52 protein-coding genes and 1 pseudogene (2 of these 53 cut by a window edge) are annotated in these 57671 nt (G+C 60.1%); 24 read left to right on the forward strand and 29 right to left on the reverse strand.

Annotated features, from left to right (window positions below):
* The 7 genes in view from GGD50_RS16890 to GGD50_RS16920 are tightly spaced (at most 36 nt apart) and all read left to right on the forward strand, a layout consistent with a single transcriptional unit that may run on beyond the window.
* On the forward strand, positions 1-794 hold the 3' portion of the coding sequence (locus GGD50_RS16890; protein WP_183938502.1) for a sugar ABC transporter ATP-binding protein. 715 nt of this gene lie to the left of the window's left edge; 794 of the gene's 1509 nt are visible here — the last part of the coding sequence; the start codon falls outside the window, past its left edge; it ends in the stop codon at positions 792-794.
* On the forward strand, positions 791-1756 hold the full coding sequence (locus GGD50_RS16895) for an ABC transporter permease (RefSeq protein WP_183938503.1): 966 nt from the start codon (positions 791-793) through the stop codon (positions 1754-1756). Before GGD50_RS16890 ends, GGD50_RS16895 begins: the two co-directional genes overlap by 4 nt.
* A complete protein-coding gene (locus GGD50_RS16900) occupies positions 1753-2694 on the forward strand; it encodes an ABC transporter permease (RefSeq protein WP_183938504.1) in 942 nt (313 codons plus the stop codon). Before GGD50_RS16895 ends, GGD50_RS16900 begins: the two co-directional genes overlap by 4 nt.
* Positions 2691-3647 (forward strand): amidohydrolase family protein, encoded by a 957-nt coding sequence (locus tag GGD50_RS16905; RefSeq protein ID WP_183938505.1) that lies wholly within the window; start codon positions 2691-2693, stop codon positions 3645-3647. The genes GGD50_RS16900 and GGD50_RS16905 overlap by 4 nt, the downstream gene beginning before the upstream one ends.
* Positions 3640-4950: an alanine racemase gene (locus tag GGD50_RS16910; protein ID WP_183938506.1), complete on the forward strand. Its 1311-nt coding sequence runs from the start codon at positions 3640-3642 to the stop codon at positions 4948-4950. Before GGD50_RS16905 ends, GGD50_RS16910 begins: the two co-directional genes overlap by 8 nt.
* Positions 4951-4986: 36 nt before the next feature.
* Positions 4987-5331: a RidA family protein gene (locus GGD50_RS16915; protein WP_183938507.1), complete on the forward strand. Its 345-nt coding sequence runs from the start codon at positions 4987-4989 to the stop codon at positions 5329-5331.
* A gap of 31 nt (positions 5332-5362) precedes the next feature.
* A complete protein-coding gene (locus GGD50_RS16920; protein ID WP_183938508.1) occupies positions 5363-6376 on the forward strand; it encodes a succinylglutamate desuccinylase/aspartoacylase family protein in 1014 nt (337 codons plus the stop codon).
* Positions 6377-6385: 9 nt separating this feature from the next.
* Here GGD50_RS16920 and GGD50_RS16925 read toward each other — a convergent pair whose 3' ends face one another.
* On the reverse strand, positions 6386-7570 hold the full coding sequence (locus GGD50_RS16925) for a hypothetical protein (protein ID WP_183938509.1): 1185 nt from the start codon (positions 7568-7570) through the stop codon (positions 6386-6388).
* A 160-nt stretch (positions 7571-7730) separates the two neighbouring features.
* Positions 7731-8498 carry an SDR family NAD(P)-dependent oxidoreductase gene (locus GGD50_RS16930; RefSeq protein ID WP_183938510.1) on the reverse strand — a complete coding sequence of 256 codons (768 nt, stop codon included), beginning with the start codon at positions 8496-8498 and terminating at the stop codon, positions 7731-7733.
* A gap of 118 nt (positions 8499-8616) precedes the next feature.
* On the opposite strand from GGD50_RS16930, the gene GGD50_RS16935 reads away from it, so the two are divergent.
* The 5 genes from GGD50_RS16935 (at position 8617) to GGD50_RS16955 (ending at position 13539) form a co-directional block, all read left to right on the forward strand.
* Positions 8617-9795: a helix-turn-helix domain-containing protein gene (locus GGD50_RS16935; RefSeq protein ID WP_183938511.1), complete on the forward strand. Its 1179-nt coding sequence runs from the start codon at positions 8617-8619 to the stop codon at positions 9793-9795.
* Between the two features lie 142 nt (positions 9796-9937).
* Positions 9938-11002: an ABC transporter substrate-binding protein gene (locus GGD50_RS16940; RefSeq protein ID WP_183938512.1), complete on the forward strand. Its 1065-nt coding sequence runs from the start codon at positions 9938-9940 to the stop codon at positions 11000-11002.
* Positions 10999-12033 (forward strand): FecCD family ABC transporter permease, encoded by a 1035-nt coding sequence (locus GGD50_RS16945; RefSeq protein ID WP_183938513.1) that lies wholly within the window; start codon positions 10999-11001, stop codon positions 12031-12033. Before GGD50_RS16940 ends, GGD50_RS16945 begins: the two co-directional genes overlap by 4 nt.
* Positions 12023-12811 (forward strand): ATP-binding cassette domain-containing protein, encoded by a 789-nt coding sequence (locus tag GGD50_RS16950; RefSeq protein WP_183938514.1) that lies wholly within the window; start codon positions 12023-12025, stop codon positions 12809-12811. Before GGD50_RS16945 ends, GGD50_RS16950 begins: the two co-directional genes overlap by 11 nt.
* Positions 12808-13539: a molybdate ABC transporter substrate-binding protein gene (locus GGD50_RS16955; RefSeq protein ID WP_183938515.1), complete on the forward strand. Its 732-nt coding sequence runs from the start codon at positions 12808-12810 to the stop codon at positions 13537-13539. The genes GGD50_RS16950 and GGD50_RS16955 overlap by 4 nt, the downstream gene beginning before the upstream one ends.
* Positions 13540-13574: 35 nt before the next feature.
* Here GGD50_RS16955 and GGD50_RS16960 read toward each other — a convergent pair whose 3' ends face one another.
* The 4 genes from GGD50_RS16960 to GGD50_RS16975 are packed head-to-tail and all read right to left on the reverse strand — an operon-like array spanning position 13575 to position 18994.
* Positions 13575-14279: a response regulator transcription factor gene (locus GGD50_RS16960; RefSeq protein ID WP_183938516.1), complete on the reverse strand. Its 705-nt coding sequence runs from the start codon at positions 14277-14279 to the stop codon at positions 13575-13577.
* A gap of 1 nt (position 14280) precedes the next feature.
* A complete protein-coding gene (locus tag GGD50_RS16965) occupies positions 14281-14658 on the reverse strand; it encodes a response regulator (RefSeq protein WP_183938517.1) in 378 nt (125 codons plus the stop codon).
* 2 nt (positions 14659-14660) lie between these two features.
* Entirely contained in the window at positions 14661-15302 is a 642-nt protein-coding gene (locus GGD50_RS16970; RefSeq protein WP_183938518.1) for a response regulator transcription factor, read from the reverse strand.
* Positions 15299-18994, reverse strand: a complete 3696-nt coding sequence (locus GGD50_RS16975; RefSeq protein ID WP_183938519.1) for a PAS domain-containing protein — start codon at positions 18992-18994, stop codon at positions 15299-15301. Before GGD50_RS16975 ends, GGD50_RS16970 begins: the two co-directional genes overlap by 4 nt.
* Positions 18995-19353: 359 nt before the next feature.
* Here GGD50_RS16975 and GGD50_RS16980 point away from each other — a divergent pair, with 359 nt between their 5' ends.
* Both GGD50_RS16980 and GGD50_RS16985 read left to right on the forward strand, forming a co-directional pair.
* Positions 19354-20331 (forward strand): HWE histidine kinase domain-containing protein, encoded by a 978-nt coding sequence (locus GGD50_RS16980; protein WP_183938644.1) that lies wholly within the window; start codon positions 19354-19356, stop codon positions 20329-20331.
* A 59-nt stretch (positions 20332-20390) separates the two neighbouring features.
* Positions 20391-20699 carry a response regulator gene (locus GGD50_RS16985; RefSeq protein WP_246451258.1) on the forward strand — a complete coding sequence of 103 codons (309 nt, stop codon included), beginning with the start codon at positions 20391-20393 and terminating at the stop codon, positions 20697-20699.
* 31 nt (positions 20700-20730) lie between these two features.
* Here the strand turns inward: GGD50_RS16985 and soxR are convergent, their stop codons facing one another.
* Positions 20731-21165 (reverse strand): redox-sensitive transcriptional activator SoxR, encoded by a 435-nt coding sequence (soxR, locus tag GGD50_RS16990; RefSeq protein WP_183938520.1) that lies wholly within the window; start codon positions 21163-21165, stop codon positions 20731-20733.
* Between the two features lie 87 nt (positions 21166-21252).
* On the opposite strand from soxR, the gene GGD50_RS16995 reads away from it, so the two are divergent.
* Both GGD50_RS16995 and GGD50_RS17000 read left to right on the forward strand, forming a co-directional pair.
* The gene (locus tag GGD50_RS16995; protein WP_183938521.1) at positions 21253-21975 is read left to right on the forward strand and encodes an SDR family NAD(P)-dependent oxidoreductase; all 723 of its coding nucleotides are present in this window, start codon (positions 21253-21255) and stop codon (positions 21973-21975) included.
* Positions 21972-23033, forward strand: coding sequence for an S-adenosylmethionine:tRNA ribosyltransferase-isomerase (locus GGD50_RS17000; RefSeq protein WP_183938522.1), 1062 nt, complete (start codon positions 21972-21974; stop codon positions 23031-23033). The genes GGD50_RS16995 and GGD50_RS17000 overlap by 4 nt, the downstream gene beginning before the upstream one ends.
* Positions 23034-23120: 87 nt before the next feature.
* Here the strand turns inward: GGD50_RS17000 and GGD50_RS17005 are convergent, their stop codons facing one another.
* From GGD50_RS17005 to GGD50_RS17035, 7 genes and pseudogenes are all read right to left on the reverse strand, one after another.
* Positions 23121-24572: a CYTH and CHAD domain-containing protein gene (locus GGD50_RS17005; RefSeq protein ID WP_183938523.1), complete on the reverse strand. Its 1452-nt coding sequence runs from the start codon at positions 24570-24572 to the stop codon at positions 23121-23123.
* A gap of 226 nt (positions 24573-24798) precedes the next feature.
* Positions 24799-25800, reverse strand: a pseudogene (locus tag GGD50_RS17010) (ABC transporter substrate-binding protein).
* Between the two features lie 100 nt (positions 25801-25900).
* Complete coding sequence (locus GGD50_RS17015) at positions 25901-27247, reverse strand: FAD-dependent oxidoreductase (protein ID WP_183938524.1); 1347 nt, start codon at positions 27245-27247, stop codon at positions 25901-25903.
* 1 nt (position 27248) lies between these two features.
* A complete protein-coding gene (locus GGD50_RS17020; protein ID WP_183938525.1) occupies positions 27249-28136 on the reverse strand; it encodes a dihydrodipicolinate synthase family protein in 888 nt (295 codons plus the stop codon).
* A gap of 78 nt (positions 28137-28214) precedes the next feature.
* Entirely contained in the window at positions 28215-28910 is a 696-nt protein-coding gene (locus tag GGD50_RS17025) for a GntR family transcriptional regulator (RefSeq protein ID WP_425503982.1), read from the reverse strand.
* Between the two features lie 382 nt (positions 28911-29292).
* Complete coding sequence (locus tag GGD50_RS17030) at positions 29293-30378, reverse strand: FAD-binding oxidoreductase (RefSeq protein ID WP_183938527.1); 1086 nt, start codon at positions 30376-30378, stop codon at positions 29293-29295.
* A complete protein-coding gene (locus GGD50_RS17035) occupies positions 30368-31621 on the reverse strand; it encodes an aromatic ring-hydroxylating oxygenase subunit alpha (RefSeq protein WP_183938528.1) in 1254 nt (417 codons plus the stop codon). Before GGD50_RS17035 ends, GGD50_RS17030 begins: the two co-directional genes overlap by 11 nt.
* 140 nt (positions 31622-31761) lie before the next feature.
* Here GGD50_RS17035 and GGD50_RS17040 point away from each other — a divergent pair, with 140 nt between their 5' ends.
* The gene (locus GGD50_RS17040; RefSeq protein WP_183938529.1) at positions 31762-32658 is read left to right on the forward strand and encodes a LysR substrate-binding domain-containing protein; all 897 of its coding nucleotides are present in this window, start codon (positions 31762-31764) and stop codon (positions 32656-32658) included.
* Between the two features lie 43 nt (positions 32659-32701).
* Here GGD50_RS17040 and GGD50_RS17045 read toward each other — a convergent pair whose 3' ends face one another.
* The 7 genes from GGD50_RS17045 to GGD50_RS17075 all read right to left on the reverse strand — a co-directional run bounded on the left by GGD50_RS17045 (position 32702) and on the right by GGD50_RS17075 (position 40585).
* Positions 32702-34687, reverse strand: coding sequence for an oxidoreductase (locus GGD50_RS17045; RefSeq protein ID WP_183938530.1), 1986 nt, complete (start codon positions 34685-34687; stop codon positions 32702-32704).
* 68 nt (positions 34688-34755) lie between these two features.
* The gene (locus GGD50_RS17050) at positions 34756-36018 is read right to left on the reverse strand and encodes a DUF3422 domain-containing protein (RefSeq protein ID WP_183938646.1); all 1263 of its coding nucleotides are present in this window, start codon (positions 36016-36018) and stop codon (positions 34756-34758) included.
* Positions 36019-36023: 5 nt separating this feature from the next.
* Entirely contained in the window at positions 36024-37100 is a 1077-nt protein-coding gene (locus GGD50_RS17055; protein WP_183938531.1) for a quaternary amine ABC transporter ATP-binding protein, read from the reverse strand.
* On the reverse strand, positions 37093-37980 hold the full coding sequence (locus GGD50_RS17060; RefSeq protein ID WP_183938532.1) for an ABC transporter permease: 888 nt from the start codon (positions 37978-37980) through the stop codon (positions 37093-37095). The genes GGD50_RS17055 and GGD50_RS17060 overlap by 8 nt, the downstream gene beginning before the upstream one ends.
* Before the next feature lie 97 nt (positions 37981-38077).
* Complete coding sequence (locus tag GGD50_RS17065; protein WP_183938533.1) at positions 38078-39079, reverse strand: ABC transporter substrate-binding protein; 1002 nt, start codon at positions 39077-39079, stop codon at positions 38078-38080.
* A gap of 68 nt (positions 39080-39147) precedes the next feature.
* Positions 39148-39942, reverse strand: a complete 795-nt coding sequence (locus GGD50_RS17070) for a pyrroline-5-carboxylate reductase family protein (RefSeq protein ID WP_183938534.1) — start codon at positions 39940-39942, stop codon at positions 39148-39150.
* Positions 39943-39955: 13 nt separating this feature from the next.
* A complete protein-coding gene (locus GGD50_RS17075) occupies positions 39956-40585 on the reverse strand; it encodes a TetR/AcrR family transcriptional regulator (protein WP_183938535.1) in 630 nt (209 codons plus the stop codon).
* Between the two features lie 147 nt (positions 40586-40732).
* Between GGD50_RS17075 and GGD50_RS17080 the strand changes: the two genes are divergently transcribed.
* The 5 genes from GGD50_RS17080 to GGD50_RS17100 all read left to right on the forward strand — a co-directional run bounded on the left by GGD50_RS17080 (position 40733) and on the right by GGD50_RS17100 (position 46460).
* Entirely contained in the window at positions 40733-42769 is a 2037-nt protein-coding gene (locus GGD50_RS17080; RefSeq protein WP_183938536.1) for an NADH:flavin oxidoreductase, read from the forward strand.
* Between the two features lie 41 nt (positions 42770-42810).
* On the forward strand, positions 42811-43413 hold the full coding sequence (locus GGD50_RS17085) for a dimethylsulfoniopropionate lyase (protein WP_183938537.1): 603 nt from the start codon (positions 42811-42813) through the stop codon (positions 43411-43413).
* Positions 43414-43470: 57 nt separating this feature from the next.
* Positions 43471-44235, forward strand: a complete 765-nt coding sequence (locus GGD50_RS17090; protein ID WP_183938538.1) for an electron transfer flavoprotein subunit beta/FixA family protein — start codon at positions 43471-43473, stop codon at positions 44233-44235.
* A 25-nt stretch (positions 44236-44260) separates the two neighbouring features.
* Positions 44261-45190 (forward strand): electron transfer flavoprotein subunit alpha/FixB family protein, encoded by a 930-nt coding sequence (locus tag GGD50_RS17095; RefSeq protein ID WP_183938539.1) that lies wholly within the window; start codon positions 44261-44263, stop codon positions 45188-45190.
* A gap of 142 nt (positions 45191-45332) precedes the next feature.
* A complete protein-coding gene (locus tag GGD50_RS17100; RefSeq protein ID WP_107108100.1) occupies positions 45333-46460 on the forward strand; it encodes an S-(hydroxymethyl)glutathione dehydrogenase/class III alcohol dehydrogenase in 1128 nt (375 codons plus the stop codon).
* Positions 46461-46601: 141 nt separating this feature from the next.
* Here the strand turns inward: GGD50_RS17100 and GGD50_RS17105 are convergent, their stop codons facing one another.
* Entirely contained in the window at positions 46602-47096 is a 495-nt protein-coding gene (locus GGD50_RS17105) for an Lrp/AsnC family transcriptional regulator (RefSeq protein WP_107108101.1), read from the reverse strand.
* Between the two features lie 183 nt (positions 47097-47279).
* On the opposite strand from GGD50_RS17105, the gene GGD50_RS17110 reads away from it, so the two are divergent.
* Together GGD50_RS17110 and putA are read left to right on the forward strand one after the other, a co-directional pair.
* Positions 47280-47456 carry a hypothetical protein gene (locus tag GGD50_RS17110; protein ID WP_181316050.1) on the forward strand — a complete coding sequence of 59 codons (177 nt, stop codon included), beginning with the start codon at positions 47280-47282 and terminating at the stop codon, positions 47454-47456.
* 47 nt (positions 47457-47503) lie between these two features.
* Positions 47504-51208 carry a trifunctional transcriptional regulator/proline dehydrogenase/L-glutamate gamma-semialdehyde dehydrogenase gene (gene putA / locus GGD50_RS17115; RefSeq protein WP_183938540.1) on the forward strand — a complete coding sequence of 1235 codons (3705 nt, stop codon included), beginning with the start codon at positions 47504-47506 and terminating at the stop codon, positions 51206-51208.
* 131 nt (positions 51209-51339) lie between these two features.
* Here the strand turns inward: putA and GGD50_RS17120 are convergent, their stop codons facing one another.
* The 7 genes from GGD50_RS17120 to mctS all read right to left on the reverse strand — a co-directional run.
* Positions 51340-51924 carry a TadE/TadG family type IV pilus assembly protein gene (locus tag GGD50_RS17120; RefSeq protein WP_183938541.1) on the reverse strand — a complete coding sequence of 195 codons (585 nt, stop codon included), beginning with the start codon at positions 51922-51924 and terminating at the stop codon, positions 51340-51342.
* A gap of 1 nt (position 51925) precedes the next feature.
* Positions 51926-52456, reverse strand: a complete 531-nt coding sequence (locus GGD50_RS17125) for a TadE/TadG family type IV pilus assembly protein (protein WP_183938542.1) — start codon at positions 52454-52456, stop codon at positions 51926-51928.
* Complete coding sequence (locus GGD50_RS17130) at positions 52453-53814, reverse strand: TadE/TadG family type IV pilus assembly protein (protein ID WP_183938543.1); 1362 nt, start codon at positions 53812-53814, stop codon at positions 52453-52455. Before GGD50_RS17130 ends, GGD50_RS17125 begins: the two co-directional genes overlap by 4 nt.
* A 290-nt stretch (positions 53815-54104) precedes the next feature.
* Positions 54105-55580: a monocarboxylate uptake permease MctP gene (gene mctP / locus GGD50_RS17135; protein WP_183938544.1), complete on the reverse strand. Its 1476-nt coding sequence runs from the start codon at positions 55578-55580 to the stop codon at positions 54105-54107.
* Positions 55570-55767 (reverse strand): DUF3311 domain-containing protein, encoded by a 198-nt coding sequence (locus tag GGD50_RS17140; RefSeq protein ID WP_183938545.1) that lies wholly within the window; start codon positions 55765-55767, stop codon positions 55570-55572. The genes mctP and GGD50_RS17140 overlap by 11 nt, the downstream gene beginning before the upstream one ends.
* A gap of 268 nt (positions 55768-56035) precedes the next feature.
* On the reverse strand, positions 56036-56680 hold the full coding sequence (gene mctR / locus GGD50_RS17145; RefSeq protein ID WP_183938546.1) for a two-component system response regulator MctR: 645 nt from the start codon (positions 56678-56680) through the stop codon (positions 56036-56038).
* Positions 56677-57671 carry the 3' portion of a two-component system sensor histidine kinase MctS gene (gene mctS / locus GGD50_RS17150; protein WP_183938547.1) on the reverse strand. It continues 391 nt past the right edge of the window, so the window shows 995 of its 1386 coding nt (coding positions 392-1386); the start codon falls outside the window, past its right edge; its stop codon occupies positions 56677-56679. The genes mctR and mctS overlap by 4 nt, the downstream gene beginning before the upstream one ends.

Consider the following 57671-nt stretch of genomic DNA (forward strand, 5'->3'; position numbering starts at 1 on the left):
TGGTCGGCCGCGAGACCGGCGACCTGTTCCCGCCGCGTCCAGCCGCAACGCCCGGCGCGACGCGCATCAGCGTCGAAGACTTTTCCGCCGGTAAGGTGCGCCACATCGGCTTCTCCGCTCGCGCCGGCGGGATCGTCGGCATCGGCGGGCTCGTGGGGCAGGGGCAGGAAGACTTGTTGCTCGGCCTCTATGGCGCAATTCCGGCCTCGGCTGCCCGAGCGGAGATTTCCGGAAAACCCTGCCTGCCCGCCCATGTCGGCGAGGCAAATGCGGCCGGCATCGTCTATGTCCCGGCCGACCGCAAACATGAGGGGCTGGTGCTGCCTCATTCCATCGCATCCAATCTCATCCTGCCCTCGCTCGGGCGGCTCGCCAGAAAGGGGCTGCGCGACCTGCGGGCCGAAGATGGCCTTGTCGCCGACCTCGCGCGTCGCCTGACGATCAAGGGCGATACGGCCCGCCCGGTGCAGGCGCTTTCCGGCGGTAACCAGCAGAAAGTGGCGCTCGCCAAATGGCTGCCGCTCGATCCGTCCGTGCTACTGCTCAACGATCCGACGCGCGGCGTCGACATCGAAACCAAGCGCGAAATCTACCTCATGCTCCGCGCCTTCGCCGCCGAGGGACGGCTGGTTATCCTGGCGAGTTCCGACACGCCTGAGCTGGTGCATCTTTGCGACCGCGTCGTGGTTCTGCGCGAAGGGCACGTTGTGGCGACGCTATCGGGCGCTGCGATCAGCGAAGGGGCGATCGTCGGTGCGGCCATGGGCGTCACGACACAGGGAGTGGCAGCATGAGCGTAGTTTCGTCATCCGGCAGGCTCTATGGCCTGATCCAGCTCCGCCGTAACCGCGGCCTCAGTGGCGTCTATCTGGTCGTCTCCGCCTTTCTCATCCTCTACGTCGTGCTCTTTCCGGGCATTCTTTCCATCAGCGGCTTTTCGAAGTTCACGCAGAATTGGTTCCCGCTTGCGCTCGTCACCATGGCGCAGGCAGTGCTTATGTTGAATGGCGGCATCACGCTGGCGATCGGGCCGCTGGTGAGCCTTGGGGCAGTGATCGCCGCGACGACAATGGAGGGGGCGCTCGGCGTCCCCGGCGGCATTCTTGCGGTCGCACTCGCCGGTCTTGCGATCGGCGCCGTCATTGGGGCCATCGTGACGCATCTGAGGCTTCCGGCGATCATCGTCACGCTCGCCGGCTCCTTCATCATAACCGGGGTCGCGCTCATCCTGCTGCCGCGACCGGGCGGGTTCATTCCCGAGTGGCTGTCGACGACGCTGGCCGGCGATACGCCCATTGCTTTCCTGTTGTTCGTCATGACGCTCGTGCTCTGGAAAGCCTTTCTCGCAACGCCGCTCGGCCTTGGCATCTATGCGGCCGGCGACAACCCTATCGGCGCATTCCGCTCCGGTGTCCCGGTCGAGCGGGTGAAGGTCGTCGCCTTCGCGCTATCAGGCCTTCTTGCAGCGCTGACCGGTCTCTTCGTCGCCGCGCAGACCGGGTCCGGCGATCCGGTCATCGGCGCGCCCTTTACGCTGAACTCGATTGCCGCCTCCGTGCTCGGCGGGGTCGGCTTCCTTGGCGGCAAGGGGACCATGCGCGGCGCGATCTGCGGCAGCCTGCTGCTCTCTGTCATGATCAACGTCATGTTTTTCCTGGGCTTTCCGCCGGTCGCGCAATATGTCGCGCAGGGCCTGATCATCGTCGGCGCGGTCGCGGTTCCGGAACTTCTCGCACAATGGAAGGCAAGGCAATGAACGTCATCAGGACCGCATTCCGCAACCCGCCGCTCCTGACCTTCCTTCTGGTCTCGCTCGTCTGGATCGTCGCAAGCTTCACGCTGCGCGGTTTCGGGGCCTACGGCCATCTGCGCTACCTGCTCGAACTCGCCGCGGTGATCGGCATTGCGGCTGCCGGCCAGACGCTCGTCATCCTGATGGGCGGCATCGATCTTTCCGTCGGCGCAGTGATCACCGTCACGGCAATTCTGCTGCCGCTCATCTCGCCCGCCTGGGATCCGACCGGCCTCGTCGGCATCGCGACATCCCTTGCCATCGCCGCCGGCATCGGCCTCATGAACGGGGCAGGCTCGGCCTATCTTCGCGTGCCGCCGATCATCATGACGCTTGCCATGGCGACCTTCCTGCAAGGCTTGCTTGTCATCATCGCCGGTGGCAGCGCGATCACCGTCAGCAATCCGGCGGTCATTCTGCTCGGCCAGGCGCGGCCGCTCGGCATTCCGGCAGGCATCGCGCTTTGGCTTGTCGTCTCGGTTGCCGTCCTGCTGCTCATCCATCGCATGCCGACCGGCGCACGTGTCCTTGCGCTTGGTGCGAACCCGCTGGTTGCCCGACTTTCCGGCGTCCGCGTCGAACGCAACACGCTGCTTGTCTATACACTGTCGGGCTTTTTTGCGGGCCTCGCCGGCATTCTCGTGCTGGGCATGAACCGGCAGGGCTATGTCGGCATCGGCGATCCCTATCTGCTGACCTCGATCGCGGCCGTCGTGCTCGGCGGCACGTCCATTCTAGGCGGCCGTGGCACCTATGCCGGTACCATTCCCGGTGCGATCCTACTCGTGACGACGACGGCGCTGATCACGGTCGTCAACGCCTCACCCGGCTGGCGGTCCATCATGTTCGGTACGCTGATCCTTGCGCTCCTCCTCGTATCCGGCCGCGAGGCGCGCCGATGACCGGATGCTATAACGGGCCGTTGATCGACCCGCATCATCACCTCTGGGATCTTACGCTAGAGCGCCATCCCTGGCTTCAGAAAGCGCGGGCGACCGGCGGGGAGACGGCTTTCGGAAGCCTCACACCGATCCTGCGCAACTACGGCATCGAAGATTATCGTGTCGACGCCGTGCGCCAGAACGTGGTTGCAACCATCCATGTGGAAGCCGGCTGGTCCGATGCGCATCCACTGGAAGAGACCGGCTGGCTGGATAGCCTCGACCGCAGCTCCGGTGTGGCGCGCCGTTATATCGCGCGGGTTCCTCTTGACGCGCCGGACCCCATGTGCCTGCTTGAGGCGGAAGCGGCAAACCCAAATGTCGTCGGCATCCGTGATATCGTGAGTTGGCATCCGGACCCGGCGAAGAGTTTTGCGCGACGCGCAGATCTGATGGACGATCCCGCCTGGCGGGCAGGGCTGGCCTACGCTGCGCGGCTTGGGCTGGTCTTCGACCTGATGCTTTATCCATGGCAGATGAAGGACGCGCTCGAGCTTGTGCGTGCCAGTCCTGAAACGCTGTTCGTGCTCAATCACGGCGGAAGCCCCATCGACCGGACGCCTGAAGGCATGACGCTCTGGCGCCAAGGCCTGCAGGCGCTCGGCAATGAGCCGAACGTGCGCCTGAAGATCTCCGATCTCGTCGCTTACGATAACCAGCGGACGCTCGAAAGCCTGCGCCCGGTGATCGAGCATTGCCTCGATTGTTTCGGCCCAACGCGCGCCATGTTCGCGAGCGATTTTCCAGTCGCGGGATTGTACGCTTCCTTCGACGACGTCTATCTGACCTTTCGCACGATCGCCTCGCAATTGTCTCTCGATGAACAACGCGCCTTGTTCTTTGTCACCGCAAACGACACCTACCGCCTCGGTATAGACGACGCGGCCGAGGTCCAGGGAGGTCGCCTTGCCTGACCTTCATATTGCGGAGGAAGCTATGCTGATCGATGACCGGGTGCGCGGCTTTCCTCCAGGCCATCCACCGCTCCCACTCGCGGCAATCGGCAAGCAGGGATGGAAGCCCTATGACGGCAGGATGGCCTTGCCGCTGATCTCGCTCGACCGGCAGGCCTTCTCCAACAATGTCGAGATGATGATGGCCTATGTGAAGAGCCACGGCGCCGAAATCGCGCCGCATGCCAAGACGCCGATGTCGACGGCACTGTCGGATATGCTTCTTACGGCAGGCGCCTGGGGCTCGACGGTTGCCGATATCCGCCAGGCCGCGGTCCTGCTCAAGGCGGGACAACGCCGTCTGATCCTCGCCAACGAGATCGGCGGGGCAGCCGCCGGCCGCCGGCTTGCTGCCCTGCTCGCTGATTATCCCGATGCGGAACTCCATATTTTCGTGGATTCGACGGTGCACGCCGACGCTCTTCGGTCCGCATGGCGGGAACGTGGAGATCTGCCGCCTCTCGGTCTGATGGTGGAGTTTGGCGCCGGTCGCGCCGGTGTTCGCAGCATCGACACCGCGACAGCAATTCTCGATGCGATCGTTGCCGCCGAGACGCCGACTTTCCGGCTGACTGGCATTGCTTCCTACGAGGGCTCCGCTGCGACTGCCGATCCCGAAGAGACGATGCGTCGGATCGAAGCGCTGATGGCGACGACGGCCGACTTCCTGCCCAAGGTCCGTTCGCGCATCGGTGACGAGCGGCCGCTCCTCGTCACGGCGGGCGGTTCGATCTTCTTCGACGTGGTGGTTGCGCGGCTTTCAGCCGCCGTTGCGGCCGATCCCGCGTGTGGTCTCGTGCTGCGCAGCGGCGCGATCTTCTTCCATGATCACGGCGTCTACGAGCGCGGCCTTATCGGCCTCGATGCACGGGGTGGATTCCGCGTCGGCGGCGAATTGGTTTCCGCGGCGGCGGGTTTCCGTCCTGCCCTGCGGGTCTGGGCCGAAGTTCTGTCTCGGCCGGAAGCAGGGCTTGCGATCTGCGGCATGGGCATGCGCGACGTGGCTATGGATCAGGGCCTGCCGCGGCCGCTCGCGCTATATCGTGACGGTGCGCGCCTCAGCGATCTCCAAAGCGCCGAAGTTCTCCGTCTCAACGATCAGCACGCCTTCGTCGCGCTTGCGGATGGTAGCGACGTTTCCGTGGGCGACGTGATCGAGTGCGGCATCTCGCATCCCTGCACCTGCCTTGACCGGCACGCAATCCTCTATGGCCTCGACCCGGATCATTCGGTGACTGCGGCCTATCTTACCAGCTTCGGCTGACCTTCCCTTCCAAAGCAAGAAAAGGAAAAAACTGACATGATCCAGCGTTATCAAAAGGGTTCGCGTATGAGCCAAGCCGTCAGCTACGGCGGGCTCGTCTATATCGCTGGCCAAGTCGCGGAAAATCGCAAGGCAGGCATCGAGGAACAGACCCGCGACGTGCTCGGCAAGATCGACGCCCTTTTGAAAGAAGCCGGCACTGACCGCTCCCGTCTCCTCGCCATCAACGTCTTCTTGCCGGCAATCGTCGACTTCGACGCGATGAATAGCGTTTATGATAACTGGATAGACATCGAAAACCCGCCGGCGCGCGCCTGCGTCGAGGCACGCCTCGCCGATCCGGATCTGCGCGTCGAAATGACGGCGGTCGCGGCCCTCTGACGGCAAGGCAACAGTCCGGACTGGAGACATCATGCATAGCGGCCTCGTCAATCCCATCGACTTTTCGCGTGAGGGCCGGCAGGCCGATCATCTCGCTATTCCCTATTCGATCGACCCTTCGCCCTATTATCAGATCCGCATCCCGATCCTTCGCCTAAAGAATGGCGAGGGGCCGTCTCTGCTTCTGATGGCCGGCAACCATGGCGACGAGTACGAGGGCGAACTCCAGCTCGGGCGGTTGATGCGCCGGTTGCGGGCGGAAGAAATCCGCGGCGCCGTCACCATCCTGCCGATGGCCAACCTGCCGGCGGTGATGGCGGCGAAGCGGTGCTCGCCCTTCGACGGCGGAAACCTCAATCGCGCGTTTCCCGGCGATTCCATGGGGACGCCGACGGCGCGTCTTGCCCATTTCCTCGAACACGAACTCTTCCCGCGCCATGACGTCGTGCTCGATCTGCATTCGGGCGGCACGTCCATGGCGCACCTGCCCTGCACGTTGATCGAGCGGCAGGCCGATGCCGCCCGCTTCGAACGGTCCGTTTCATTGATGCGTGCCATGGGCGCCTCGCATGCCTTCATCGCGGATAACGGGCCGACGGCGCCGACGTCGCTGGGGGGTGCCGGACGGGCAGGGACCGTCGGTCTTTCCGGGGAATTCGGCGGTGGCGGAACCGTGACGCCGGAGTCGATGGCCTTTACGGCGGCGGCGATCGACCGGCTGTTCATTGCGCTCGGCATCGTTGAGCGTCCGATCCTGTCGCGCGCACCGCTCCCCGAACCGGGGCCGTTGCAGCTTCTTTCGCTGTCTCGGCACAGCCAGGGCATCTATGCGAACCGCAGAGGCTGGTACGAGCCGGCCGTCGCACTCGGTTCAACCGTTTCCGCCGGCGACATTGCCGGTTGGTACCATGATCTGGAACGTCTGGAGCAGCCGGAGGAAAAGCTGCGCTTTGCGGAGAGCGGCATCGTCATTTCCCATAGGCTGCATTGCGACAGCCAGGCCGGCGACTGCCTGATCCAGGTCGCCGAACCCATCTCATCATGAGAAGGGGGATCAGGTGATTGCGTCGACTGCCGCCTTGACCCAGTCGAGGCGCTTTGCCGGTACGAGGCCGTAATTGTAGAAGTTCACACCGTCGGCGCCGGCATCGACGGCCGCCTTGGCGCGTGCGGCCAGGATCGCCGGGCCATCAACTTCCGGATAGAAGACACGCAGGCCCACCCCGAGGAATTTTCCCGGTCCGATTGCCGCCCGCCCACTCCGGATGACATCGGCGACGGTCTCCGGCTCCATGTCATAGCAGCAGAGGATCGCCCCGTCGCACAGCTTGCCGACGGCCGCGAGATCGACTCCGCCGAGCCAGCCGTCCTTCAGGTCGATAAGTATGATGTGTGTCGCCGGATCGGCGGCGGCCTTGATCTCTGCGATCAGACTGGTCACCGGTTCGCTGCGCCAAACGAGATAGGCGTGCAAATCCGGATGGTCGCGAAATGCATCGATGCCGGCGGCTGGAAAATCCGGGAATTGCCGTTCCGGGACGGCCCGGTCGCAGAGTTCCGCGATGAAGCGTGAGACGGATTTGCGCGCCCCTTCGACCGGCACGCCGGCCTTCGTGGCGCGCGCCGTGCAATGATCGCAGAAGCAGAGCGACAGCAGGAAGTCGTCTTCGGCGTTCAGACCGACGCCGTCTTTCTCGTGATGATATTCGTGCGCGAATCCCATGAAATTCGGGCTTTCGAGTTCCACCATATCAGGCCGATAGTTCGTCGTGATGTCGCGAACGAGCGTGACGGCATAGGCCCGCGCCGCCGGGCTGGAAGGGCAGAGATTGTAGTAGTTCGGATTGCCAAAGGCATTCCGCGTCACATGATCAGGATGCAGCATGCCGAGACGGGTGTTGTGGAGGCAGACTGTCCAGCACGAGACCTTGAGGCCTGTCGCGTCGCGTCCCCTAGCGAGCGCTCCCAGCATATCGCCGCGCTCGGTTACATTCCTAGACATCAGCGGCCGGATCACCTTGTCCTGCCATAGTCTTTCATCCGGGCGGAAATAGACCGTACCATCCTCCGGAAAATAGGCCTTCTGTTGCGGGCTCCGCGGCTGAAAAAACCGGCCGGCGTGATAGGAAGTTGCCATGCTGACCGCCGTGAGGCCCGCGCGACCGCGAAGGTCTGCGGCAAGCGCTTTAAGCCCCTGATCCTGAATGTCCCAGGGGTAAGTCCACATGGAAAGGTGCATGGCGTGCTCCCGATAGATCTGTCCGCTTTATAGAACATGTGTCCACAATAGTGTCCAGGCCAATCTTGGGGCACAGGCGGCTGTTGCACGCTGCCTTGTGGTTTGCCGGCGCTAAGGGTTGCCTGAAGGCTACAGGTAATCCTTAGCTGGCTATGGATGGTCAGATTGCAGTGAAGCCGTTGTCGACGAACAGATGGATGCCGTTGACGAAGCTGGATTCGTCCGAGGCGAGGTAGAGGGCAGCGCGTGCCACATCTTCCGGTTCTCCGATCCGGCCTTGCTGCGCCATGATTGCCGCATCCGAGACATCAACGCCGAGGGCCTGCAGTTCGGCCACCTCGCGCAGGCCGTGCGGCGTGCGGATGAAACCGGGGCAGACGGCGTTGCATCGAATATTGCGATCACGGAACTCGACGGCAATGGCGCGGGCGAACATGTGCACCGCCCCCTTCGTCGTGTCGTAGAGCACTTCCATCGGCGTCGCGGCAACGGCCGAGATCGACGAAGTACAAACGATGGAGCCACCGCCGGCGGCGATCATTCCCGGAAGCACGGCCTTGGTCATCAGGAACATCGAGCGCACGTTGACGCCGTGCAACCATTCCCATTCTTCCAGGGTCGTTTCGAGAAACGGTTTGATGACGATGGTGCCGGCGTGATTGAAGAGGATGGTCACGGCACCAAAACGATCCTCGATGCCCCTGACCGCTGCAATGACGGCCGCTTCGTCCGAAACGTCGGCAACCCAGTAATCGGCAACGCCGCCGGCATCCTGAATTGCCCGTACCGTCTCTGCGGCCGCGTCGCCGTTTCGGTCGATAATCGCAACCTTGGCGCCTTCCGCCGCAAACAGGCGTGAAGCCGCCCCACCCATTCCGGTGGCTCCGCCCGAAATGATGGCAATCTTATCCTTAAGCCTATCGGTCATTTATCCCCCACTGTCGTTGTCCGTTTTGGCGCAGTCCTGCGCTGGAACTGAACGCAATCCGCAAGTCTCCCGAAACTGCGCTTGGATTCCTTTCGAGGCAAGCCCGCCAGAGAGACCAATGCCAAAATCCGCACCCATTTTTCTAACACGGGAGCAGGCGACTGATCCTACCTTTCGCACGCAATCCGCCATCTTTGGCGCCGTGTTATTTGACAAAAATCTGAAGTTCTCTGTGACGGGAGAAGAAGAGTTGACCGTTCGCTGTCGGGGCGCTCATGATGCGCAACGGCCGCCGTTTTCAAACAAGCGAAGGGGAAGGCTTGATGGAAGGAAGGACGGAGTGACTGCCAAGACCTGCATGTCATATCAGGGGTCTGATCCCGACGCATTGTCCCTTCTATTGTCGACACCTGCCTCGCTGGTGACCGTGGAGCCCCGCAGCAAAAACATCCAATATTCCTGTCAATTTGCCGGCATCAACAAGCTGGCCATCGCCGATTGCCGTTACGAAGGAGAAATCCAGTTCGAGCGGAAGGGTGAAAGCGATAAGCTGCTGGTTTTTCTGCCTTCGGTCGGCGATGCCTACATAGGCCATACCAAATTGGGATCATTCTCGACCCCAGGATGGGGCACAATTGCCGACGGGAAAGTGCAAGAGAGGATGGAAATCGCCGGCCGGCGGCAACACCTCCTTCTTCTGTTGGAGCAAGCTGAGCTCAAGCGGCGCCTCGGCAACATGCTGGAGCGCACCATCTATGCGGACATTGAATTCCATCCGGATCTCGATTTGGAAGGTGGGCCGGGCAAGCTGCTGAGAATGCTTTCAGAGACAACATTCGCTGGCTTGGCGGATGAAAAAGGCTTGCAACAATCGCCGCTTGCTGTTGCGAGTTTGACGGAAGCAATCAGCAATCTGTTGCTCGAAGCTCTCCCTCATAATTTTTCATTGGCACTTGCCGGGCCTGTGAGCATCGCAACGCCCAAACATGTGAAGCGGGCGATCGATCACATGCAGGCTCATCTGGCCGAGCCGATTACGCTGGAGGAGATTGCCGCCGCCGCTCAGACGAGCGTCCGGACATTGCAATGCACGTTTCGGCGGTTTCGCATGACGACGCCCATGGCCTTTCTGCAGGAGCTGCGGATGACAGCGGCTCGTAACGAGCTTCTGATTTCGGTTCCAGGGACTTCGGTTTCCGCCGTGGCGCAAAAATGGGGCCTTATGCATGCGGGCCGTTTTGCGGTTAATTATAAGAAAAGATTTGGTGAATTGCCTTCCGAAACGATCCGCGGATAGCGAAGCTCCTCTCAGGCAAGCTCATCAATGAGCTCGGGCGACCCGATCCTCGCTGTCTCCATCGAAATATCCAGACGAATATGACGCCGTTGTATATGGCAAAATATAATGATAGCGATTGCGGCTTCGTCTGGAGAACATCATGCTCAATATCGGTCGCCTCACTTCCGTTGCGAAAATCGTCATTGCTATCGGTAGTCTATTGTTTTCCACGCCGGCCTGGGCTGATCGGGTCGTGACGGACCAGATTGGCCGGCAGGTACACATTCCGGATACGGTCAACCGTGTCGTTATCCTCCAGCATCAAACGCTCAACATCGCGGTCCAACTCGATGCGATGGACAAGGTGGTCGGTGTTCTCGACGAGTGGAAAAAGCAGCTCGGCGCCAGCTATGTGCGGCTTGCTCGGCAACTGCCGAATTTGCCGATGCCGGGTGGCCTGACCAAGGTGAACATCGAGGAACTGCTGAAGCTGAAGCCGGATGTCGTGTTCGTCACCAATTACGCGCCGGCTGACATGGTGAAGCAGATCGAGGATGCCGGCCTTTCCGTCGTCGCAATCTCGCTTCTCGACGTTCCGCCGGAAGAGGCCGCCAAGCTCAATCCGTCCGTCAAGGATGAACCGGCCGCCATCGACTCCGGTTTTGCGACCGGCGTGCGGCTGATTGCCGATGTTCTCGGACGCAAGGACAAGGGCGAGGAGATGATTGCGGTTACCAAAAAGACCCGCAAGCTCGTTGCCGATCGCCTTGCCGATATCCCCGAAGACAAGCGCGTGCCCGTCTATATGGCGAATCCCGATCTCACCACCTATGGCCACGGCAAATATACCGGCCTGATGATGGAGCGCGCCGGTGCCCGCAATGTTGCCAATTCGATCGCCGGCTTCAAACAGGTGACGATGGAAGACGTGCTGACGTGGAATCCGGCCGTCATCTTCGTTCAGGAACGCTATCCGGCCGTCGTGGAAGATATCAAGAAGGCGGCGTCCTGGCAGACAGTCGATGCCGTCAAGAACGGCCAAATCTATCTGATGCCGGAATATGCCAAGGCTTGGGGTTATCCCATGCCGGAAGCCATGGCGCTTGGCGAACTCTGGATGGCGAAGGAGCTCTATCCCGAACGGTTCGCGGATATCGATATGCAGGCCGAGGCGAACGCCTATTATAAAGAATTCTACCGCACCGATTATCGCGCCGCGCAATGAGCGCGGATGCATTTCCCCGGCGCTCGCCGCAAATGATCATCGCTGTGCTGGCGCTTCTGCTGGTGGTCGTTGCTGTCGTTTCGCTCGGGATGGGCCGTTACGATATTCCGTTCTTGCGGGTGGTGGAGATTCTGCAGGCACCACTCTCTGAGCCGGTCGTGCCTGTGACGCCGACGGAATCCAATGTCGTGTTCACGGTGCGCATGCCGCGCATCCTGCTGGCGTTGCTGGCCGGCGCAGGCCTTGCGTTGTCGGGGGCGACATTGCAGGGCGTCTTCCGTAATCCTCTGGTTGGACCGCAGGTAATGGGTGTTTCCGCCGGTGCTGCTTTCGGCGGAACGCTCGCCATCCTCTTACGCTTCTCGCGCTATGGCCTTCTCGGCTCGGCCTTCGCCTTCGGGCTTTCTGCGCTCGTCATCGTTTATGCCTTGAACGGCATGGTGGCGCGTCGCAACATTCTTGCGCTCGTGCTTGCCGGTGTCGTGGTGAGCGGCTTCTTCGGCGCGCTGGTGAGCCTCGTGCAATATATGGCCGACACCGAAGACAAGCTGCCGGCCATGGTTTTCTGGCTGCTCGGCAGCTTCGCCACCGGCAATTGGGAGAAACTCTCCCTGATGTCGGGGCCGTTCGTAATTGGCGGCCTCCTGTTGCTGGGTTTGCGCTGGCGCATCAACCTGCTGTCGCTTGGTGACGAGGATGCCTACGCTCTCGGCGTCAATGTCGAGCCGCTACGCTGGCTGGTTCTGGTGCTCGTTTCCTGCATTGTTGCGGCGCAGGTCGCGGTCAGCGGTATCATCGGATGGGTGGGTCTTGTCGTGCCGCATATGGCGCGCATGCTCGTTGGCCCGGATCATCGGGTGATGATGCCAGCCTCGCTGATCATCGGCGCGCTCTACCTGTTGATCATCGATACCATCGCGCGGACAGCTACCAGCACCGAAATCCCGTTGGGCATCCTGACCGCGTTGATTGGCACGCCGGTCTTTGCTTTCGTGCTGAGACAGACCCAACGAGGCGCGCGTGGCTTCTGATCCGGTCAAGCTGCGCATTGAGAAGGCCAGCCAATCCTATGATGGCGAGCGCTGGCAGTTCCGCGATCTCGACTTGGCCCTGAGTGCAGGGGAAATCATTGCAATCCTGGGACCGAATGGCCGGGGCAAATCCACGTTGCTGCGCGTGCTGGCCGGACTTCTGAAGCCAACCGCCGGCAAGACGGTGTTGAGCCCGCGCACCGGCTTTGTGCCACAGGAGTTTTCCGGCTCCTTTCCCTATTCGGTGCTGGACGTCGTGCTGATGGGCCGGGCACGCCACATCGGCCTATTTCAGACGCCAGGCAAGATCGATGTCGAGAAGGCGATGGAGGCGCTTGTCGCTACTGGCATGGCCGATTATGCGCCGCGCAACATCGATGCGCTTTCCGGCGGCGAGCGCCAGCTCGTGCTGATTGCGCGGGCCTTGGCAGGCGAAAACGCGGTGCTGCTGCTTGACGAACCGGCCTCGGCGCTCGATCTTAAAAACCAGGATGTCGTGCTTTCGCTGGTCGGCGCCTTGGCCGATCGACAAGGATTGGCCATCGCTTTCACCACGCATCAGCCCAATCATGCGCTGGCTGTGGCCGACAAGGTCCTCCTCATGCTCGACCAGGCAAGAACCGTCTTCGGCGTCACCGACGAGGTGATGACGGAGGACAATCTCGAAGCGCTCTACGGCATTCCCGTCCGCTCGAGCAAGCTCGATAGCGGGCAGCGCATGAAAAGCGCTTTCGTGCCACTCTTCCGGCAAAGGCACAGGAAAGGAAGCCGCTCGTGACAGAGCCCGTTCGTGTCCTGTCTGCCGGCAGCATGCGTCACGCTTTTCCGGCTGTTGTCAGTGCTTTCGAGCAGGTAACGGGTATTGCTGTCTCACTGACGCTTGGGCCTGCCGGGCTGTTGCGTGGGCGGATCGAAGCTGGCGAAGCATTCGATCTCTTCGCCTCCGCCAACATGGCACATCCGCGACGCCTTGCCTCCATCGGCATTGCCGAAGATGCCGTCTGTTTTGCCCGCAACCGGCTCTGCGTGCTTGCCCGTGCCGATCTCGGCCTGACGACGGAGAATTTTCTAACCGTCCTTTCTGATCCGAGTGTGAAGATCGGCACGTCGACGCCGGGCGACGATCCCGCTGGTGACTATGCATTCCAGGTTTTCGACCGCATCGAGGCCCGACATCCGGGCAGGGGAGAGGCGATGAAATCCCGAGCGCGCCAACTGGTCGGTGGTCGCAACTCGCCGCCGACACCACCGGGCAAAGGGAGTGGCTATCTGATAACCGATGGCGAGGCCGATCTCATGATCAGCTACTATTCGAATGCGCGCCTGCTAGAGGCCGATCCGGCCTTCAGCGTCGTCGATATCCCCGGCGAATTTCTACCGCTTATCGAATACGGCGTCGCGGTTCGCACGAATGCGGGCACGGGAGCCAGGCGTCTGCGGGACTTTCTGCTGTCTCCGCGTGGGCAGGAGATTTTGCAGGAAACCGGATTCTCTCCGATCATTTAGCCCGCACCAAATCGTAGCGGCGCGGGCCGGATCGATCATGTGATCGTTCGGTGTGCTCCTGCCTCGCGCATCGGTGCCGGCAGTGTTTCCCAAGCCCGGATCAGTTCGCCGATGGAGGCGGCCTCCATTTTGTGCATGACATTGCTGCGGTGCAGCTTCACCGTCACCTCGCTAATACCGAGATCGAAGGCGATCTGCTTGTTGAGGCGTCCGCGTGCCACTTCATAGAGAACCTCGCGTTCCCGCTGCGTCAGCGTCTCAAGGCGTTCGATGTTGCGCCTGGAGATCGCGGTTTGCGCCCGTCGTTCAGCATCCATCACAATGCCGGCAGTTACGGCGTCCAGCAATGTTTGGTCGCGTACGGGTTTGGTGAGAAAATCCACGGCGCCGGCCTTCATCGCCTCGACGGTCATCGGAATATCACCATGCCCGGTCAGGAAGATGATCGGTTTGGGGTTGCCGTTTTCGGCCAAATGACGTTGCAGATGGAGACCGCTCGCGCCCGGCATGCGCACATCGAGGATCAGGCAGCCGGGAGTGTCGAGGATATCGGCATCCAGCAATTCGCGGGTCGAGGCAAAGCTGGTGGGCCGGAAACCCGCCGAGAGGATCAACTCCGACAATGCCTCCCGAACGGCTGCATCATCATCGACAATAATGACGAGCGGCTGATCTTCTTCGCTTCTCCGCTGCGGTGACAATGGCGCCGATTTCCGCGGGAAAGGTTGTTCAACTCTCATCTCACCCTCCATCTCTCGAGTTGTGTAAAGCATTGGCAATGGCCGCAAGCAGGGCCTGGGCATCGAATGGTTTCCGGAAAAATCCGCTAATGCCTTGAGCGCGGCTCTGATCCGCTATCTCGTGGCGACCGGTGATGAGAAATACCGGCAGTTCCGGCCGCAGCTTTCTTACCAGGTCACGCAGTTCAAAGCCGTCAATGCCGGGCATCCCGATGTCGGTAATAAGCACGTCAAGGTTCGCCAGCCCGTTGACGAGCAACGATCCCGCCGACGAATAGCCGCAGGCCTCATAGCCTGCGGATTCCAGAAGATCGCCCACCGATTCCAGCAGTCTTGGATCGTCATCGACGATTGCCACAACATGTCTTGTCTTATCCATATTCAATTTCCTCCCACGCGGCGCGAGTGGGTCACCGGTATTTCCAATCTTTCCGCAATACGCACGAGATCGGCGAGCGATGCCGCCGCCATTTTCTGCATCACGTTCCGTCTATGGATCTGCAGCGTGACTTCGCTGATCCCCAGCTCAGCCGCCGCCTGCTTGTTCAGAAGACCGCTCACGACGAGCGGCAACACCTCGCGCTCCCGTGGTGTCAGTTCGAGATAGCGTTGTTTCAGCGCGCCGAGTTCGGCGCGTTCCGCTCTCTTTTCCCGATCCTGTGCAATCGCCGCGTGGATGGCTGCCATGAGATCCGCATCGCTGAAAGGCTTGGTCAGGAAATCCACGGCGCCGTGCTTGATCGCACGCACAGACGACGGAATGTCGCCATGTCCGGTAATAAAGACGATCGGCGGATGATCGCCCTCGGCGATCTGCCGCTGGAGATCGAGGCCGTTGATGTCAGGCAGCTCGATATCGAGGATGAGGCAGGCAGGGGAATCCGGTTTGTCCGCCCTCACATAGTCGCCGGCCGATCCGAAGGCGATGGCGCGCATGCCGTGCGAGTCCAGCAGGTCGCCAAGAGCCTCCCGAATGCGTTCGTCATCATCCACGATGAAGACAATATGATCATCAATCGTCATTGCGCTGCCTTCATTTCAACCGGCAAGGTGAAGGTGAACGTCGCTCCACGCGGTTCATTCTTCTCCGCCCACAATCGTCCGCCATGCAGCTCGACGATCGAGCGGCAGATCGCCAGCCCCATGCCCATGCCATTTTCTTTTGTCGTGAAGAACGGTTCGAATATCCTCTCGGGAAATTCGATACCCGGACCGCGGTCCCTGATTTCGGTCTGGATCACATCGCCCATATGGCGCACACGGATTCCGATCAGCCTGTCGTCGGAAATCGCGCCCATCGCATCCATGCCATTGCGGATGAGATTGATCAGAACCTGCTGAATCTGAACGCGATCGATTGCAATGAACGGAAGGTCGCTGTCGATCTTCACATCCATCTTGACACGATGCCGCGACGCTTCGTCGGCCATGAGGCTGCGGGCTTCGTTGATGACGCTCGAGAGTGCCGTATGAATTCGCGTGTCTATGGATTGCTTGAACAAGGCACGAATGCGGCTGACGACGTCAGCCGCAGAGTTGGCATCGCGGATGATGCGCTCTACCGTCTTTTCCGCCCGCTCGATATTGGGCGGTTCGGCCATGAGCCAGCGCTGGCAGGCATGCGAGTTTGCCACCACGGCGGCCAAGGGCTGGTTCACCTCATGCGCGATGGAAGCTGAAAGCTCGGCAAGGCTCGCCGCCTGGCTCGCGCGTGCGAGGCCTTCCCGGGCCACTTGCAGCTCTTCCTGGGCGCGAACCTCGCCATCGATATCTATGCAGATGACATTCCACTGCACAATTGCGCCTTCGGGATTGCGCATTGGTGCAGCGCGCGTCTCGATCCAGCGATATTCGCCATCAAACCGCCGTAGGCGATGCCTGCGCGCATAGGGTTCGCCGGTGGATAGGGAATGGGCATAGTTCTCCTTGACGCCCTGGAGATCATCGGGATGAACGCCGGCATCGAGTGTGCCGGCCAGCCGGGATTTGCCAGTTCTGTCCAGGTCTTCAAGCTTATATCCGAGGAAGTCACGGAGCTGCGGATTGCGATAGACCGGCTCCCCGTCGGGAGCGGCGCAATCGATCATCGCCGGCAGCGTTTCAACGAGTTGCCAGAGCGAGCGTTCCCGGACGCGCAATTCCTCTTCGATGCGCAGTTGATCATCAATATCATGCGAGAGACCGTACCACTGGACGATTGTTCCGCTCTCATCCCGCAGCGGCTCCGCGCGGCCCGACATCCAGCGATAGACCCCATCCGCGCGACGCAGGCGATAGTTCAGAGAAAAAGTCTCACCGGTGGCGAGCGAGCGGTTGAGCGTCTCCGTCAATCGCGCCGCATCGTCGGGATGGACGAGCGCCGCTATGGTGGCGGCCAGCCCGCTCAGTTCGGGTCCATCGTAAGCCCCGATATTCAAACCGAAGAACTCGATCGTTCGCCTGCTGAAATAAACCGGCTCGCCCGTTGGGTCTAACCGCCAGAGGAGGCTCGGAACCATGTCGACGATCTGCGAGAATTCCCGCTCGCGGTTGCGCAATGCCTCCTCGGCCTTCTTGCGCTCCGTGATATCGATGAAGCCAACCAGGCTCTTGTCGGCGATGGCGCCGGGGCGGGCGGTCGTGAACAGCACGTCGATGGCGCTGCCATCCATTCGGGCCACTTTGGTCTCTTCCTGAAAGACCTCCTCACCGCGATAACGCGCCTCGATGGAGCGGCGTATGGTGGCAATACCCGGCTGCCAATACCGGGTAATCGGACCGTACATCTCTTCGGCATCCTTCGCGCCGAACATGTCGACGATATGCCGGTTGACTTCCTCGACCTCCAGAGCCTCTAGCGCGCGAGGCAGGAATTCGGGATGCTCGTCTATATAGGTTTTGAGCTCCGTCACGCCCTGCGCCCGCAACTCCTTGAACAGGGGTATCAGTTTGCCGGCATCCACCTGGGCCAGCCCGATTGGCATGTAGTGGAACAGGTCGCGGTAGCGGCGTTCGCTTTGCCGCAATGCCTCCTGTGCAGTCACCAGGTCGTCGATGTCGAGGCAGACGCCATACCATTCCACGATCCGGCCCTCCGGATCGCGCAACGGCTCCGCACGCCCCTCGGTCCACCGATAGGTTCCGTCAGACCGATGCTGACGATACGTCATCGCAAACGGGGTACCCGTTTCGAAGGAGTGCGCGAGTGCCTGCTTCACCTCTTGTCTGTCTTCGGTGTAGACATCGGCGAGCGACAGCGATCCATCCGGCGCAACCAAGTCTTCCAAGGTGACGCCGACCGTATCCATCAACCGCTTGTTGATGTATGACGGTGCTCCTTCAGGTGTCGCGCTCCAGATCAGCGCCGGTACGGCGTCGATCAGTTGCCGCAACTGCCGCTCACTTTCGCGCAATAATGCTTGTGCCCGCACTTCGTCGTCGATGTCGATGGAGATTGCGAACCATTGCACGATGGTTCCGCTTTGATCCCGCAGTGGTTCCCAGCGACCGTCAACCCATCGGTAAACGCCATCAGCGCGACGCATACGATATTTCATGGAGTAGGGCTCGCCGGTGGCGAGGGAGCGGTGGACCGTTTCCAGCAGGCGAGGCGAATCCTCGGGATGGACGAGGGTCTTGATGGCTGCCGACAGCCGGCTCATGCCAGGCTTGTCCAATTGCGCCACGTCGTCCAAACCGAAGAAGTCAAGCAAGCGCTTGTTGAAGAAGGTCGGCTCACCTTCGGGCGTCAGACGCCTGATCTGGACGGGCACCATATTCACGAGCTGCGAAAGCTCGTTTTCCCGCTCACGCAACGCCTCCACGCTTTGGCGTAATGTGGCCAACGCGAGCTGGTGCTGTCGGGATATGGCGGCGACGATGAGCGCTGAGCATGCCGAGATGGCCAGAAAAAGCTGCAGCATGATCTGGTTGTGCTTCTGCGACCCGGGATCACCGACAAATTGGCCGGCGCCGGTTATCGTGAATAGCGCCGTGATCAGGGCAAGAAGTGTCAAGGTAACGGCGGCGCCTTTGAATTCGAAGCGCACCGCGGCCCAAAGAAGAGGAGGCATGACAATATAGCTGAAGGGCAGGACGCCGCTCAGGGACAGGGCGGCGAAACCGAGAAAGATCAGCCCCAGGAGGCAGGCTTCGAGCCATCGCGCGGGCGAGAGCCGGGTTTCACCACGCCAGTTCTGGAGCACGACCAGCGCCAGCGGCGCCACGATCAAGACCCCGGTGGCGTCTCCGATCCACCAGAGCGGCCAGGCGGTCACGAAGGATTGCGACTGCATGTCAAACCAGGCAAGTGTCGCACTGCCGATCGTGGCACTTACGATTGGTGCGATGACAGCGGCAAGTAGGACGAATGCCAGAAGTTCCTGCAAGGTTTCCAGCCGAACAGGACGTCCGCAGATCCGGTTCACCAGCCATGCTCCGGTCATTGCCTCAAGTGCATTGCCGGCATAGATCAGGAAGGCGGCCGCCAGCGGACTTTGGAACCAGAGGAAATTGCTGAGCAGTTCAGCAATACATCCCGCCAGCACCCACCATGGCCAGCTCTGCCGGGGAACGAGAATGAGCGTGGCAATGAAAAGACCGCTCGGAGGCCAAATGGAAATACCTGTTCCAGGGACGATTGCGAGCGATTGAGCAAATCCGCAGCCCAGGACATAGGCCACGATAAAAAGCCCCAGGTGCAGGAATTGAGGGCGGTGCGACCAGACACGTATCATAGGCAGCTCCTGCAGGGCTAAACGCCTGGGATCGTCAGCGTTTCGAGTGGCTTGCTCTCGGTATCGGGACTGGCGAGCCCATGTCGCACCCTAGTCTCGGGACAGCAGAGCTGCAACTTATGGAAATCCATGTATTGGGGGACACGCGGCGGCTTTGCTGCGCACCCTGACTGCAGATCTGGCGGATCGCGTGTAGAAAACGGCTTGTTCAAACCATGTGACGCTGCCATTTTATTTCAGTGCCGTCGCCAGTCTTATTCGTCTTCCAAGCCGGGTGGGAACTGCGTGTGCAAACTGACGTTCATCCGGGACGAGCGCGTCAACATATGGATACTTCTAGTCAGGGAAAGATTTCCTCGATGATGTTGGAAGACCTGTATCGCTTACTGAAAAGCAGCCATGTCCAAGCACAAGGCGTCGTCGATACGATGACCCAGCCGGTGGTCGTTCTGGATCAGGGTTTTTGCGTGGTGACCGCCAACAACGCCTTTATCCGCACCTTCAAAATCGAGCGCGACGACATCTTTGGGCGCAGCTTCTTTGACCTCGGCAATGGCCAGTGGGACATCGAAGAGCTTCGGCAACTCATCGCTTCGGTCATTCCCAAAGCGTCCGCCGTCATCGGATTTGAGGTGACGCACGATTTTCCTGTGATCGGTCGGCGGACTTTCCTCATCGATGCGCGCCGCCTCGTTCATCCCGATGACAACAGTACCAACATTCTCGTTCTTTTCGATGACGTTACCGAGCGCCAGCGCCACGAGGCCGAGCAAAACTTCATTATCTCTGAAACCCGACACCGAATGAAGAACCTATTCGCAGTCGTGCGCGCGATCGCGATGCAAACAAGTATCGAAGGTCGGACCGCGATCGAGTATCGCGATGCATTCCTGGGGCGGCTGGAGGTCGCCCTACGCGCCCAGGAACTCGTCTCAAACAAAGGAACGACCGATCTTGCGACTCTGCTGAAAAGCTCAGTCGGTGAAATCGGCGCGGATCGGCTTCATTTTGAAGGCCCGGCTGTCCAGTTGTCGAGTTCCAAGGTCCTTCCGATCAGCATGATCGTCCATGAACTGACCACCAACGCGACAAGATACGGCGCTCTGTCGGTTCCCGAAGGTGAAATCCATGTGAAGTGGTCGCTTGAAACCGGGTCAAACGATCGAACATACCTGAATTGCGAGTGGCGGGAGGAGAACGGGCCGGTCGTAAGAGCGCCAACACGAAACGGCTACGGCACTGAATTGATCGAAGGCACCGCTGCCCATTTGGGCGGAGAGGCGGAACTTATCTATGGTATTGGTGGTTTGGTCGTAACGATCAAACTCCCGGTGTGAGGATCTGATGTGCGGACCTGCGAGAGAGAGAGAGCGTAGAAGACGAGTTCTTCATAGCGATGGACCTAAAGGCCGCGTTGATCAACGAAGGCTTCCGCGTGCTCGGACCCGTCGGCTCCGTCGAGGGTACCATTGATCTGCTGCGAGACGAACTTCCGGATGCAGCCGTCCTCGATGTCAATCTCGGCGATGGAAAGATGACGCCTGTCGCACTTCTGCTGAAGTCGCTAGGCGTGCCGTTCGTCCTGGCAAGCGCGTGCGAAAGATCGGAACTGGCCCAGAATGCAATCCTCGCCAGCGCGGTCAATGTTGGCAAGCCAACTGAGAGGCAACGTCTGCTTGATGCGATCCAGGCTCTTGGCATGTAGAAGACCCTGGGATCGTTAACCCACAACCTTTTCACCCAAGCCAATATCGGGGTCCCGGCCCCTTGCGACCTGCCACATCGGCAGGGTTCGCCAAACTGCACCGGTCGATCGACAGGCAGCCGCAACCGATGCATTCGGTCAGTCCGGACCGCAGACGCTGCAGCTCGCTTATGCGCTCATCGATGCGCTTTGCCCATTCGCCGGATAATTTCGACCAATCCCGGCGCGACGGCACGCGATCGGCCGGCAACTTTGTAAGCTCGGCACTGATCTCCTCAAGCGTCAGCCCGATCCGCTGCGCGAAGGCGATGAAGGCGATCCGGCGCAATACGGACCGGTGATAGCGCCTGTGCCCCGATCCGGCACGCTCGGATGCGATCAAACCGCGCTCCTCGTAGAAACGCAGGGCTGACGAGGCAATGCCGCTGCGGCGCGACACGTCGGTGATGGTAAGCATCGGATCCATGCAAAAAATAAAAACACGAATCCCGCTTGACTTCAAGTTAACTTGAACTTGTAGCAAATGTTCGTACCCATTGAAGGAGCACCGGCAATGCATACGAATATCGATTTTCAGGGACTTCGGGTGGCAGTCACGGGCGGCACGTCCGGGCTTGGACTGGCGCTTGTGCGGCAGCTTGCCGCGAAGGGCGCGCATGTCGCCTTCGTCGCTCGCACGGCCGCGAATGTGGAGCGTGTCGCAGCCGAGACGGGGGCGTATGGCATTGTCGCCGACGTCGGCAAGAAGGACGACATCTACCCCATCGCGATGCAGGTCACGGCCAATCTCGGCGGGCTCGACGTCCTGATCAACAATGCATCCAGCCTCGGTCCTGTCCCTCTGGCGCTTCTGGCCGATACCGATTGCGAAGAGCTGGAGGCGGCGCTTGCGGTCAACCTTGTCGGTGCGTTCCGGCTTACCAAAGCCGTGTTCGGCGCGCTTGCCGCGTCCGCCCGCGAGGGCCAAGGCGCGCTGGTGATCAACATTTCCAGCGATGCGGCGGTCAACGCATATTCCGGCTGGGGCGCCTATGGTGCGAGTAAGGCCGCGCTTGCCCATCTTACGGCGATTTGGGATGAGGAGGCAAAGCCCGACGGCATAAGGCTTCTGGCGCTGGACCCCGGCGATATGGACACCCCGCTTCACGCACTGGCGGTTCCGGACGCCGACCCTTCGACCTTGAAGGCCCCCGAACTTGCGGCAGTGGAGATCATCGAGAAGATGCGCGACGCGTTGTCCGTCCGTACCGGGCTCATGGCCGGAGAGCAAGCATGATTGCCGGCGACTGTTCCGATCGGCGTTCCGCCAGACTGTTGGTCATCGAGGCTGATGGCACGATGCGTGACCTGCCGCGCACCACCCTCGCGGCACTGTTCAATCCCGGCGACCTGGTTGTCGCCAATGACGCGGCGACTTTGCCTGCCAGCTTGTGGGGCACGCATGTCCCGAGCGGCAAGGTAATCGAGGTCCGCCTGGCAGGCTGGCTATCACCTCCCGATCCCACCCGTTTCCTGGCGATTGCCTTCGGTCCGGGCGATCATCGGACGCGCACGGAAGACCGGCTGCTTCCGCCTGCGCTGGCGATCGGCGACCGCCTCCGGCTTGGCCCGCTCGAAGCAGTCGTTGAGTGTCTCCGCGACCATCCGCGACTTCTTGAATTGCGCTTTCTCGATAACCGCGCAGCGATGTTTGCAGGATTGGCGCAGCACGGCCGGCCGATCCAATATGCGCATGTTCCCGAACGCCTGGCGCTGTGGGATGTCTGGACGAAGATTGCCGCCCGCCCGTTCGCGTTCGAGGCGCCGTCGGCAGGCTTTGCGCTTGACTGGTGCACGCTTCAGGCTTGGCGTCGGCGCGGCATCGAGTTCGCAGCACTCACACATGCCGCAGGCATTTCCTCCACCGGCGATCCCGCGCTTGACGCGCGCCTTCCCTTCGACGAGCCATACCGCATCCACGAATGCACTGTCGCACTGATCGCACGAGCGAAGCTCCGCGGCAGCCGCGTCGTCGCGATCGGTACGAGCGTCGTGCGCGCACTCGAGGCGGCCGCCAATCCCGATGGCAGCGTTCTCGCCGGAGAGGGCATTGCGAGCGGGCGCATCGCGCGGGACACGGCGCTGCATGTGGTGGATACGGTTCTGACAGGCGTCCACCAGCCCGGTGAAAGCCATTTCGAACTCCTGCGCGCCTTCGCCGACGATGCCCTCCTCGCCCAGGCCTCCGCGGCGCTCACCGCAGGCAGCTATCGCACGCATGAATTCGGCGATTCCGTGCTGTATAATTTGCCGACTGCTGCCACTACCGCCATTGCCGGCGCAAGCAGAGTGTGACTGAAGTACTCAAAACGAAGTCCGCGAGGATCCCCTGATCTTCGCGGCATCCCCACGCTCAAGGGTCTGCTTCCTGCATGATGATATTCACCGCCAGAACCGCTTCGCGTCGAGTACGTCGTCAAGCGAATCCTGCGCATCCTCTATCAAAGCATCCTTGTCCATATGGGAGAGAACGCTGTCCGAAGCGGGATGATCTGTCAGGCCATGCTTACGCAGAACGTCAGGTCCGGTTGCAAGATCGTTCAGCGATCCGAGATGGTCCTGAAGCTTCTCCATCGCGCCGATAAAGCGTCGGTGGCGACGGATAGCGCGTTTGTCGTCGAACAGCGATTGGAAAAACTCGGCCGCGTAGCGCAACTTCTTCGCATCCTTGCGAGCCTCGTGGCGTTGCTGATCGTCGACCTTCGCGAGCGCCTGCCCGTGTTTCTTCAGCTTCTTGCGCATCCGGTTGAGCGCCATTTCGCCAAACTCCGATGCTTGAAGCTCCAGAACGTCGTCAGTCTCGGGATGCGAAAGATAGTCGCCGCACCGAAGCCACTCGTTAAAGTCCAGCATGAGCGCGCGGGCACGACTGGAATCCAATACATTAGCCACTTCGTCGTAAGCGGCCTCGCGGGCGTCCTTCAGCCGGCCCCGCAGGTCTGGGTCCACCGCCTTGGCTAGCAGCACGTCCAGATTGCGCGCCTCTCCAAGGACACTGGCCAGCCAGCGAAGCTCATCCTTCAGCCGCTGCGGCTCGTCACCGGGAAGCAAGGGCTTGAAGAGCGAGAAGGCCGAGCGCAGGCGACGCAGCGCCACACGGGCCTGGTGCAGCGCTTCGGCATTTCTCTGCCGCAGCAGAACGTCCTCGTTCATACGAAACTGCCGGAAGCACGAGGCGGCAATCGTTTGAAAGGCATCGGATGCGGGCATATCCTGATCGAGATCGAGAGGTTCGGCCTTGAATGCGGACTTCTGCTGCTCGATCAGGGCGAAGCCCTTCTCCGCCTTGGAACGAACGCCAAAACGAATAGGAGCGACCGCTTCGATTTTGCGCGCGAATACGAATAGGTCCTTCTGGTTGCCGCCCTTTAGCTCAAGCTCGGCTTCCCGCACGGCGGAGTTTCGCTCACCGGAAACGACCGATCCCTGGTCGATCACCACCTCGATCCGCGAGCCATTTTCCTCGACGGTCCAAAGGCGCCTCTCGATTTCCACGTTGAAGGCGGGCAGCAGGGTGAGTTCATCGCCGAATTCGGTCTTCAGCGGACTGGAATTGTCGACGATCGGCTGGTCGCCTTCGATGGGCGTTTCCCATTCCGATCGGGCAAAGAGAGACTGGCCGCGGCCCACCGTTTTCACGGTCTGGACATGGACATCGCCGGTCCGACGGACGCGAAGGGTGAAGCCATTCTGAAGGAGCTTGTGGTCGTCGGTGTCGAAATAGGTTGAGGTCTGTTTCAACACCTTGTCGGGGTTGGCGAGTGGATTGAACCCCAGTAACCGCCGCGCGGCTTTCGTGGAAAGTTCAAGCTTCAATTCGACTTCGGACGACATGGAAGATCCCCGGCATATTTACTACCCCATAAGAACCTATAACGCTTCAAGCGTTAATTGGTTCAGCCAAGTCAGCCCTTTGCGCGGCATGATGATGTCGGTGATATGGTTGTTCGATGAAGCCGTTTCGCGCTTCTGCGCGCCTTTGCCGACGATGCCTCGGTAAGCCTTCACTTTCGCGCAAACATGGGAGAGCGGCGCCTTGCCAGCGCCGCCCAGGTCGTGATTACAACGACGCTTCGATCTTCTTGGCGGCCTCAGGCGACACCCATTTCGACCAAATGTCCTTGTTTTCTTTCAGGAAGTGCTTCGCACCATCTTCGCCGTTGGCTTGGTTGTCCGTCATCCAGGCCATGAGCTTTCCGACCGTATCGTTCGACCAGGAGCGCTTGTTGAGGTAGTCGAGAACGTCTTTGTTGGCCTTCTCGGAGAACTTGGTCGAAAGCAGCGTCACGATATGATCGGTCGGCCAAGCGCTGGGTTTCGGGTTGGGGCAATCGGCAACGGAGATTGCACTTCGACCACTGCTCCTTATCGTAGGGCACGCCCCAATCGAGCTTGACCATCTGATATTTGCCGAGCAGTGCTGTCGGTGCCCAATAGAAGCCGAGCCAGCCCTTCTTCTGTTCGTATGCCTTCGCCATCGAGGCGTCGAGGCCGGCGGACGAGCCCGTATCCACGAGGGTGAAGTGGGCCTTCTCCGCGTCATAAGCTTTGTAGAGTTGAGCCGTGACGACCGTAGCTCCCCAGCCCTGGGGGCCGTTGTAGATGGCGCCCTTGCTGCTATCTTCCGGATCGGGGAAAAGTTCGGGATGCTTAAGCGCATCCGGAATCGTTTTTATGTCGGGATGAGCATCAGCAACATACTTCCGGATCCACCAGCCGTTGACGCCGCCGTCCGGCAGAGCATTGGCGGCGACGACCAGCTTCTTCTCGTCGATGCCCTTCTTGACCACGTCCGGCAGGAGGTCGATCCAGGCTTCCGGTGCTATGTCGGGCTGCCCTTTTCGGCCATCGAAGTGATTGTCGGCACGGTATCGCCGGTCGTGATCTCGGCTTGGCAGCCATATCCTTCATTGAGGATGATCTTGTCGAGGTTCGACAAAACCTCCGCGCTCTGCCAGTTCATGCTTGCGATCGTCAAGGTGCCGCACTCACCGGCGTTGGCGATCGACGCGCCGGCGAACAGGCCGAGCGCGAGGCAGGTTGATGCAAGTAACGTTTTCATTTCTGTTCCCTTTGGCGGCGCGTCGTCTAACGAAGCTGGATCGCCGCATGGAACAGCCTCGCCTATATCACGTGCGCCGGGGGCGCAGATGAAACCCTTCCTATTCGGCCCCAGCGCTCCATTCTCGGTAGGCCAGATGGAGCTTTGCGCCGATCGTGGTCAGAGGCTGTGGCGGCAGGGACGTCGGAGCGGCGAGTTGGCGATAGACGCGGCCAAGTTCGGACTCGTGCCCCAGGGCAAGCTCTGCAGCAGCGATACCGGCCGCCGTGGAATTGGAGGCTCCGAGGCCGTTGCAGCCGCATGCCGCGAAGACGTCACGTTCGATTTCCCCGAAGGCCGGGACATGATTGCGCGTGAGCGCCATCGCGCCGCCCCACCGGTATTGCATTCCGACGTCGCCTAACGCCGGGAAACGATGGGTAAACTTCCCATCGTGCAGCCGCCCGGCTCTGCGAATTGCGGTGTCACTGACTTCGATGCCCGGATTGTAGCTATAGCGCGACCGCACCAGGATTCGATCGCCGCCAGCAGTGGTGATCCGTCGTACTGTCGTACCCATCGGCAGAGCCGGCGTGGCGGCCCACTTTCGCTCACCGGCCAATCGTGAGGGATCGAACGTCTCGGTGAGAGACGCGTAGGTGAAGACATGCAGCAATCGTCTTCGGAAGAAGCCGAAGCTTTCCGCATGTCCATTGTTGGCCATGACGATCTTGGCCGCCTGCACCGATCCCCGCGGGGTCTTCACCAGCCAGCCTGCGCCATAGCGTTCGAAGGAGAGGGCAGGCGTTTGCTCGAACAGCGAGACCGGTTCCCTCAGACAGTCGGCGACCCCGCGTATGTATGCGGCGGGTTGGATAATGACCGTGCCGGGCGTAAAGAGACCGGAGGTAAAGGCTTTCGATCCGGTGACAGCCTCGATCTCGCTGGTTTTGAGAAGCCGATGGGCTTCGCCCATCTTGGAGAGCTGCCCGGAATAGGCCTGCAGGTGCTTGTCGCCATCCGCGCTCATCGCCACGCTGTAGCGGCCGCACGGATCGAACACATCCTTGCCCCAGCCGTTCTCCGCTGCCATCTCCGTAGCCAGGGCGACCGCAGACCGCTGTATCAGAACGGATTGCCTGAACTTGGCTTCCGACTCACCGCTGAAATCGTCGGAGGAAACCTCGTGGGGAAGGTCGATGATGAACCCCGAGTTGGCGCCCGCCGGCCCTTCGCCGACGACACCAGCCTCAAGGACCGCCACACGGGCGGTGAGGTCCAGTTGCGAAATGCGGCGCGCGGCGGAAAGCCCCGCAAAGCCGCCGCCGATGATCGCGATGTCGACAGTGATAGGTCCGTTCAAGACCGGTCGTGGCGTCCGCGGCGGGAGCGTTGCGACCCAGCCCGAGACGCCAGCGCGTTTTGGAAGCCTGGATGCCACATAGACATTTTTCGCGGTTTGGCTCACGTCAGATTGCTTCCCGCTCCATGAGCGCTTCGAGAGATTTACGGAGAAGCGGAACCTTCTCGGGGGCGAGCCCGCGGAGCGGCCTTCTCGGCACGCCCGCGCCGTAACCGGTCAGTTCGGCCGCGGCGTAGACGGATTGCACGTAATCACCTTCCCAGATCAGCCCCATGGACGGCTCCAGGATCTTCCAGAGTTCGCGGACCTCGTCCCACTTGCGCTCCACGGCGGCCTCGACGAGCGCGACCGAGGTGCGCGGAGCGAAGTTCGCACCGCCCCAGATCAAACCGTCGCATCCCGCATAAAGCGCATAGGGAACGAGAGGGTCGGCGCCGTTCATCACGAAGTGGCCGCTACGAATGAGTGCCGCCTGCTTCGCCAGATCTCCGCAGCTATCCTTGACGGCACAGAAGCCAGGAATTTCGTTCAGCTTCTCCAGAAGTTCGGGCGTGATTGCGATGCCGACGGCCTGGGGCACATTGTACCCGATAACGGGAAGACCCGCCTTCGCAACTTCGCTATAGAAATCAAGGATTCCCTGATCGTCGGTCGGTCCTTCGAAGAAGGGCGGAAGAACCATGACGCCTTCGGCGCCGGCATCGCGCGCACGCGCGGTGCGCTCTACCACATCTTCCACCAGGAGCGCGGATGTCTGAGCAATCACCTTCGCCCGGCCGTTGACGATACGTGCGCCGCGCTTGATCAGTTCCTCGGATTCCTCCTTGGAAAGATAGACATGCATTCCGGTGCCGGAGCTGAAGAGGAAGCTTCTGACGCCTGCTGCGAGGTAGTGCTCGACATTGTGTTCGAGCCTGCCGTAGTCGATGCGTCCGGCGTCGTCGAACGGCGTGGCGATGGCAAGGTTGAGGCCTGGAAACGGGAAGTTAGACATTCTTGTTGTGTCCCTCAATGTTAGGCTGCCGAAAGATCGAGCCAAATGGTCTTGAGATGGGTGTGTTGAAATCCGGTCCTAGAGGGTCGGTGCTTCGATACCTTCTGGGGCCGCATACATGGCCATGTTTCGGCGGGAAAGTTCGAGATGCAGGCGCGCCAGTTCGCCCGCGGCATCGGCGTCGTGTCGTTCGATTGTCTCGATCATTTCGTCATGCTGCTTTGACGCCAGCTCCAATTCTTCCTGCATCCGCGGCGTATTCGGATGCTTGTAGAAAATCTTGCCGATACGGGCATGGTCGATCTGCAGGCGCCGGAGGCTTGGAACGAGATAGACGTTGTGCGCCATCTCGCCCACCTGCCGATGGAACTGGTCATTATAGAAGACGCGACCTTCGACATCACGGTTGTCGACCGCCTTCTGAAAGCTTTGCTGAATCTGCTTAAGAGCGTCGAGTTCCGCCCGCGTGCGGTTCTCGGCCGCCATCCTGTTGGCGGTGATGTAAATCATCGGCGCCATCAGAAAGAAGTCGCGTAGCGACTGGTAGCTCATCGAGCTGACGCGGGCGGCACGGTTTGCTTCCAGCTCGATATAGCCTTCGCCAGCCATCTGGCGCATCAGCTCCCGAACGGGCGGACGGGAAAGACCGAACTCCTCGCTCAGCGCCACTTCGTCCAGAACCGAGCCCGGCGGCAGTTCCATGGTGAGAATCCGTCTCTTGAGAGTGAGGCCAAGATTGGCCTTGCGATCGGGGCTTGCGATGTCGGTCGTCATATCGTCCCTCATGTTATGCCTAATAGAAGACAATAAGTAGACATAAGATAGACTGTCAAGCTGCCCTTCAGATTTCTGGCATGTTTCGTGTCTAGCAGAGCCGCCGGGAGGCGGGTTTTGAGATTGGAAAGCGAAGTTTGGGAACGCGGCCTGCAACCGCGTGTGACCGTCTATAGAAATGGGAGGTGCTCCGGCAGCGCCCGTCGTTCCCGCCGCTATCGATATCTCGGTGCGTGAACGAAGGCGCCTTACGCGCCCAGCGATGCCGGTGGAAGCACTACCACCGGCATAAGATTCTGGAGTGGTTTCAAGCCAGAAAACACACGGGCGCGCCGACACTCGTGGTGCTTGCTGCGATGCCAACGTCGCCCGGGCGACTGATTTACCGCTCAATGACAAGATCGCTCAGAGGCTTGGAACAGCAGGGAAGAAACATTCCCGCGTCGATTTCGCGCTGGCGGATGCCACCATTGTGTTTCATATCCACCGAGCCGGAGACCAGCTTTGACTTGCAGGTTCCGCAGACGCCATTGGCGCAGGACGAGGGAATCCTCAAGCCGGCCTTCTTGGCACAGCTCAGGACCGTCTGCTCGTTGGTCACCTCGATCTTGCGCGCCTGCTTTGAGAACTCGACCTGATATACCTTTCCAACGGGTACTTCCGGAGCGGCGATCTCGCTCTCGTCGATAACAGCGGCGTCGAAGCTCTCTTCGATATAGCTCGACGAGGGCACCCCGAGATCAGCAGCGATCGTGCGGGCTGCGGCCATGAAGGGCGCGGGGCCGCAGCACATTACGGTCCGCTCGGCGATATCAGGAACCGCAAGCTTCATGAATTCGGCGGAAATCCGGCCCGTCAGGCCGGGCCAAGACGGTTCACCGGTCACGACCTCGGGTAGGAAATGCAGCCTGACGGTCTTCATCCTTCCGGCGAGATTCGAAAGCTCGTCGCGAAAGATGAGATCTCGCGGGGAGCGGGCCGCGTGCATGAAAACGATGTCAACGGGGCGGTATGTATCGCCGAAGTCCCGGAGAATGGACATGACCGGGGTGATGCCCGAGCCGCCGGAGAGCAGCACGAACTTGCTGGCCGTGTTGGGTCGAACGAAGTGGCCGAGCGGCCCCTGCGCCTTGACGGCCGCTCCGACGGCCATGTGGTCGTGAAGCCAGTTCGAGACCCGCCCGTTTGCAACCCGCTTCACCGTCACGGTGAAAGCGTTTGTCCGCTGCGGCGAGGACGAGATGCTGTAACAGCGGCTTTCGGTGTCCGCTCCGACGGCGAAGTCGAAAAGAAAGTATTGGCCTGCCTGGAAGGCGAAATGTTTTCCCTGGGGGGACGCAAACGTGAAGCTCTTCACGTCATGCGTCTCCTGATGAACGTCTATGCACACGAGGGTGTCATCGCGTTCGCTATCCCAGAACTCCGCCCTCTGCGGAGCCAACGAAGTCTGCATCGCATTAGTATCCATGGGCGCGCATCCGGTCGATGTACCACGTTGCGAACTTGTCGAGGGTGGTCTCTGCAAAGCGCGAGTAGGGACCGGGAAGGTAGGCCGGATCGAGAGCGCCGGCATGCGCCCTGGCAACGAGTTCGGCGTCCTGGTCGGTCGTCGCGACCCAGACGTCAGTCAGCTTCTGCAGATCGTAGTCCACGCCCTCGACGGCATCCGTGTGGACCAGCCACTTGGTGCGAACCAGCGTCTTCCCGGCTGAAAGCGGAATGACGATCGCCACGACGGCGTGGTCGCCCATGAAGTGATTCCAGCTATTGTGACCCCAAAGATGGGTGTCGCCGAGGTCCTTCCGCGTGATGTTGCCGAGCAGTTTCGAGGAGGCAGCCGTTGCATCGGGCGTCTGGGATTCACCAGCGCCGGCAATGATGAGGCGCTGGGTCCTGAAGTTTGTCTCGCAGTCCACGAGCTGCTCGACGGCGGCAGATGGGAAACCGTCTGCCTCCCAGCTTTTGGTACGCTCGGCATAGAGCGCTTCGTGTTCCCTGGCCTCTTCCAGATCTTCTGGGCTCAGCCCTTCCGGATCGAAGCCGAAGTCGAGATCGACGAAGGATACGCACAGTTCCGGATGGTTGGCGGAGCAGTGATAGCATTCGCGATTGTTTTCAATCGTGAGCTTCCAGTTCCCGTCCTCGATGACGTCGGCCTGATGGGCCACCTTGGCATTGCGGATATCGTAGGGAGCCAGGCGCTCCGTCATGACCTGCTCAAGCCGGTCGATGTCCTCGGGAGGATTGTCGGAAAGGCAGGCGTAGATCAATCCGCCGATCGACTTGAAGTTCACCGGGCGGAGGCTCTTGCAGCTTTTGTCGAAGTCAGAGCCCATGTGAGGCGCATATGTCAGTTCGCCGTCAAGCTCGTAGGTCCATTGATGATAGGGACAGACCAGCTTCGAAATGACGGTCGATCCCGCGTTCAGGATGCGGGCGCCGCGATGGCGGCAGACGTTGTGAACGACGCGGATCTGATTGTCATCGTCACGCAAAATGATCAGGCTGCTGTTTCCAATGTCGACAACCGTGGCATCGCCCGGTTCCGGCACGTCGCAGTCGAGGCCGATGCATATCCAATGCTTCCTAAAAAAGACGTCGATGTCAGCCTGGAAGACATCGTCTCGGATGTAGAGTCCAGCGGGAAGCGAATAACCGTCGGCTCGGCTGTCGAGCAGCGAGGAAATCGGCGAAGCGAATGTCTGTAGCATGATCTTACCTTATGCGTTGGATGCGCAATTCTTCGCCGAACCGATCGGTCGTTCAACGGCATAAATTTGCAGCCTTCGCATAATCTGTAGTAATGTCATATCAGGCGATGGGAACGTCGCTGTTAGAAGGGTTGGCACATATGAATATTCGCAGAAAGCTCCCGCCGCTGGCGGCGCTTACCGCCTTTGAGGCCGCGGCACGGGTCCGGAGCTTTACGAAAGCGGCCGCGGAACTGGGCGTGACGCAAGCCGCGGTCAGCCGACAAATCCATTTGATGGAAGAAACTCTCGGATTTCCGCTTTTCCGGCGTCTGCACCGAAGCATCGAGCTGACCGACAAAGGGCAGGTGCTGTCGACCGCGGCGACGTCAGCGTTCAATCTCATGGCCGATACCATCGGCGAACTGACGAGAGAGGAGGACGAGGGAGCGTTGTCCATTTCGGCAACGGTGTCGATCTCGCACTTCTGGCTCATGCCAAAGATCGCGTCCTTCTCGCGCCTTCACCCGGACAGCCGGCTGAGGATCGTCTCCCAGGACGACACTGCGGGGCTCGGGGGAAGCGATCTTGCCATAAGATATGGAAATGGGGTGTGGTCGGATGGCAAAGCCGAATATCTCTTCGACGACGAATTGTTTCCGGTCTGCAGTCCGGAGTACGCCGCGAAACTGGGCAGCGCTCCGGCTCTGGAGGACATCGCACGGCAGTCGCTCATCAGCTACGACAGCAAGAATCCAAGCTGGATCGGCTGGGAAGAATGGCTCGCGGCCTTCTCGATCAAGCTGGCGAAGGCCCCTTCGGGCCTCCGCACGAGCTTCTATACCGAAGCCGTGTATGCAGCGCTCAGCGGCCAGGGAATTGCTCTGGGATGGAAGCGGCTCGTGCAAAATCTCCTGGATACCAAGTCTTTGATCCGGCTGACGGAGCAGTCCGTCGTCCCAAGGGATGGATATTTTCTAATCGTGCCGCCAAGAAGCGCGAACAACGCAAAGGCCTTCCAATTCATCGACTGGCTCAAGGCGGAGGCTGCTGACTAGGGGCGGGGCGCGCAAAATTGTGAATAGCGCGAGCGTTCAGCCATCACAGCTCCAATGCTGCCTTTCTGCCTTCATAGAAAGCATAGGGAGCCTGGCGCGGGGCGGCGCAGTCCCCGATCGAAATGACCCGGTGCTCCGATGAGCGCAGTTCCTCCGCAAGCACTGTCATGGACATGTTGGTCGTCGCGAGCACGAGACAGTCGCCCTCCACGAATCGCCGCTCGCCGGTATTGTGATCGAGCAAGGTGGCACCATTGCCATGCCATTCGAGAATGCTGACTTCCAGCAGCCAATTGACACCCAGCTTGGCCAGGATATGCCGAAGCGGAACGTCGGCAGTCGTGCGCTGCAGTTCCTTTCCGATCAAAGGATCAGGCGAGAGCATGGTAACCTGATGGCCCTCTTCGGCAAGCTTCCACGCAGTTCCACCACCCCGCCAGCCACCCCCTTCGTCGAACAGCAGCACGCGCTTGCCGGGTCGCACCTGGCGGGCCATCACCGCTTCGATCGAGAAAACATTGCCTCTTTCCAGACCTGGTAGAACAGCCACGGCCGGCAGCGCCTTCTGAAATCCGGTTTCGGGCGCATAGGAACCGGTAGCGAGAATCACGACATCGACGTCGAACTGCGGGATGTCGGAGGAATCGACAAAGGAGTTGAGTCGAACATCCACTCCAAGGCTCGCCAACTGCCGTTCGTACCATCCGATGAGGTCGAGGATCTGCGCTCGTCTCGGCTGCATCCCGGCGAGGAGGAAATTGCCGCCCAATCGGCTTGCAGCTTCGGCAAGAACGACGCTGTGGCCGCGTTCGGCCGCCACCCTGGCGGCCTCAAGTCCGGCAGGGCCGCCGCCAACCACCAACACCTTCTTCCGATTGGCTGCTCGCGTGAAGCGATCGCCGCCCCATTCGAACTCCCGGCCAGCGGACGGATTGATAAGACAGCTTATCCAATAGTCGCGCGACCGCCGGCCCCAGCACATCTGGTTGCAGGAGATGCAGCCTCTGATGTCCCCGGCTCGTCCTTCATTTGCTTTCGTCGCCAGATGTGGATCGGCTATCTGTCCCCGCACGATCGAAACGAGATCGGCAGCACCCTCTCCGAGCACTGTCTCCGCGTTCTCCGGCGTTCGGATATGGCTTTCCGCGATCACGACAGCGTTTTTGACTGCGCGCTTGATCGTGGCGGCGAGATCCACGCCCAGCTTTTCGGGATAGAGGAATGTCGGCATCAATTTATGGAAATCGAGATAGCCGCCGGATCCGCACGTCACATAGTCGACCAGACCGAGATCGTCGTGAAGGGCGACGATTTCAGCAAGCTCGTCTCTTGTCAGCGCAACGCTATGGTCGGGCTCGTCGCTGATGGCGAGACCGATGATGAAGTCGGGGCCGCACAGCGCGCGGATGCGTGTCATGATTTCGCGGGAAAATCTCGTGCGATTTTCAATCGACCCGCCCCAGTCGTCCACGCGGCTATTGGACCAGGGCGTCCAGAATTGATCCACAAGGCAAAGATAGGCGGCCCATACTTCGACGCCGTCGAAGCCGGCTTCCTTGCAGCGGCGGGCCGCCTGAACAAAACCGTCGATCGTTTCCCAAATTTCGGCTTCGCTCATGGCATGAGAGCCATCGCTGTCATGGTAGCTGGGCAGGCCCGAGGGCGACCAATGCGGATGATAGGAGTTGTCGGAATCGCCATGCGCTCCGATGTGATAGAGCTGCTGAACGGCGACGGCGCCGTGACCTTTGATTGCTTCGGCAACCCGCTTGAAGTGAGGAATGACGCTGTCGTCGCTTGGCCGAAAGTTGCCGCGCGTGAGCACCGCGGCCGGGTGCACCGGCATGGGTTCGACGACGATCATCGCAGCTCCGCCGATGGCGCGCTCGGCGTAGTAGGCTATATGCCGCTCGCCCGGAAGGCCGCCTTCAGACATGTTGGCGGTGTGCGCCCCAAAGACGATCCGGTTGCGCAAACGGTGACCGGCAAGCTGGATCGTCGAAAACAAATGAGGGAAAGGCTTTGACAAGGGGCGCTCCCTAGGAATGAACGATGAAATGGCAAAGTTGCGATGCCTTCGCCCGCCGTCTCATGGCTTTAGTGCTTTCGTTTGGACCCATCGGAAGCTCCCGAAATGCTCTTTCGAACGTGATGCACAGTCTTCCAGACGGCGAAGAACACCAGAGGGATGGCCGCCAAAACGGAAAGTTTCGCAACGTGGGGATCGAGGCCGAACTCTGCGACGCTTTCGGAGACCATCTTGAACAGAGCTACGGAATAGTAGGTGATCGCGATGACCGAGAAGCCTTCGACCGCCTGCTGGATGTGCGTCTGAATCCGGGTTCGTTCGTCAAGGGACTCCAACAATGACGCGTTCTGATCTTCGAGCTGCACCTGCACGGTGGTTCTCAGCAAATCGCCGGCCAAACTCACACGCTCGGCAAGTTCATCGAGGCGCCTTTCAGCCGCTTGAAAGGAGCGTATTGCCGGTTGGAAGCGACGATCGATGAATGTTCCAAGTCGCTGGCGCTGCTCGACCCGCTCCTCACGCAGCTCCTTCAGCCGGCTTGCGACGATCTCGGCATAGGCTCTCGTCGCACCGAACCGGTGTCTCGCGGTCGCCGAAAAATTCAGGAGATCCGAGGATAGTTTGGTGACCTCGGACAGAAGAGCTTTTTCGACTTTTTCCGCGCTCTGCATGTGTCGGATGAGGCGATCGAGGCGCTGGTCGAACTCGGCGAGCTTTGTGACGGTTTCTCGGGCCACCGGCGTCGCAAGCAGCGCCATCATCCTATATGTTTCGATCTCGAGGAGACGACGCACCATCCGCCCGGCGCGGTAGGCGTTGAGGTTCTTGTTGAAGAGCAGGATTTCGACGAAGCCGTTCCCGCCTATCCGGAAGGTGGAAAGCGCTTCTGCGTCGCCGCCGCCAACCTGAGAGGCCACGAAGTCTGCTTGCGGTCTCTCTAGTCGCACACCGCCTTTTTCCTCTCGGACGGTGACGCGCACCGCAGCGATGATTTTTCCTTTGACGGCGTCGCAAAGCTCTTGGAAAGGCGCGGGCGGGCCATCGTCCTGCGCCTTCACGATCGGGACGACGAATGTCAGCGTGAGGAACTCGGTATGCGGCTCCCACTTCAGGCGCCCACCGCCGAACCGGCCGATGCCATGCTTGCCCTGTTGCGTCGTCAGCACCTCCTCCAGCCGCATTAGATCATCCGAAACGGCAGGAGGGCCATCTTCCCCGATGACAGCAACGTGCCAGACATCGACGTCGCCCTCGAAATATAGCGAGGGCCGAGCGTGGAGTTCGTTATGAAGCTCCTCGCGGAGCGGATGCTCCAAGAGCGGGCTTATCATAGCACTCATGAAGCGGTCGCAAGCGACGGACTGCCGGCGGACATGTCATGCGAGCTGACCAATGCGCGGGTGAGCTGCCTGAGGTTCACGGTTCCGACTGTCTCGCCCTCGTCTCCGACGACGACGATATCCTCGTCCGGGCCGGACACAAGGGTTCGCACGGCGTCTTCAATGGTCGTGCGAGCCGAAATCGTTTTGCCGGGATGCTGCGCGCCGGATTGAGCGGGGCTCATCACTGCCTCGACATGAACCACGCGGCCCCTGTTCACCTCTTTGACGAAATTCGCGACATAGTCGTCGGCCGGCCGCAGCACGATGTCCTGGCTCGTGCCTTGCTGTATGATTTGTCCGTCCCGCAAAATGGCGATCTGATCGCCGAGGCGAAGCGCCTCGTCGAGATCGTGGGTGATGAAGACGATCGTCTTCTTAATCTCCTTTTGGAGGTCAAGGAGGACGGTCTGCATGTCCATGCGGATCAGGGGATCGAGCGCGGAATAGGCTTCGTCCATCAGAAGAACGGGTGCGTCATTGGAAAGCGCACGCGCAAGGCCCACGCGCTGCTGCATGCCGCCCGACAACTGATTTGGATATTTCTGCTCAAAACCCTTGAGACCAACACGTTCCAACCATCTCATGGCAGTGTCGACACGTTTTGATCGATCCATACCCTGCACTTCGAGCCCGAACATGGCGTTGTCGAGCACGTTGCGGTGGGGCAGAAGCGCGAACTTCTGGAACACCATCGCGGTCTGATGTCTGCGGAACTCACGCAGCTCGCTCTCGCTCATCTTCACGACGTCGACACCGTCGACCAGCACTTCGCCGGCGGTCGGGTCGATCAGCCGGTTGATGTGCCGGATCAAGGTCGATTTTCCCGAGCCGGAAAGGCCCATGATGACCTGAATGAAGCCTGATGGGATCTCGATGTTGATATCGCGCAATCCGAGAACGTGGCCATGCTTCTCGTTGAGCTCAGTCTTGCTCAGTCCCTTTTGGACGGCATCGATATATGCTTTGGGGTTCGGACCAAAGATCTTGTAGAGATGCCGGATGGCGATGCCGCCGAAATGATGGTCAGCCATGAATGGTCTCCCGATGCTTCTGGAGCCGCTTGCCGTAGGACTGACTGACTCGATCGAAGATGATGGCGATGCCGACAATGGCAAGGCCGTTGAAAATACCCAGCGTGAAGTACTGGTTGGCAATAGCCTTCAGAACCGGCTGGCCAAGTCCCTGAACGCCGATCATCGAGGCAACCACGACCATGGCGAGAGCCATCATGATCGTCTGGTTGATACCGGCCATGATCGTGGGCAGAGCAAGTGGCAACTGCACCTTGAACAATTTCTGGGAGTTCGAGGTCCCGAACGCATCCGCAGCCTCCAGCACGTCCCTGTCCACCAGTCGGATTCCGAGATTGGTGAGCCGGATCATCGGGGGAATGGCGTAGATGACGACGGCGATAAGCCCCGGCACCTTGCCGATCCCGAGCAGCATGACGACCGGGATGAGATAGACGAAACTCGGCATCGTCTGCATGACGTCGAGGATGGGGTTGACCACCTTCTGCACGCGATCCGAGCGCGCCATCAAGATGCCGATGGGGATACCGATGGCAATGGAAAGCACCGTGCAGACGAAAATCATGGATATCGTGTGCATGGTATCATCCCACATGTCGAAATAGCCGATCAGCAGGAGTGTCACGAGACAGCCCAAAACCACCCGCAAGCTTCGGCTCGCAAACCAGGCAAGCGCCAGGATGATTGCGATGATGATCGGCCATGGCGTTTGCGTCATGAAACGATCGGCGGCGATCAAAAAGTGCTGCAGCGGAGAAAAAAAGCTTTCGATCGCGTCACCATAGCCACGGGTGAAGCTGCGAAAGCCATCATCGATCGCTTTTTTCAGCGTGCGAAGAGCGTCGTCGTCCATGTGTGGGAATTTGTAAAACCATTCCATCTTGTTCCCCTTTTCTCAAAGGCAGGCGCGGTGAGTCTTTTTGTTTCATTGCCCAGTGAGAAGCGGTGCGCTATCCGCGCACCGCATGATTTTTCGATTAAAGCGAAGCTTCGATTTTCTTCGCCGCTTCCGGCGAAACCCACTTCGTCCAAGTGTCCTTGTTTTCCTTGAGGAAGTGCTTTGCGCCGTCTTCGCCGCTCGCCTGATTGTCGGTCATCCAGGCCATCAGCTTGTTGACGGTGTCATTGCTCCAGGAGCGCTTCGAAAGGTAGTTCATGACATCCGGACCAGCCTTCTCGGAGAAGGGCTTTGCAACAAGCGTGACGACATGGTCCGTGGGCCATGCATTCGGCTTGGGATCGGGGCAATCCGCAACGGTGTTGCAGCGCTTCCATTCCGCAGGATCGTTCGGCACGCCCGCATCGAGCTTTACCATCGCGTATTTGCCGAGCAAGGCGGTCGGAGCCCAATAGTAGCCGACCCAGCCTTCCTTACGCTCGTAGGCCTTGGCGATCGAGCCATCGAGGCCGGCAGCCGAGCCGGTGTCGACCAGCGTGAATCCAGCCTTCTGAGCGTCAAAGGCCTTATAATATTGCGAGGTGACGACCGTGCCGCCCCAGCCTTGCGGACCGTTGAAAATGGCGCCCTTCTTGGCGTCTTCCGGATCGGGGAAGAGTTCGGGATGCTTCAAGACGTCCGGGATCGTCTTGATGTCCGGATGAGCGTCGACGATGTATTTCGGGATCCACCAGCCCTGTACACCGCCATCGGGGAGCGGCGAACCAACTTGAACGATACGCCCTTCGTCAGTTCCCTTCTTGACGACTTGGGGCAGAAGATCGATCCAAGCTTCCGGCGCGATATCCGGCTGGCCCTTTTCGGCCATGGAGGTGATCGTCGGGACCGTGTCACCGACGGTGATTTCGGCGCTGCAACCATATCCTTCGTTGAGAATGATCTTGTCGAGGTTCGATAGAACCTCCGCGCTCTGCCAATTCATGCTGGCGATGGTGAGGCTGCCACACTCGGCGGCGCTCGCATACGACGCGCCTCCCAGCAGGCCGAACATCATGCAAGTTGAAGCCAAAAGTTTTTTCATTATCGTTCCCTCTGCGTTGCGGCATGTTTTTGCGAGCGGGGCGCCGCGTAAACCCGCTCCCACGGTTGTCAGGATGCGTCTCCCATACTTACCGATTTGATAAACGCGGCGGTCAAACCTTTCGAAACCGCGGTATTGAAGCCGGCAGCGCGCATCTCTTCGATCGCCGCCGCGGTCGTGCCGCGGTAGTCGAGAAAGGTGCGGACGATGTCGTTCGGACAGTCTTCGCGTTGTTCGAGCAGGCAACCCGTTCCTGTCAGCAGGGTAAGGACGGCTCGCCGCGCCACGTCGGCGGCAAGACCATGGCCCACCGCGTCGTCCATCATCGCTGCGGCCAACAATGCAGGAAAAGCAGGCCCGGAACCGGTCAGGCCGGTCAGATAGTCGATGTCGCGCTCGCTGGCCACCTCGTCCTGAACGCCGCAAGCGTCAAAGATGGCACGGACGATCGCACGATCATCTTCGTCGACGGCGCTCGACGCGATCCATGGCGTGTAGGATTTCGAAACTTCGGCTGCCGCGTTCGGAAGCGTCCGGACAGCGCGCTCGGTCCTGTGATGTGTGCAGATGGCTGCGATACGGATGCCCGCCATCACGGAAATCACCAGTTTGCCGCCCGCGTCGACCGAAATTGCGGGCCAGTCTTCCGGGCGTACGGAAAGAATGATCACATCAGATCGATCTGCGAGCTCCTGGTTGTCCACTGTCCAGAATGAACCGGGAAAACGTGCCGGCTTGCCCCGGCGATAAGACAGCGAGAGGTCTGCGGGGCTGACGATGCCGGCCTTGAGAACAGAAGCGGCAATGGCACTGCCGAGCCAGCCGGCCCCGCCAATTATGCCAATTCTCAACGAGCCGCTCATTGTCCGCCTCCTCCTAATCGGGCTTGTATCCATGTCTTGCATAGAAGCGATCAAGCTCCCGCTGCTGCGGGACTTCGCCCGTGTAGATCGCGATGTATTCCGGGATTCTCTTCATGCGGAGAGCAATATCTTCGTTAGATTGCATGGAGATGTATCCGATCTGCACCAGATAGGTGGTGCGAGCGCGGACATCGGCCGTAATCTCTGAAAGGCCGAAACGCATGAACATGCGGCTGAGTGCCTCCATGCGCGTCCTGTCGGCCTTCTGAACTTCAGCGAGAATGTCCTCCGACTGAAGGGCCCAGCTTCGAACGGCGAATTCGAATTTGCTATCGAAGAGCTTATCGTTGAGCCAGCAATCGAACACGTTAAGCATCGCTTCAGCCAAGGACTCCGCATAGGCTTCGGACTGCTGAACGATGCCTCCGGTATTCTTGTCGCGCCAACGCGCTATCAGCGACGCCAACAATTGTTCGCGGTCCTGGAAGAACCAGTAGAAGCTTGTTCGCGAGAGGTTCAGCCTCTTCGCCAACGGAAGAATCTTGACCGAGTCGACGCCAGACGAGAGCAACGAGTCATACGCGGCTTCGAGCCACGCCTCCTGTGATCCCCTCCAGCCACTGTCGTTTAAAGTTTGCTCCATGAGACATCTTCTAGCAAATTGTTAAATGTCGCACAAGAAAAATGTACACATGTGTCAATGCTAATGACTTTAGTGTTTTATTTATTGACACATGTGTACATGATGCTTAGCGTCCCCGGTCGACGTACGCAATCTGGAGCCCGGCACATGTCGAACGACCCTCTTCTTCAGCCCTATCAGCTAAAGCACCTCACACTGCGCAACCGCATCATCGTGACATCTCACGAGCCCGCATATCCTGAAGACGGTATGCCGAAAGAACGGTACCGCGCCTACACGGTGGAAAGAGCAAAGGGCGGGGTCGCCCTCACGATGACGGCCGGATCCGCTGCAGTCTCAAGGGACAGCCCGCCGGTTTTCAACAATCTGCTCGCCTATAAGGACGAGATCGTTCCCTGGGTCCGGGAAATGACGGACGCCGTTCATGAGCAGGGCGCTGCGATCATGATTCAGTTGACCCATCTTGGACGTCGCACACGCTGGGATAAGGGCGATTGGCTGCCGGTCGTCGCTCCGTCACATCACCGCGAGGCGTCGCATCGCGCATTCCCGAAAAAAATTGAAGATTGGGATATCGAGCGCATCATCAAGGACTTCGCGGACGCTGCCGAACGAATGAAGGCGGGCGGCATGGATGGCGTCGAGCTGGAGGCCTACGGCCATCTCATCGACCAGTTCGCTTCGCCGCTCACCAATGAACTCGAGGCCCCCTACGGCGGCTCGCTCGAAAACCGCATGCGCTTCTGTTTCGATGTTTTCAAGGCGATGCGTGAACGGGTGGGCGACGACTTCATTTTGGGTGTGCGCTACACCGCCGACGAATGTCTTCCCGGCGGCACCAGCAAGGCCGACGGTATCGAAATTTCGAAGCGGCTGAAGGAAAGCGGCCTCATCGATTATCTGAACATCATCCGCGGACACATCGATACGGATCCCGGCTTGACCGATGTCATCCCGATCCAGGGCATGGCTAATTCGCCACACCTCGATTTCGCCGGCGAGATTCGCGCCGCGACAAACTTCCCGACCTTCCACGCGGCGAAGATTCCGGACGTCGCGACGGCTCGCCATGCCATCGCGGCAGGAAAGGTCGATATGGTCGGCATGACCCGCGCGCATATGACCGACCCGCATATTGTCAGGAAGATCATTGAAAAGCGTGAGGAGGACATCCGTCCCTGCGTCGGCGCGAACTACTGTCTCGACCGCATCTATCAGGGCGGCATGGCCTTCTGTATCCACAACGCTGCAACCGGCCGCGAGCAGACGATGCCGCATATCGTCGCAAAGGCTGAGGTTCGTAAGAAAGTTGTCGTCGTCGGTGCCGGTCCTGCCGGTCTCGAAGCCGCCCGCGTGGCTGGGGAACGCGGCCACGACGTCGTCGTCTTCGAAGCAGCGCCTAATGCTGGGGGGCAGATTCGACTGACCGCGCAAAGCGAACGCCGCCGGGAAATGATCAGCATCATCGACTGGCGCATGAGCCAATGCGAGAAGTACGGCGTCAGGTTCCACTTCAACACCTGGGCGGAAACGGAAACGGTGACCGCGGAAAATCCGGATGTCGTCATCATTGCGACCGGTGGCCTGCCGCATACGGATGTTCTGTCGAAGGGCAACGAACTCGTCGTATCCTCGTGGGACATCATCTCCGGCGACGTGAAGCCCGGCACGAACGTTCTGATCTTCGATGACGCCGGCGATCATGCCGGCTTGCAGGCTGCCGAATTCCTGGCAAAGGCCGGAGCGAAGGTCGAGATCATGACGCCCGACCGCTCGTTCGCGCCGGAAGTCATGGCGATGAACCTCGTCCCCTATATGCGCTCGCTGCAGAAGCTCGACGTCACCTTCACGGTCACGTTCCGACTGGAATCGGCTGAGAAGAACGGCAATCAGATCGTCGCCCATGTCGGAAGCGACTATGGCGGCGTCTCCAAGCAGCGCCTCGTCGACCAGATTGTCGTGAACCACGGCACTATCCCGCTCGACGAGCTGTATTTTGAGTTGAAGCCGCTTTCGAGCAATCTCGGTGAGATTTCGCACGACGAGCTCCTGGCCGGAAAGCCTCAGTCGGTCAATCGCAATCCCGAGGGCAAGTTCCAACTGTTCCGCATCGGCGATGCCGTGGCTGCGCGTAACACGCACGCGGCAATCTACGACGGTCTGAGGATTGCGAAGGACATCTGAGATCGAGAGGCCGGCCGCGGGTCTGTCTGGGAGGAGACGGAATGGTTGAAAGAAGTGAAGATCTCCAGCGATTTGTCGATGCCGCTTTCGTCGCCTTCGACAAGTTCGCTAGGGAGCCGGAGGCTCGCCGCTCGATCCCGCAGATCTTTGCGGCGTTGCAACGCCCTGGGCAGGAACGCGAAGGCCCCGGCAGCCGCCTGCCTGTCTGCGAGCTTTCGCCCGCAGCGCTTTCCATCCAGACGTCGGATCCTGCCCTGCGGCAATTGATCGACCGCTTCGAAGGCGTCGAACGCAAGCTGGAATGGCGTCGAAAGACAACGCGTGTTGATACGGCCAGCGAGAACTTTGCAGATGGCCATGCGAATGCGATGATCATCGGCCCCGGCGGGCTTGAAGAGCGTGACGATCTCTGGCTTGGCGTCACCTTGATGGCGCCGCATGTATGCTATCCGGATCATGATCACGCGCCGGAGGAAGTCTATCTCGTCCTGTCCGAGGGCGAGTTCCGGCAGGGGAACGGGGACTGGTTTTCGCCCGGTATCGGCGGGTCGTTCTACAATGTCCCGCAAATCAAACATGCCATGAGGTCGGTCGATACGCCGCTCTTCGCCTTCTGGGCGTTGCTTGCCGAACGGCCGCACTGAATGCGCAACAATCTTCGGAACACAACAATCTTCGGAACAAATGAAAAGGGGTCCGCCATGAAGATTCTCGTCCCTGTTAAGCGGGTTGTGGATTACAACGTCAAGATCCGGGTGAAGCCGGATGGATCGGGCGTTGAGCTTGCGAATGTGAAGATGTCGATGAACCCGTTCGACGAGATCTCAGTCGAAGAGGCGCTGCGCCTGAAGGAGGCCGGCAAGGCCGAGGAAGTGGTGGTGGTGTCGATCGGGCCTGCGAAGGCCGAAGAGACGCTGCGCACCGCGCTTGCCATGGGCGCCGATCGCGCCATCCTGGTCGAGACCGACGATCAGGTCGAGCCGCTGGCGGTCGCAAAGATCCTGAAGGGTGTGGCCGATGCCGAACAGCCGGGCCTGATCATCGTCGGCAAACAGGCGATCGATGATGACTCGAACCAGACCGGCCAGATGCTGGCAGCTTTGCTCGGTTCGGCACAGGCGACCTTTGCCTCGAAGATCGAGATCGGCGACGGCAAGGCGCCAGAGGGTACAGCAAGGGTGACCCGCGAGGTCGACGGCGGCCTGCAGACGATCGAGGTCAAGCTTCCAGCCGTGGTCACATCAGACCTTCGCCTCAACGAGCCGCGTTATGCCTCGCTGCCGAACATCATGAAGGCGAAGAAGAAGCCACTCGACAAGAAGGCACCCGCCGACTTCGGGGTCTCGACTGAGCCGCGGCTGAAGGTGCTGAAGACCGAGGAGCCGTCCGGCCGCAAGGCCGGCGTCAAGGTCAAGTCGGTGGCCGAGCTGGTCGAGAAGCTGAAGACCGAAGCCGGCGTGCTCTAAAGGATAGGAAAGGAAGAACTTCACCATGGCCATTCTTCTTCTGGCTGACCACGACAATCAAAGCCTTTCCGACCAGACCGCCAAGGCGCTGACGGCAGCAAGCCAGATCGGCGGCGATGTGCATATTCTCGTCGCTGGCAAGGCCGCCAAGGCGGCGGCCGAGCAGGCGGCCAAACTTGCCGGCGTCTCCAAGGTGCTGCTGGCGGAAAGCGACGAGCTTGCCAACAATCTTGCCGAGCCGCTTGCCGATCTCATCGTGTCGCTGGCAGCAGGCTACGACACCATCCTGACGGCCGCCACCTCGGTCGGCAAGAACGTCATGCCGCGGGTTGCAGCCCTGCTTGACGTCGCCCAGGTCTCGGAAATCATCGAAGTCGTGTCGTCCGATACCTTCAAGCGGCCGATCTATGCCGGCAATGCCATCCAGACGGTGCAGGCAAGCGACGCCAAGAAGGTCATCACCGTGCGCACCGCCTCCTTCGCCTCGGCAGCCGAAGGTGGCTCGGCCACCGTCGAGGCGATCGCGGCGGTCGCCAATCCCGGTCTGTCGAGCTTCGTCGCCGACGCGCTGTCGACCTCGGACCGTCCGGAACTGACGTCTGCAAAGATCATCATCTCCGGTGGCCGCGCCCTCGGCTCGGCGGAAAAGTTCAAGGAAGTCATCCTGCCGGTTGCCGACAAGCTTGGTGCGGCGGTTGGCGCCTCGCGCGCGGCCGTCGATGCCGGTTATGCGCCGAACGACTGGCAGGTCGGCCAGACCGGCAAGGTGGTGGCGCCGCAGCTCTACATCGCCTGCGGCATTTCCGGCGCCATCCAGCATCTTGCCGGCATGAAGGACTCAAAGGTCATCGTCGCCATCAACAAGGACGAAGAGGCGCCGATCTTCCAGATCGCCGACTACGGCCTTGTCGCGGACTTGTTCGAGGCGCTGCCCGAACTCGAAAAGGCGCTGTGATATCGGAATGACCGACGCCGGCGATCTGCGTGAACGCGAAGTCGAAATTTGACGTGGTGATCGTCGGCGACCGGCCCGCTTAGGGGCCGGTCTGTCCGAAATATGTGAACCACCTAACACTATGAGGGAAGGAAGCAAATCCATGGACGTACGCGCCGCCGTCGCCGTTGCCGCCGGTAAACCGCTGGAAGTCATGACCGTTCAGCTCGAAGGCCCAAGGGCCGGCGAAGTGCTGGTCGAGGTCAAGGCAACCGGCATCTGCCATACCGACGATTTCACGCTCTCAGGCGCCGATCCGGAAGGCCTGTTTCCGGCGATCCTCGGCCATGAAGGTGCCGGCATCGTCGTCGACGTCGGACCGGGTGTCACCTCGGTGAAGAAGGGCGATCACGTCATTCCGCTTTATACGCCCGAATGCCGCGAATGCCCGTCGTGCCTGTCGCGCAAGACCAATCTCTGCACGGCGATCCGCTCCACCCAGGGCCAGGGTCTGATGCCGGACGGCACCTCGCGTTTCTCGATCGGCAAGGACAAGATCCATCACTATATGGGCTGCTCGACCTTCGCCAATTATACGGTGCTGCCGGAGATTGCCGTTGCCAAGGTCAACCCGGACGCCCCCTTCGACAAGATCTGCTACATCGGCTGCGGTGTCACCACCGGCATCGGTGCCGTCATCAACACCGCCAAGGTGGAGATCGGCGCAACCGCCATCGTCTTCGGTCTCGGCGGTATTGGCCTTAACGTCATCCAGGGCCTGAAGCTTGCCGGTGCCGACATGATCATCGGCGTCGATCTCAACAATGACAAGAAGGCCTGGGGCGAGCGCTTCGGCATGACGCATTTCGTCAATCCGAAGGAGGTTGGCGACGACATCGTGCCTTATCTCGTCAACATGACGAAGCGTGGCGCCGATCAGATCGGCGGCGCCGATTACACCTTCGACTGCACCGGCAACACCAAGGTGATGCGCCAGGCGCTGGAGGCAAGCCATCGCGGCTGGGGCAAGTCGGTGGTCATCGGCGTTGCCGGTGCCGGCCAGGAGATTTCGACGCGTCCGTTCCAGCTCGTCACTGGCCGTAGCTGGATGGGCACGGCCTTCGGCGGCGCCCGTGGCCGCACCGATGTGCCGAAGATCGTCGACTGGTACATGGACGGCAAGATCCAGATCGATCCGATGATCACCCACACCATGCCGCTCGAAGACATCAACAAGGGCTTCGAGCTCATGCATTCCGGCGAGAGCATTCGCAGCGTGGTGCTTTACTGAAGCCTGTGTCTCCGACATGACTTTGTCTTGAACGTCCCGCCACAAGCGGGGCGTTCAATGCAGCACAGATGACTTCGGTATAAGAGCTGCAATGCCCGCCCGGCCTGGTATCCGATCGGCCGTGTCGACACGACCAGAAGGTCAGGTCAGGCTCGAAGCAAATTTGTCCCAGCCTTCCTTGACCGTTTCCATCGCGACATTGGTGGATGTGCTGGCAACGTGAGGCAGCGTCGAAATCCGCTCTCCCAAGACCCGACGATATCGTCCGATATCGCGCGTCCTGATCTTGAGCAGGTAATCGAACCTGCCGGCGATCATGTGGCATTCCTCGACTTCCCTGATCTTCTTCACGGCGTCGTTGAAGCTCTTCAGGGCATCCTCCCGCGTATTCGAAAGCTTCACCTCCACGAACGCGATGTGGTCGAGCTGCATCTTCGCCGGATTGAGGACCGCCTTGAACCCTTCGATATATCCGTCGTTGATGAGCCTCTTGAAGCGAAGCTGGCACGGCGTCTTGGATAGGCCGACACGGGCGGCCAGCTCGGTGATCGACAGCCTGCCATCCTGGGCCAGCGCTTCGAGGATCTTTCTGTCGAATTGGTCTAAATCACTAAAAACGTCGGCTTCAATAGGCATATCGTCAGATCCATGCGCCAATAATAAGTTCATATAGCCTGAAAATCCTCATTTTCAAGTGAGAATGCCGCCGCTCGATCATGTTAGATCTCTCAGCAGGATTGAGGAGCCGCCATGGGCAAGGCCTGCACGGCATTCGGCATCTGAGTTGGCTTCGAACAACACTATGATTTGAGGTTTCCGATGACACATGAGACAATTCGCCAGCGTCAGGACATCGACCTGTCGGCAAACTATCGGCCTATCTCTTTCTCCGCCGTAAAGGCCGCCGTCAGCGTGATGCCGACGAAGACGCGGGATGAGCCGAGGAAGGATTCCCTGAAGCATCTTCTTCTGCCGGAAAGCCTGCCTGAATCATAAGCGCTGAAAACCTTCGATCCAGATCACCATCGCCAATAGGTTTGCAAATGCTCAAAGTCGTCGCCGACGTCGCCAATTCCGACCCCAATTCTCCCCAGCCATTTGCGCAATTCGCGCCTCCGATCAAAGAGCAGTCTGACCTGCGTCGGGCCATCACGGCCGCCTATCGCCGCCCGGAGACCGAGTGCTTGCCTCCGCTTGTGGAAGCGGCGAGGATTCCTGCCGATGTAAAAACATCGGTGCGCGCGACGGCCCGCAAGCTGATCGAGGCGCTCCGTGCGAAGCATAAGGGCACGGGCGTCGAGGGTCTCGTTCACGAGTATTCGCTCTCCAGCCAGGAAGGCGTCGCTCTCATGTGTCTTGCCGAGGCGCTCCTGCGCATTCCGGACACGGCGACACGCGATGCCCTGATCCGGGACAAGATCGCGGAAGGTGACTGGAAGTCCCATATCGGCGGCGGCCGGTCGCTTTTCGTCAACGCGGCGACGTGGGGCCTGGTCGTCACCGGAAAACTGACGGGGACCGTCAATGACCGAAGCCTTTCAGCAGCCTTGACCCGGCTTATCGCCCGCTGCGGCGAGCCAGTCATCCGCCGTGGCGTCGATATGGCGATGCGCATGATGGGCGAGCAATTCGTCACCGGCGAGACGATCGAGGAGGCATTGAAGCGCGCCCATCCCCTTGAGGTACGGGGCTTCCGCTACTCCTACGACATGCTCGGCGAGGCAGCGACCACGGCTGCCGATGCCCTCCGTTACTATCGCGACTACGAGAACGCCATTCACGCGATCGGCAAGGCCTCCGGCGGCCGCGGCGTCTACGAAGGTCCCGGCATTTCGATCAAGCTTTCGGCCCTTCATCCGCGCTACGCCCGCACGCAGTCGGACCGCGTCATGGATGAGCTGCTTCCCCGGGTTCGCGAGCTGGCGCTGCTCGCGCGCAAATACGATATCGGCCTGAACATCGATGCGGAGGAGGCGGATCGTCTCGAACTGTCGCTCGACCTGCTGGAAGAGCTTAGCTTCGACCAAGAGCTTAAGGGCTGGAACGGCCTGGGCTTTGTCGTCCAGGCCTACGGCAAGCGCTGCCCTTTCGTGCTCGATTACGTCATCGATCTGGCACGCCGCTCCGGCCGGCGCATGATGGTGCGGCTGGTGAAAGGCGCCTATTGGGACGCCGAAATCAAGCGCGCGCAGCTTGATGGTCTTCCAGACTTCCCTGTCTACACGCGAAAAATCCACACAGACGTTGCCTACGCCGCGTGTGCCCGCAAGCTGCTCGCGGCGACGGACGCCGTCTTTCCGCAGTTCGCCACGCACAACGCCCAGACGCTGGCCACCATCTATCATCTGGCCGGCCCGGACTTTCAGATCGGCAAGTACGAGTTCCAATGCCTGCATGGCATGGGCGAACCTCTTTATGACGAAGTTGTCGGCAAGCAGAAGCTGGATCGCCCCTGCCGCATCTATGCCCCGGTCGGCACGCATGAGACGCTGCTTGCCTATCTGGTTCGCCGCCTGCTCGAAAACGGCGCCAATTCCTCCTTCGTTAACAGGATCTCGGATGCGAACGTCTCGCTCGACGAACTCGTGGCCGATCCGGTGGATCTCGTCGAAGCAAACGCGCCGGTTGGCAAGCCGCATGACCTGATCGCCCTGCCTCGCAATCTCTATGGAGGCGAAAGGCAGAACTCGTCCGGAATCGATCTTTCGAATGAAGCCGAACTTGAGGCGCTCGCGGCTAATCTTGTCGCCACGACGCGGCAGTCATGGCATGCCTTGCCTCTGCTTGCCGATGGATCCGTCGAGGGAGAGACGAGACCGATCCTCAATCCTGCCGACCATGGCGACGTCGTTGGCCAGGTCACCGAAATCGGGATCGATGCCGCCGCGAAGATCGCCCGGCTTGCGGCCGAGGGTGCGCAACAATGGGCTGCCGTCTCGCCGGCGGACCGCGCCGCATGCCTCGAGCGTGCTGCCGACATCATGCAGTCGCGGATCGAGACGCTGATGGGCGTCATCATGCGTGAGGCAGGCAAATCGGCGGCAAACGCGATCGGCGAAGTGCGCGAAGCGGTCGACTTCCTCCGCTACTACGCGGGACAGGCGCGCCGAACGCTCGGCCCCTCGCACGCGCCGCTTGGCCCGATCGTCTGCATCAGCCCGTGGAATTTCCCGCTCGCGATTTTCACGGGGCAGGTCGCCGCGGCGCTCGTCGCCGGCAACTCGGTGATGGCGAAGCCGGCCGGTGTCACGCCAATCATCGCGTTCGAGAGCATCAAGATCCTGCACGAAGCCGGGGTGCCGAGGGGTGCGCTTCAGTTCGTTCCGGGTAGCGGTCGCCTTGGTGCTGCGCTGATCGACGCGCCGGAGACCGCCGGCGTCATGTTTACCGGTTCCACCGGTGTCGCGCGACTTATCCAGGCACAGCTTGCGCGGCGGCTGTCCAAGTTCGGAAAGCCGATCCCGCTTATCGCCGAAACGGGCGGTCAGAATGGCATGATCGTCGACTCGTCGGCTCTGGCCGAGCAAGTGGTCGGTGATGTCATCGCATCGGCCTTCGACAGCGCCGGTCAGCGCTGCTCTGCGCTGCGCGTCTTGTGTTTGCAGGAGGAGATTGCCGATCGAACCCTGAACATGCTGAAGGGCGCGCTCCAGGAGCTGAGCATCGGTCGGACGGATAGGCTCAGCGTCGACGTCGGGCCGGTCATCAATCATGAGGCCAAGTCGGAAATCGACACCCATATCGAGAAGATGCGCGGCCTCGGCCGTAAAATCGACCAGTTGCCGCTGCCAGAGACTGCAACGCTCGGCACCTTCGTGCCGCCGACCATCATAGAGTTGAAGACGCTTTCGGACCTGACGAAGGAAATCTTCGGCCCCGTGCTGCATGTGATCCGTTACCGCCGCCAGGATCTGGACCGGTTGATCGACGACATCAACGGCTCGGGCTACGGCCTGACGTTTGGGCTGCATACGCGCCTGGACGAGACGATTGCTCGCGTCACGGGGCGGATCAAGGCCGGCAATCTCTACGTCAACCGGAACATCATTGGCGCCGTTGTCGGCGTTCAGCCATTCGGTGGACGCGGGCTTTCGGGAACGGGACCGAAAGCGGGCGGCCCGCTCTACATCGGTCGTCTGGTGCAAAAAGCGCCGGTTCCTCCGCAGCATAGCTCCTTCCATATCGACCCCGCGCTTTCGGATTTCGCCCTCTGGCTTTCCGGAAAGGGCAAAAGCGATGACGCCGAGGCGGCGCGCGAACTCGGGAGCCTTTCTGCCGTGGGTCTCGAAAAGGAGCTTGCCGGCCCTGTCGGCGAACGGAATGTTTATACGCTCCATCCCCGCGGCCGGGTGCTTCTCGTTGCCACAACGGAGCGAGGCCTCTATCGCCAAATCGCTGCAGCACTCGCGACCGGCAACCATCTGGTCGTCGACGAAATTTCCGGACTTCGTTCAACGCTTACGGGCCTTCCGGCCAGCGTTGCCGCACGCCTGGCATGGACGACGGACTGGAATGCCGATGGCCCCTTTGCCGCCGCTCTGGTGGAAGGAGACGCAAAACGGGTCCTCGAGATCAACCAGCGGATCGCCGCGCTTGATGGACCGCTTGTCCTTGTCCAGTCGGCGACGACGGCGGAGCTTGAGAGCGATATCGAGGCCTATTGCCTCAACTGGCTTGTCGAGGAGGTTTCAACCTCGATCAACACGGCGGCCGCCGGTGGCAATGCCAGCTTGATGACGATCGGATAGGTCCCTTATGTTTGGCGGCGGCACTCGAAATGCCGGGAGCCGTCGCTGTTCATCCAAAACGATCCGCCATCTCGATGAGCAGCACCAAACGATTCCTGCCAAGGACTTTTGTCGTCGCATTACCTATCCGCCTACTTGTAGGTGATCGTATCGCCGACTCTTGGACGATTGAAGAAATGGCGATCGAAGGTGTAGCCATTCGAGCCGGTAACGGACGCAAAGAACGCCGAGACGGGGGTCGTCAATGTATATTGCACCCGCGTTAGCACGACCTGCACGCCGGTTTCCTGTATCTGCGAAGGTATTGTGATCGTGCTTGTCGTGCCGGAGGTAAGGGCTGTTGTATTCAGCGCGGCAGACCAGTTGACCGTCGCGGCGCCGCTGCTGCTGATATCGTTCACCGAGACAGTGATCGTAAGCCCTGTGGTGGTATAAGGCTGCAGGATGAAGCTGGCGCCGGTAAGAAGCTTCGCGACGTCGGCCTTTGTCCAAGTGCCCTGCTGTGAGATCATGTCGCCGGTAGTGGAGGCAATCTCGTCTATCTTTCGGCTGACTGTAAGCGCATGGCCGAGATCAATGGAGCCAAACAGCAGAACCACCAGGAGCGGCAATAGGAGGGCGAATTCCACCCCTGAGGCGCCCGACCGATCGCATGCCAGATAACGGATGCAGAATTTGGCCAACCGGCAAGAGGACAGGTTCCGTTTCGGGATCATGTTAGAAAGGCTCGTTTCGGAACAGAACGGCAGATCCGAGCAGATAGCGGCCATCGGAAAGCTCGGCGCTCGACAAGGTGAAAAAATTGACGACGGCAGTCCAGGGCAGAAATGCCTGGACAAGGATGTAGTCGCTGCCCTTGCCGATATTATAGGTCTCGGTGACGGCGAGCTTGCCGCTGCTGTCGATGGGGTTGGTGCTGGCGACGGTTGATATGTCGGAAAGCACATCGACCTTTACCAACAGATTTCCGGAGCATTCGAACGCCAAAAGCATATCGGTGCAAATTTGGGCTTTGAAATCGGCCAATGTGAGATTTGAGGACGCGGCCTCGCCGGTCCGGATCATTCGCGAGATCTTCTGCACCGAAGCGTCCAATGCAGAGTCGATGAAAAACATCAGCGACACTTCGATGATCGCGAATATGAACATAAACAGTGGCAGGGCCAGGATCGCGAATTCGATCGCAGCTACGCCGCGGCGATCGGCGAGGAGGCGGCGCAGAAGTGCAAACGGTTTCGTCTGCCTCATTGGGTCAGCCGAACGGATGTGAGATATTGAGTGAAAAGTGCTGACAGACCTGTCGTGATGTCTGTCGACGATGACGCGGAAATAAACAAGCTCTTGGAAGATGCGCAGTCGGCAAGCGCATAGGGGATGTAGTCACGTCTCGTGATGCTGGTCGAGACCCCGCTATCCATCGTGCCGCCCCAGGTGCTCTTCCAACTGGCGCTCGCCATGGTCGAGCCGACGGTTGCGTTATAACCCCAGTCCGTGGTGATTGGCAGATATTCGGTATAAAGAACCGCCATGGTGGCGGACTGGTTCTTGACGTAGGCACACCAATCGGGATTAAGCGGTGCCACCTTGTTCCAATATCGTCCAGACACAGCCTTCCCTTTCGACCATGTCACCCCGTCGGTTACCCATTCGCGCTGCGATTGGACGCCGTCCGTCAGCAGGAGAACCAGTTTGAGCGGTTTGGACGAAGAGGTGCCATCGCCACCAGTTCCGACCATCTTCTTCAGCGCGGTCAAGGAGACGTCAAAATAGGTATAGGTCGTCGACGTTGCGCTTGTGAGACCGTAGCTGTCGGTGGTGAGGCGTTTGCGCGCGGTCGTGGTATCCAGCGTCGGAGCGAGAACTTCCGTGGCCGTATCACCCAAGCTGTATAGCCCGACTTTGATGCGTGCATGACTGCTATCGGACTTATCGATCATATCGAGCACTTCACCGACGGCATCTACGGCAACGTCGGCGCGCAGTTTTATACTCTTTGCGGTGCTATATTCGTAGTTGTTGGCGTAAGATTTACCGCTGACTGTGTGCGCATCGCCCGTGTGGCAGGCAAACTGGCAGCCGATGCCGGAATACATGGTCTGCTGACCCGCCGTCGTTGCCGCCAGAAGCATCGATGGCGATTTGTCGATCACGATGTAAACGTTGAGATAGGACGTGGCCGGTCCTTCGACGGCACTTTCCACACTGACGGGAACCGTCGTGATATTCGCAAGCTGCATCAAAGTTGTCGGAACAGTGCCGCTCGCCGTCGCCGTTATGCGATGGTTGGTCGTATCGATCTCGATATCGCCAAGCGAATAGCTGCTTTCGACCTGCGCATGAAACCAGTCGGAAACTTTTTCCTTGAGGGCGTCAGAGTCATCCGTATCGATCTGTTTGACGGCGGCGATTAGGGCCGCGTCAAGATCGGCCTGCATACTCTGCCTGACATTGTAGGCCCGGATGTAGTCGAAGCTCGCGCCAACGGCGAGGATCATAGGCACCATTGTGAGGGCAACAACGATTGCAACGTTGCCGCCTCTGTCTCTTCGCAGACCACGAAGGGTCTCGACGAGCCGACTAAGTGAATATGAAAAACCCGAGCTCAAAAAACACCGTCACTTATCTCATAAAAATAGTGACGACGATGACGTACCGAAGAAGGTTAATCTTCGATGCATTCTTATCCGCGGCGGCGGAAAGCACGCTGTCGGTCTGCTATTCTGTGCGCAAATTGTACATGCCTGCGGATTCTGGATATTAGTATGACAAATATCGCTCATCGCAATCTGAGATGGCTGGAGGGAGCGAAGCGCCGCTATCCTGAGCCAGAATTGGGTAAGATGCTTGGCAATATGCTCGGAGGACCGCATTGCTGTGGTCCTCCGATGTGTTTGTTTTAAGCCTGCGCCGTGGTTCTTGCCGGCACGACGGCATTGACCGCGACCGCGACGAGGATGTTTGCCGCGAGCGCAAGCAGTCCGGTGTAGACCGTGAAGGGTTCTCCGCCGAGGCTGATCAGGTGCAAAGGCTTCCAGCCGGCATCCCAGACGAGGAAGGTGCCGCCGATGAAGCCGACGAACCAGCCGGCGAGCAGGCCCGGCGCCCGGAACCAATTGGTATAGAGGCCGAAGACCAGGGCAGGCAGCGTCTGCAGGATCCAGATGCCGCCCAGCAATTGCAGGTCGAGCGCAAACTGCGTCGGCAGGAAGATGATGACGAGCAGGGCACCCACCTTGACCACGAGCGAGGTGATCTTGGCCACCTTGGCTTCGCCCGCGCTGCTTACCTTTGGGTCGACATAGGCCTTCCAGAAATTGCGGGTGAAGAGATTGGCGGCACCGATGCTCATCACCGCAGCCGGAACCAGGGCTCCGATCGCGATTGCCGCAAAGGCGAAGCCGGCAAACCAGCCCGAGAACAGCGTCTTGAACAAGGTCGGCACGACATCATTGGGGCTATCAAGTTTCAAGCCGGCGGCATGGCCCATATAGCCGAGCAATGCCAGCAGACCGAGCAGCAGCGTATAGGCGGGCAGCAAGACGGCATTCTTGCGAATGGTCTTGCCGCTGTTGGAGGCAAATATACCCGTCAACGTGTGCGGATACATGAACGCGGCGAGCGCCGAGCCCAAGGCGAGCGTGGCGTAGGCGACATATTGATTGGGGCCCAGGAGAAGGCTTCCCGATCCCTTGGCCTGGAATGCGGCATCGGCTGCGGCGAAGACATTGGCGTAGCCGCCGAGTTTTGAGGGAATGAGCGCCACGGCAGCGATCACCACGACATAGATCATGATGTCCTTGACGAAGGCAATCAATGCAGGGGCACGCAAGCCGGCCGAATAGGTGTAAAGCGCCAGCACCACAAAGGCGATCGCCAACGGTAGTTCGCCATGGAGGCCAAGTGCCTTCAGGACCGCGGTCATGCCGACGAGCTGCAGCGCGATATAGGGCATGGTCGCGATGACGCCGGTTGCCGCTACGGCGAGTTCGAGCGCGCGTGAACCATACTGGCCATGTACGACGTCGCCGGCAGTCACGTAGCCGAAATCCCTTGCCCGCTTCCAGAGAACCGGCATGACCATGAAGACGAAGGGATAGACGACGATCGTATAGGGCAGAGCGAAGAAGCCATAGGCTCCGACCGTATAAACAAGCGCTGGAACGGCGATCACCGTATAGGCCGTATAGAAGTCGCCGCCGACCAGGAACCAGGTGATCCAAGTGCCGAAGCTGCGGCCACCCAGGCCCCATTCGTCGATATGGGCAAGTGTGGCCGGTTTCCGCCAGCGGGACGCGACGAAGCCCAAAATCGTCACGAGTGCGAAAAAGAAGAGGAAAACGGCAAGCGCCGTGCTGTCGATGTCAGTCGTCATGGCGCGTGCTCCGATAGGCGATATAGGTCAGCGTCGCGGTGATCGGGACCCAGGCGAGCTGGTACCAGTAGAAGAAGGGAAAACCGAACAGGGCCGGCTCGTGGCTATTGTAAAGGGATGGCCAGAGCAGGCCGATATAGGGAATGATGAGCAGCCAGAGCGCTGCCTTGCTTCGTGGTTTTTCCATGTCGGATACCTTCCGGCGCCACATATGGCGGCAAGTTGCGGTTATCAGCGTGGAAGGTTGCGTGTCAGTCGCTAGCAGAGACGGACTCGCTTGTGCCGTTGCAACCAGTTTCCCCGGCTGAACGGAAGCAGACGTCGTGCATTTGAAATCCTCCCAGCGGCTCGCCCTCCAGCAAGCCGCAGTGAAGTCCTACGGTGACGGTTTTCGTGAGACAAGATGCCGGACGAGGGAAATGGCGGAGCCTACCCAGAAGTGGGTAGGCCGCGATTCATCGCGTTTTGAGGCTGATGCCATGATCGAGCGCATAGCGGATGAGGCCCGCGGTCGTCGCAATGTTAAGCTTCTTCTTGACGTTCTTGCGGTGCGTTTCGGCCGTGGCGGGCGTTATGCCGAGAACCTCGGCCATCTCCTTGTTGCTGCTTCCGGAAACGATGAGACTGAGGACGTCGCGCTCGCGCGGCGTCAGGGGATCAGTGTCATCTCCGTTCTTTCGCTCCATCAGCACGTCGACGACACCCGACGAGAAGTATGTTCCGCCCCGGGCCACCGTTTCGATGGCCAAAACGATTTCGTCGGTCGAGACATCCTTTAGGACGTAACCGGCGGCGCCGCGCATCACGGAGGAAGAGATGTACTCCCGGCTGTCATGCATGGAGAGCATGACGACTCGCGTTTCGGGCAATTCGTTTCGAAAGAGTTCGATGGCATCGATCCCGTTCAGCTTCGGCATGTTGATGTCCATCAGCACGACCGCAGGCCGGGTATCGCGGCCGATGTCCAGGCCGGTCTGAGCGAGCCCTGCCGTTCCCACAACGTCTATATGATCATAGGTTTCGAGCACGGCCTTTAGCCCATCGATCACCAGCGGGTGGTTGTCGATCAATAGCACCTTGATTTTAGGACATGCCGTCATGCAGCTTCGACCTGATCGCGGGGCTGCAGATTGGCCGATTTCGGCATCATCGCCGTCAGTGTCGTGCCAGCGGCGGTGCTGTCGATTAGAAGCAGGCCGCGGAAATGCGCCATTCGCTCCTGCATGTTGCGGAGGCCCAGACCGTGCCCGCCGGCATCGGAGGCTTTGGTATCACCGAAGCCCGTGCCATTGTCGGAGATGGTCATGCGTGCCCGCCCGCTGTCACTCCAGAGCCGCACCGCAAGGCGGCTCGCGCCGGAATGCCGCTCGACATTGTTGAACGCCTCCTGAGCGACGCGGTAAAGAGCCGTGCTGGCCTCGGGCTTGAGTCGGTCGACGAAACCGGACGCTTCGATTTCGGTGACAATCCCGCTCCGCTCCTGGAAATTATGGCACAAAGCCTCGAGAGCCGCCGTCAGGCCCATATCGTCGAGCACACGCGGACGGAGATCATGGGACAGCCGCCGGATCTCCTTGATCGCGCCATTCAACGCCTCCACGCCGCGCTCGATCGTGAGCGCCGCATCGTTGACGTCGATCCTGACCTTCCGGCCGGCGAGATCCATGGCATAGCGGACGCCCAAGAGGTTTTGCGAAACCCCGTCATGCAGTTCGCGGGCAAGCCGGGCGCGCTCTTCCTCCTGTGTGTCGATAACCCGTTGTGTCAGCTCCTTGAGCCTGCCATCGGCCATGCGTCGCTCATGAAAGGTCAGCAGCATGCAGGTGGTGAAGACGACGATGACAGCCGGAACGGCAATCATCGCCACGATCACAAAGGTACTTTTGATGCTGGCGCGCATGCTCGCATTCGCCGCCGCCGTCTGCGCGTAGACATCGTCGAGATAAACGCCCGTTCCCACGACCCATCGCCATTTGTCTAGGCCGACGACGAAGGACAGCTTGTCGGCCACCTGGCCGCTGGATGGCTTTTGCCATTTGTACTGGTGCAGCCCGCCGCCCGCCTTTGCCGTCGCGATCAGCTCGGCGATCA

Source organism: Martinezella paranaensis, from assembly GCF_014200235.1.
GTDB classification, from domain to species: Bacteria; Pseudomonadota; Alphaproteobacteria; order Rhizobiales; family Rhizobiaceae; genus Rhizobium; species Rhizobium paranaense.

Excerpts from the sequence above, each read along its gene's own strand:
- GGD50_RS17075 (WP_183938535.1), bottom strand. The coding sequence starts at position 40,585 with ATGGAGCAAACTTTAAACGACAGTGGCTGGAGGGGATCACAGGAGGCG.
- GGD50_RS16915 (WP_183938507.1), top strand. The coding sequence starts at position 4,987 with ATGATCCAGCGTTATCAAAAGGGTTCGCGTATGAGCCAAGCCGTCAGC.
- GGD50_RS16935 (WP_183938511.1), top strand. The coding sequence starts at position 8,617 with ATGCCAAAATCCGCACCCATTTTTCTAACACGGGAGCAGGCGACTGAT.
- GGD50_RS17030 (WP_183938527.1), bottom strand. The coding sequence starts at position 30,378 with ATGGATACTAATGCGATGCAGACTTCGTTGGCTCCGCAGAGGGCGGAG.
- GGD50_RS17125 (WP_183938542.1), bottom strand. The coding sequence starts at position 52,456 with ATGAGGCAGACGAAACCGTTTGCACTTCTGCGCCGCCTCCTCGCCGAT.
- GGD50_RS17090 (WP_183938538.1), top strand. The coding sequence starts at position 43,471 with ATGAAGATTCTCGTCCCTGTTAAGCGGGTTGTGGATTACAACGTCAAG.
- GGD50_RS16960 (WP_183938516.1), bottom strand. The coding sequence starts at position 14,279 with ATGAGAGTTGAACAACCTTTCCCGCGGAAATCGGCGCCATTGTCACCG.
- GGD50_RS16995 (WP_183938521.1), top strand. The coding sequence starts at position 21,253 with ATGCATACGAATATCGATTTTCAGGGACTTCGGGTGGCAGTCACGGGC.
- GGD50_RS16895 (WP_183938503.1), top strand. The coding sequence starts at position 791 with ATGAGCGTAGTTTCGTCATCCGGCAGGCTCTATGGCCTGATCCAGCTC.
- GGD50_RS17065 (WP_183938533.1), bottom strand. The coding sequence starts at position 39,079 with ATGAAAAAACTTTTGGCTTCAACTTGCATGATGTTCGGCCTGCTGGGA.
- GGD50_RS16985 (WP_246451258.1), top strand. The coding sequence starts at position 20,391 with ATGGACCTAAAGGCCGCGTTGATCAACGAAGGCTTCCGCGTGCTCGGA.
- GGD50_RS16970 (WP_183938518.1), bottom strand. The coding sequence starts at position 15,302 with ATGACGATTGATGATCATATTGTCTTCATCGTGGATGATGACGAACGC.
- GGD50_RS16905 (WP_183938505.1), top strand. The coding sequence starts at position 2,691 with ATGACCGGATGCTATAACGGGCCGTTGATCGACCCGCATCATCACCTC.
- GGD50_RS16940 (WP_183938512.1), top strand. The coding sequence starts at position 9,938 with ATGCTCAATATCGGTCGCCTCACTTCCGTTGCGAAAATCGTCATTGCT.
- GGD50_RS17095 (WP_183938539.1), top strand. The coding sequence starts at position 44,261 with ATGGCCATTCTTCTTCTGGCTGACCACGACAATCAAAGCCTTTCCGAC.
- GGD50_RS17100 (WP_107108100.1), top strand. The coding sequence starts at position 45,333 with ATGGACGTACGCGCCGCCGTCGCCGTTGCCGCCGGTAAACCGCTGGAA.
- GGD50_RS17000 (WP_183938522.1), top strand. The coding sequence starts at position 21,972 with ATGATTGCCGGCGACTGTTCCGATCGGCGTTCCGCCAGACTGTTGGTC.
- GGD50_RS17080 (WP_183938536.1), top strand. The coding sequence starts at position 40,733 with ATGTCGAACGACCCTCTTCTTCAGCCCTATCAGCTAAAGCACCTCACA.
- GGD50_RS16930 (WP_183938510.1), bottom strand. The coding sequence starts at position 8,498 with ATGACCGATAGGCTTAAGGATAAGATTGCCATCATTTCGGGCGGAGCC.
- GGD50_RS17070 (WP_183938534.1), bottom strand. The coding sequence starts at position 39,942 with ATGAGCGGCTCGTTGAGAATTGGCATAATTGGCGGGGCCGGCTGGCTC.
- GGD50_RS17040 (WP_183938529.1), top strand. The coding sequence starts at position 31,762 with ATGAATATTCGCAGAAAGCTCCCGCCGCTGGCGGCGCTTACCGCCTTT.
- GGD50_RS16900 (WP_183938504.1), top strand. The coding sequence starts at position 1,753 with ATGAACGTCATCAGGACCGCATTCCGCAACCCGCCGCTCCTGACCTTC.
- GGD50_RS16925 (WP_183938509.1), bottom strand. The coding sequence starts at position 7,570 with ATGCACCTTTCCATGTGGACTTACCCCTGGGACATTCAGGATCAGGGG.
- mctR (WP_183938546.1), bottom strand. The coding sequence starts at position 56,680 with ATGACGGCATGTCCTAAAATCAAGGTGCTATTGATCGACAACCACCCG.
- soxR (WP_183938520.1), bottom strand. The coding sequence starts at position 21,165 with ATGGATCCGATGCTTACCATCACCGACGTGTCGCGCCGCAGCGGCATT.
- GGD50_RS17005 (WP_183938523.1), bottom strand. The coding sequence starts at position 24,572 with ATGTCGTCCGAAGTCGAATTGAAGCTTGAACTTTCCACGAAAGCCGCG.
- GGD50_RS17035 (WP_183938528.1), bottom strand. The coding sequence starts at position 31,621 with ATGCTACAGACATTCGCTTCGCCGATTTCCTCGCTGCTCGACAGCCGA.
- GGD50_RS17105 (WP_107108101.1), bottom strand. The coding sequence starts at position 47,096 with ATGCCTATTGAAGCCGACGTTTTTAGTGATTTAGACCAATTCGACAGA.
- GGD50_RS16945 (WP_183938513.1), top strand. The coding sequence starts at position 10,999 with ATGAGCGCGGATGCATTTCCCCGGCGCTCGCCGCAAATGATCATCGCT.
- GGD50_RS17020 (WP_183938525.1), bottom strand. The coding sequence starts at position 28,136 with ATGTCTAACTTCCCGTTTCCAGGCCTCAACCTTGCCATCGCCACGCCG.
- GGD50_RS16920 (WP_183938508.1), top strand. The coding sequence starts at position 5,363 with ATGCATAGCGGCCTCGTCAATCCCATCGACTTTTCGCGTGAGGGCCGG.
- GGD50_RS16975 (WP_183938519.1), bottom strand. The coding sequence starts at position 18,994 with ATGATACGTGTCTGGTCGCACCGCCCTCAATTCCTGCACCTGGGGCTT.
- GGD50_RS17140 (WP_183938545.1), bottom strand. The coding sequence starts at position 55,767 with ATGGAAAAACCACGAAGCAAGGCAGCGCTCTGGCTGCTCATCATTCCC.
- GGD50_RS16965 (WP_183938517.1), bottom strand. The coding sequence starts at position 14,658 with ATGGATAAGACAAGACATGTTGTGGCAATCGTCGATGACGATCCAAGA.
- GGD50_RS17055 (WP_183938531.1), bottom strand. The coding sequence starts at position 37,100 with ATGGCTGACCATCATTTCGGCGGCATCGCCATCCGGCATCTCTACAAG.
- GGD50_RS16980 (WP_183938644.1), top strand. The coding sequence starts at position 19,354 with ATGATGTTGGAAGACCTGTATCGCTTACTGAAAAGCAGCCATGTCCAA.
- GGD50_RS17085 (WP_183938537.1), top strand. The coding sequence starts at position 42,811 with ATGGTTGAAAGAAGTGAAGATCTCCAGCGATTTGTCGATGCCGCTTTC.
- GGD50_RS17120 (WP_183938541.1), bottom strand. The coding sequence starts at position 51,924 with ATGATCCCGAAACGGAACCTGTCCTCTTGCCGGTTGGCCAAATTCTGC.
- GGD50_RS17050 (WP_183938646.1), bottom strand. The coding sequence starts at position 36,018 with ATGATAAGCCCGCTCTTGGAGCATCCGCTCCGCGAGGAGCTTCATAAC.
- GGD50_RS17060 (WP_183938532.1), bottom strand. The coding sequence starts at position 37,980 with ATGGAATGGTTTTACAAATTCCCACACATGGACGACGACGCTCTTCGC.
- GGD50_RS17110 (WP_181316050.1), top strand. The coding sequence starts at position 47,280 with ATGACACATGAGACAATTCGCCAGCGTCAGGACATCGACCTGTCGGCA.
- putA (WP_183938540.1), top strand. The coding sequence starts at position 47,504 with ATGCTCAAAGTCGTCGCCGACGTCGCCAATTCCGACCCCAATTCTCCC.
- GGD50_RS17025 (WP_425503982.1), bottom strand. The coding sequence starts at position 28,910 with ATGACGACCGACATCGCAAGCCCCGATCGCAAGGCCAATCTTGGCCTC.
- mctP (WP_183938544.1), bottom strand. The coding sequence starts at position 55,580 with ATGACGACTGACATCGACAGCACGGCGCTTGCCGTTTTCCTCTTCTTT.